Source organism: Mycobacterium sp. NGS67 (genome assembly GCF_059812185.1).
In genome coordinates this window covers 1-42474 of sequence record NZ_JCALCF010000040.1, presented here as the reverse complement: position 1 = coordinate 42474, position 42474 = coordinate 1, and the positions used below count along the sequence as shown (strand labels likewise).

The following is a 42474-nucleotide window of genomic DNA, read 5'->3' as shown; positions in this document are numbered from 1 at the left end:
AACCTAGAGCAGGCCGCTGAGGTGCGCTCCGAGGATCCAGGCCCCGGTCGCCACGAGCCCGGTCAACGTCAGCACCACGACCACCCAGATCAGCACCATGCGGCGCCGGTGCTGACGCTCCCAGACGAACTCGTCGATCGGGATGCCCGCGAACACCCCGTCGTCGACCTCGAACTCCGTCGCGGGTTCGACCGGCGGGTCCGGTTCCGGCCAGGCCTCGGGCTCGCGGGTGAACTGACGTGTCGGGTTCGGACGTGGTGCGCCGCCCGCGCGGCTGTGGTGCAGCGCCGCCGACCGGTGTTGGGCGGAGTCGCGCGGCGCCGGCACCCGGAAGTCGGGCAGGTTCAGCTCCTCGGCGATCGCCTCCACGTCGGCGGCCATCTCGATCGCGTCGGCGTAACGCTGCGCCGGGTCGGCAGCCGTCGCGCAGGCCACGAAGTCGTCGAATTGCGTTGGCACACCGTCGATCACGGCGCTCGGCGGCGGCACGTCGGCCTCCAGCCGCTGGTAGGCGACCGACAGCGCGGTGTCGCCGGTGAACGGGGTGCCCCCGGTCAGCAGTTCGTAGGTGAGGATCCCCACCGAGTAGACGTCGCTGCGGGGACCGGCGCTGCCGTCACGCACTTGCTCGGGGGACAGATAAGCCGCGGTGCCCAGGATGACGCTGGCGGAGGTGATGCCCGCGGCCGCAACGGCGCGTACCAACCCGAAATCGGCGATCTTGACCTCGCCGTCGTCGGAGATCAGGACGTTCTCGGGCTTGACGTCGCGGTGCACCAGGCCGGCCCGGTGCGCGGCGGCCAGCCCGCTCAGCACGGGCCGCAGCACCGCCACCACCGCGTGCGGCGGCATCGGGCCGCGCTCGGTCAGCAGTTCGCGAAGGGTGCCACCTTCGACGAGTTCCATCACCAGGAACGGGTAGCGACCGTCCTGGCCCTGGTCGTAGACGGCTACCAGGCATGGATTCTTCAGCCGCGCGACGGTGCGTGCCTCGAGCTGGAACCGTGTCAGGAATTGCTGGTCGTCGCAGTAGCGCGGGTCCATCACCTTCAGCGCCACCGGCCGGTCGAGCCGGGTGTCGAGCCCGCGGTACACCGTCGAGGTCCCGCCGCTGGCGATCTTCTCCTGCACCAGATAGCGGCCGTCCAGCACGGCGCCGTGCAAGGGATCCCCAACCACGCAGGCAATGGTAGGTGGACGGGGATATTTTCCTGGCAGAAGGCGCAGACGTGGCCGCCCGGCAGTTCTAGACTGACCGGGTGGGCAGCATTCCCGCCGGCGACGATGTCCTTGATCCCGACGAGCCGACCTTTGACCTGTCCCGGGTGGCCGAATTACTCGGCATTCCGGTGAGCAAGGTGCAGCAGCAGTTGCGCGAAGGTCACCTGGTCGCGGTGCGCCGCGCCGGCGGCGTGGTGGTGCCGCAGGTCTTCTTCACCACCTCGGGCCACGTCGTCAAGAGCCTGCCCGGTCTGTTGACGATCCTGCACGACGGCGGCTACCACGACACCGAGATCGTCCGTTGGCTGTTCACCCCGGACCCGTCGCTGACGGTCACCCGCGACGGCTCGCGCGACGCCCTGAACAACGCCCGCCCGGTCGATGCGCTGCACGCCCATCAGGCGCGCGAAGTGGTGCGGCGCGCCCAGGCTATGGCGTACTAGCGAGCGGCTCCTCGGCCGTCGTGTCTTCCTCGGGGTCCGGTGCGCGGTAGATCGAACGCCAGGCCACCAGCGCGAAGGCGGTCGCGAGCCCGACGTGCAGCCAGGAATACATTCCGTGCGATCCGTCGGGTTTGAAGATCACCATGATCCAGGTCGAGAACCCGGCGATGGCGGCCATCGCGCGACGCGACTGCGCCAGCGGAGCGAGCACCGCCAGCGGCCAGGAGTAGTACCACGGCAGCGCGGCGGGGACGAACAGCACCACGACCAGCATCGCGGCGAAGATGCCGGTCAGGGCGGCGCGGTCGTCGCGCCGGAACCGCCACCACAGCACCGGCAGCGACACCGCGATCACGACGATGCCGACCAGCCGGGCGATCCGCAGCACGGAGTAGAACTGCACGGCGAAAAACCCGCTGGTCAAGGCATGGATCAGGTTCGCGGCGGCGGTCGGCACGGTCAGCCAGTTGATGATCTTCACCGATCCGGCCAGCGCGGTCATCCAGCCCAATCCGACCCCGGCCGCCAGCGACAGCACACCGAACACCGCGACACAGATCAGCAACGCGGACAGCGCGGCAACCGCGAACGCCTGCACCGGCCGCCAGTCGCGGTCGTCGCGCAGATGACGCATCCAGACCCAGCCCAAAAACGGCAGCGCGAGCCCCGCGGTGGCTTTGACCGCGATCGCGACGGTGAGCAGCGTCATACCGGCGACGTGGTGCCGCTGCAAGGTCAGCGCGATGCCGGCGGCCATCAGGCCCACCATCAGCATCTCGTTGTGCACCCCGCCCATCAGATGGATCAGCACCAGGGGGTTCAGCACGCAGATCCAGAGTGCGGTGGCGCCGTCGGCGCCGACATGGCGCGCCAGCCGGGGGGCGGCCCAGATCAGCAGCGCCAGACCGGGCAGCATGCACAGGCGCAGCAGCATCGTTCCGGCGATGACGTTGTTGCCGACGAGCACCGTCACCAGCTTGGCCACCAGGATGAACGCCGGGCCGTAGGGCGCGGTGGTGATCGTCCAAATGGGGCTCACGTCGTCCAGCAACGGGTTCGGGTTGCCGACCGGCCCCACCGCGTAGGGATCGAAGCCGTCGCGCAGTAACGCGCCCTGCGCCAGATACGAATAGGTGTCGCGACTGAACACCGGAACCGACAACAGCAGCGGGGCCAGCCAGAAAGCGGTGGTCGCGCGCATCGTGAACTCGCTGACTCCCTCGCCGAGCAACCGCCGCCCCAGCCGCAACCACGCGATCAGCATCAGACTCACGCCGACCCAGAGCAGGATCGACGACAGCACCAGTCCGTGGCCGAAACGCATCCAGGACAGGTGAATCGACTCCAGCAGCGGGTCATGCTGGCGCGTGCTACCCGCGCCCAGGCCGCCGATCGTGATCAGGACAGCACCCAGGAACCCCAACCGCGCCGGACCGCCCTCCGGCGCTCTGGCGAACCCGGACAGTCGCGAAATACGTTGTCCCACAGTTATTTTCGGAACAGTGCTGGCGGCCTGCGGGGCCGGTGTCGGAGTGGTCATCGGCTCACGCGGACCGATCGGTGGCTGCCTGGGCCAGCTCGGCCAGGCCGGCTTTGGCCGACGCGTTGATCGGTGCCGCGGCCAAGGTGGCCAGGGCCCGGTCGGTCAGCTCGGTGATCCGGTTCTCCGCGGCGGTCAGTGCGCCCACCCCCTCGATCACCTCGCGTAGTTCGGACACCTGGCCGTCGGTCAGATCGGTGCCGATCGACGTGCGTAACAGATTGGCGGCCAACGGATCCGATTCCGCGGCCAGTTGCGTTGCCTCGGCCAGCAGCGCGGTGCGTTTGCCTGAGCGCAGGTCGTCGCCGGACGGTTTGCCGGTCACCGCGGGATCGCCGAAGACGCCCAGGACGTCGTCGCGCAGCTGGAACGCCACTCCGAGGTCGGTCCCGAACCGCTCGAAGGCCGCCGTCACCTCGGGCCGGTCGGCGGCGGCGGCAACCCCGAGCTGCAACGGGCGCGTCACTGTGTAGCAGGCGGTCTTGTAGGTGGCCACGGTCATCGCCGCCGCGACCGATTCGTCCACCGAGCCTGGTACGGCGGCCTCGGCGACGATGTCGAGGTACTGGCCGCCCAGCACCTCGGTGCGGATCGCCGACCAGACCCGCTCCACCCGCGGCCGCACATCGGCTGACAGGCGCGCGCGGGAGACGATGTCAGCGGCCCAGGTATGCGCGACGTCGCCCAGCAGGATCGCCGCCGATACCCCGAACTGTTCGGCCGAGCCACGCCACCGACGTTCCCGGTGCCGGGCCGCGAAGTGCTGGTGGGCGGTCGGCCGGCCGCGTCGGGTCGCCGAGGCGTCGATCACGTCGTCGTGGATCAGGGCAAACGCGTGCAGTAGTTCCAGCGCCGAAAACAGCAGCAGCACATCGGAATCGGGCCGGTGGTCGGTGACCGCGTCCCATCCCCAGTAGGCGAACACCGGCCGCAGTCGCTTGCCCCCGCTCAGCACGAAATCCTCGAGCCAGCCGGTCAACTCGGCGAAGTCGGTGCCGCCCGGAAATTCCAGGTAGCCGGCTTCACCGCGACGGTCGTGCAGGTACCGTCGCAGCTGGTCGGTGACGGCGGCGGCCACCTCGACGGTTGCCGATGCTGCCGATGCTTCCAGGCTCAGCGCAGCGCCCCTTCCTCACTCGGCATACCTCTGGCCCGACAGTGTATGCCGCGCGGCGTTTGCCCGATCCGCGCAACGGCTGCCGCCAGCGCCTGATGAGCGTGAAAATCGCGCCCCTATGCTGTCGTGGGGGTTTGTCCAAGGTTTGCGCGACGCAGCGCCAGACGAGTCAGCTGAAGAATGAGGAATCGCGTGACGCTCAACACCATCGCGCTCGAGTTGGTGCCGCCCAACGTCGAGGACGGTCGGGAGCGGGCGCTGGAAGACGCGCACAAAGTGGTGCGGTACTCGGCCGAGTCCGGTCTGGACGGTCGGCTCCGGCACGTGATGATCCCGGGCATGATCGCCGAGGACGACGACCGCCCGGTGCCGATGAAGGCCAAGCTGGACGTGCTGGACTTCTGGTCGATCATCAAACCGGAACTGCCTGGCCTGCACGGCCTGTGCACCCAGGTCACCGCGTTCATGGACGAGTCGGCGCTGGGACAGCGGCTCACCGCACTGACCGAGTCCGGGATGCAGGGTGTGGTCTTCGTCGGGGTGCCGCGCACCATGAACGACGGGGAAGGCGACGGTGTGCCACCGACCGAGGCGCTGTCGATCTATCGCGACGCCGTGGCCAATCGCGGTGTGATCGTGATCCCGACCCGGGAAGGCGAACACGGCCGGCTCAATTTCAAGTGCGACCAGGGTGCCACCTACGGCATGACCCAACTGCTCTACTCCGACGCCATCGTGGGGTTCTTGGCCGACTTCGCCAAGCAGACCGACCATCGGCCCGAGATTCTGTTGTCGTTCGGGTTCGTCCCCAAAGTCGAGAGCCGGGTCGGGCTGATCAACTGGCTGATCCAGGACCCGGGTAACGCCGCGGTGGCCGGGGAGCAGGAGTTCGTCAGGACTTTGGCCGCCAGTGAGCCCGCCGACAAACGTGCGCTGCTGGTCGACCTCTACAAGCGGGTCATCGACGGAGTCGCCGACCTCGGCTTTCCGCTGAGCATCCACTTCGAGGCGACCTACGGCGTGTCCGGCCCGGCCTTCGAGACTTTCGCGGAGATGCTCGCCTACTGGGCGCCGACGGCCCCGGCCTAACTGGACGACTGGTCGCCGGACGCGGTGAACCGCGGCGAACGGTCCCGGCTGGCCCAGGCCAACGCCGCCACCACGCCCGCGGCGGCGAACGACGCGATGCCCAGCCAGATCCCCGCCCCGGTGAACGACCGAGTGTTGGGATCGGTGTAGCGGGCGGTGGCGCTCATCGTGCTCACCACGCCCGGCTTGAGCTTCCACTGCACGACCTCGGGCTCGATCCGGTCGCCGTTGGTGGACGTCACGGTTCCAGGGAAGGCGACGGTCAGCTCGACCTCGGCCTCGGGATCGGTCACCGATGTCAGGTCGGCCCGGCCTTCCAGGATCACCAGGTTGCCGTTGCGGCGCAGCGACAGGTTCACTCCGGCGGCGTCGGAGTTCAGGTGGGCCAGCTGCGGCAGTTCGGCGAAGGTCAGATCGGCGAAGACCGCCTGCGAACCCACGTAGCCGTCGCTTTCGTAATTCGAGATCGCGACCTTCTGGCTGAACGGCAGGTTCGTGTCCAGCTGCGGTCCGGTGTCCTTGTTGTTCTTGGGTTTGGCCGCGGCGATGATCTCGCCGGACACCAGGTCGTCGGGGGAGATCGTGATCGACGCCCGGACTCGCAGGCATCCGGTGGCCAACGGCACCAGCATCAGCAGCATCACGACGGCCAGCAGCCGACGACGGCGGTCGCTGGAAATGCGGCGAGATCCCCGGACCGGTAGCGCGGAAAGGCTGGCGGGCACCAGGTCATCGTGCCAGACCGGGTGAGCCGCCCGTTCAGAGTGGCAGCGCGCGCCCCAGAATCGCGAAAGCCCGGGGATCCCCGGCGAAATAGTAGCTGCGGATGACGTCGGTGAACCCCAACCGGCGGTACAACCGCCAGGCGCGGTTGCCCTCCCCGCTGGTCTCCGGCGTGGACAGCAGGACGTTGGCTTCGTCGCGACCGGTCAGAAGCCGACGGGCCAGCGCCTCACCGAGGCCGTGACCCTGCGCGCGGGGGTGGATGTGCAGCTCGGTGAGCTCGAAGTAACTGGTCATCAGCCGGTCGATCGCCGGGGCGGGGAAGCCGCTGCGCTGCAAACCGAGGATGACCTGCTGCTGCCACCACTGTCCCGGCGCCCCGGGATAGCCGTAGCCGACCCCGACCAGCGGCGCGTTGCTCAACTCGGCCGCCGTCGGAGGGTCACCCGCCGGTCGGCGTGCGTCGGCGACTTCGACGGCGGCGACCGCTTTCCAGCCGGGTCGCCGGGTGTGTTCCAGCCACATCGCCGCCCGCTGATTCTCGGTGCCGCGCGGATAGCGCATCGCGTCGACGTAGACCTTCAGCGCGTCGGTGAGGCGGCGCTCCATGTCTTTCGGGGGCAGGTCGATGAGGAAGGTCGCCAACGCGCGGTGTCCTCCTCGGCTTCGGTTGGGTCCGGTCGGGTTCCAGTATCGGACGCTGTCGTCGCGCGGCGACGGGCAGTCTGTCGACATCGTGTGACGGGTTGCACCCGCGACCGCCGCGGACCATCGCGTGGCGTCGGCTGTCGAGGCGATAGAATCGTTTGCGAATCATTGGTACCGCGAACAATGACCTCGTATCATCGGAGTTAATTGCCCCACAACGGGCTATACGTGTGCTATCGGTGAAGACACCACAGTGTTTCGGCAAGGAGGGACGAATGCCACTCTCCGATCATGAGCAGCGAATGCTCGATCAGATCGAGAGCGCTCTCTATGCCGAGGATCCCAAGTTCGCTTCGAGTGTCCGCGGCGGCGGTTTCCGCGCCCCGACGGCACGGCGCCGGCTACAAGGCACGGCGCTGTTCCTCGTCGGTTTGGCGATGCTGGTCTCCGGGGTGGCATTCAAAGCCACGATGATCGGAAGTTTCCCGGTGCTGAGCGTGCTGGGGTTCGTCGTGATGTTCGGCGGCGTGGTGTACGCGGTCACCGGCCGCCGGCTGGCCGGCAGGCCGGATCACGGCGGGTCGACGTCGGGTGCGTCGCGTCAGCGTCGCCCCAAGGGCGGCAGCGGTTCGTTCACCAGTCGTATGGAGGATCGCTTCCGCCGCCGGTTCGACGAGTAGTCCAGCGCGCCAACACATGACGGGGTAGCCAGACGGCTGCCCCGTTCTCGTTTGCCGGCCCCGCCACGATCGCAGACGCAGCCCCGCGGACACACCCGCCATGCCGGACGACGCCACCTTGTGCCCGATTCGTAGCGCAGTTGTGCCCATTTGCCCCACTGCGCCCCACCTCGCTCCCGACGGGGTGTTTTAGGCCCCTGAAATGCGCGTTTTCCACTTCGCCCTGGGGCCTTCCGCGGGAGCTGAGTGCGCTGGGCGGCGGTCTGATCGGCAGTGGGCGGCTTCGGGACGCGCGGAGGGGGTGTTTTTGGGGAGAAGTGGGGGATTGTGGGGTATGGTGGCCGAAGCGTTTGGGTGCGAAGCAAGTTGGAGGTGCCGCAGTGTTTCTCGGCACCTACACGCCCAAGCTCGACGACAAGGGGCGGCTAACGCTGCCGGCCAAGTTTCGCGACGCGTTGGCAGGGGGGTTGATGGTCACCAAGAGCCAGGATCACAGCCTCGCCGTCTACCCGCGGTCGGAGTTCGAACAGCTGGCGCGGCGGGCGAGCAAGGCGCCCCGCAGCAATCCCGAAGCCCGGGCCTTCCTGCGTAACCTCGCCGCCGGCACCGACGAGCAGCACCCCGATGCCCAAGGCCGGATCACGCTGTCGGCCGACCATCGCCGTTACGCCGGCCTGTCGAAAGACTGCGTGGTGATCGGTGCCGTCGATTTCCTCGAGATCTGGGATGCCCAGGCCTGGAACAACTATCAGCAAATCCATGAAGAGAACTTCTCCGCGGCCAGCGATGAAGCACTCGGCGACATCTTCTGAGGTGCATGCCCGTGCACCGTGGTCTCTGCCCGAACCGACCCTGGCGTACTTCCCCAACGCCAGGTGCGTGCTTTCGGACAGAGACCACGGTGCGCGGTCACCGGTAGGCCGATACAGCCCGGGAGGTCTTGCGGTGGCACACCAACCGACTTCCGGCCCTTCCGATTTCGGTCATGTGCCGGTGCTGGCGCACCGTTGCCTGGAGTTGCTCACCCCGGCGCTGACCCGCTATCACCCCGACGGCTCCGGTGCTGTCCTCGTCGACGCGACGTTGGGCGCCGGCGGGCACGCCGAGCGATTCCTCACCGAGTTGCCGGGTCTGCGATTGATCGGACTCGACCGGGACCCGACCGCGCTGGACATCGCCCGCAACCGGCTGGCCCCATTCGCCGACCGGATCACGCTGGTGCACACCCGCTATGACGGCATAGCCACCGCTCTTGCCGAATCCGGTTACGGCACAGTCGAATCCGTCGACGGGATCCTGTTCGATCTGGGTGTGTCGTCGATGCAGCTCGACCGTGCCGAGCGCGGGTTCGCCTACGCCAAGGACGCGCCGCTGGACATGCGGATGGATCCGTCGGCACCCCTGACGGCGGCCGACGTCATCAACACCTACGACGAAGCCGAGCTGGCCGGCATCCTGCATCGCTATGGCGAGGAGCGGTTCGCCCGACGCATCGCCGCACAGATCGTCCGACGCCGCGCTCGCGCCCCGTTCACGTCGACCGGCGAGTTGGTGGCCCTGCTCTACGAAGCCATCCCGGCCGCCACCCGCCGATCCGGCGGACATCCGGCCAAGCGCACCTTCCAGGCATTGCGCATCGCGGTCAACGACGAGCTGGAGTCGTTGCGCGGTGCCGTGCCGGCGGCGCTCGACGCGCTCGCGGTGGCCGGTCGCATCGTGGTGCTGGCCTATCAGTCCCTGGAGGATCGGATCGTCAAGCGCGCCTTTGCCGAAGCGACCGCCTCCCGTACACCGCCGGGTCTCCCGGTCGAACTTCCCGGCCACGGGCCGCGATTCCGGTCGTTGACGCACGGCGCAGAGCGGGCGGACGAAGCCGAAATGGAGCGCAACCCGCGCAGCACCCCGGTGCGACTGCGGGCGCTGCAACGAATTGAGCACGCAAGCGGGAAGGGCTATGCATGAGCACACAGCGCGAGGCGTCCAAACGTCGTGACACCCGACGGGGTGGCGCGGGCCGGCCCAGTGCCCGCACCGCTGCCGACGTGTCGTCGCGCCGCAACCGGTCGCGCACGCCGGCAGCGCCGAGCCGCGAGGCGCGCGTGCCCCGTTCGGGACCCCAGACCAGCCCGATATCCCGCCCGGTGGATCGACCGGTCCGGGCCAAGAACACCAGTCAGGCCAAGGCGCGCGCCAAGGCTCGCAAAGCCAAAGCGCCCAAGGTGATTCGGCCCAAACTGACCGAGCGGCTGGCCGCCCGCCTGACCGAGATCGACCTGCGGCCCAGCACGCTGTTGAGCCGGGTGCCCTTCGTGGTGCTCGTCATCGGCTCGCTCGGTGTGGGGCTGGGTTTGACCCTGTGGTTGTCCACCGACGCCGCCGAGCGCTCCTACCAGCTCAGCCATGCCCGGGAACGGACCCGGATGCTGCAACAGCAGAAAGAGGCGCTGGAACGCGACGTCCGGGAGGCCGAGTCGGCGCCCGCATTGGCCGAGGCCGCACGCAAACAGGGCATGATTCCCACCCGCGACACCGCCCACCTGGTCCAGGCGCCCGACGGCACCTGGGTGGTGGTGGGTAACCCCAAACCGGCCGACGGGGTCCCGCCGCCGCCGCTGAACGCCAAGTTGCCCGACGAGACACCGCCACCGCCACCCCGGCCCGCGGCCCCGCCGCCGGAGGTCGCGGTCCGGGTCGCGCCCGGCGCCACCGACCCGAGTGTGCCGGCCCACTCTGGCCCACAGGTGCTGCTGCGCGGGCCGGACGGTGCGTCGACGGTGGTGGGACCCGGTGCTTCGGGGGTGCCCGGACAGGTTCCGACGGTGCCCGGACAGGTGCCGACGGTTCCGGGACAGGTGCCGACGGTTCCGGGAACGGTGCCGGGTGGTCCGCTGCCGGTGCCGGGTGCGACGGTGCCGGGCGGTCAGCTACCCGTGCCGGGTGCGACGGTGCCGGGTGCTCAGCTGCCGGTGCCGGGTGCGACGGTGCCGGGCGGTCAGCTACCCGTGCCGGGGGCGACAGTGCCGGGTGCGCAGCTGCCGGTGCCGGGGGCGACAGTGCCGGCCCCCAACTCAGTACACGCCGACCTGTTGCCGACGGTGCCCACGGTGCAGCCACCGGCGGTGCTGCCCGCCCCGGCTACCGCTGAGCAACCGGTCCTGCTCCCGACGGTGCCGGGGGCCGCGCGATGAACCGCGGCGACCCGCGCCGCGCCCCCCGTCCGGCCCGTGACACCAAACATCCGAAGCGCTCCCGAAAAGCCACCGAGGCCAAGGCATCTCGCGTCCGGTCGGATTCGGTGCCCGCCGGGCACTCGGCACGAGACCGGCGCACCCGTCAGGCCGTCGAGGTGGTCGGTCGCGGCGCCTCCTTCGTCTTCCGGCACCGGGCCGGTAACGCCGTCATCCTGGTGTTGATGGTGGTGGCTGTCACGCAGTTGTTCTACCTGCAGGTGTCCAACGCTTCGCAGCTCAACGCACAAGCGGCCGGCCAGCTCAAGGTCACCGACGTCGAACGGGCGATCCGCGGCGCCATCGTCGACCGCCACAACGACCGGCTCGCGTTCACCATCGAGGCACGCGCACTGACCTTCCAACCCAAGCGGGTTCGTCAGCAGCTGGAGGACGCCAAGAAGAAGTCGCCGCACGCGCCCGACCCCCAGGAACGGCTCAAGGACATCGCCAAAGAGGTCGCCGGCAAGCTGAACAACAAGCCGGACGCCGCGACAATCCTGAAGAAGCTGCAGAGCAACGAGACGTTCGTCTACCTGGCCCGCAACGTCGATCCCGCTATCGCGCAAGCGATCTCGGCGAAATTCCCCGAGGTCGGCTCGGAGCGTCAGGACCTGCGTCAGTACCCCGGCGGGTCACTGGCGGCCAACATCGTCGGCGGCATCGACTGGGACGGCCACGGCCTGCTGGGCCTGGAGGACTCCCTGGACGCGATGCTGGCCGGCACCGACGGGTCGGTCACCTACGACCGCGGCTCGGACGGCGTCGTCATCCCCGGCAGCTACCGCAACCGGCACAAGGCGGTGCACGGTTCGACCGTCCAGCTCACCCTCGACGACGACATCCAGTTCTACGTCCAACAGCAGGTGCAGCAGGCCAAGAACGTATCCGGCGCGCACACCGTCTCGGCCGTCGTCCTCGATGCCAGGACCGGTGAAGTGCTGGCCATGGCAAACGACAACACCTTCGACCCGTCGCAGGACATCGGGCGCCAGGGCGACCGGCAGTTGGGCAACCTGCCGGTGTCCTCGCCTTTCGAGCCGGGCTCGGTGAACAAGATCATCACCGCGTCCTCGGTCATCGAATACGGACTGTCCAACCCCGACGAGGTGCTGCAGGTCCCGGGCACCATCTCAATGGGTGGGGTCACCATCCACGACGCCTGGGAGCACGGCGTGATGCCCTACACCACCACCGGGGTATTCGGGAAGTCCTCCAACGTCGGCACGCTGATGCTGGCCCAGCGGGTGGGCCCAGAACGTTTCTACGACATGGTGCGCAAGTTCGGGCTGGGTCAGCGCACCGCTGTCGGGCTGCCCGGTGAGAGCGCCGGCCTGGTGCCGCCGATCGACCAGTGGTCGGGCAGCACCTTCTCCAATCTGCCTATCGGACAAGGGGTTTCGATGACCCTGCTGCAGATGGCCGGCATGTACCAGGCGATCGCCAACGACGGCGTGCGGATCCCGCCGCGCATCCTCAAGGCCACCATCGCCGCCGACGGCACCCGCACCGAGGAACCCCGTCCCGACGGCGTCCGGGTGGTCTCGGCGCAGACCGCCCAGACGGTGCGCGGCATGCTGCGCGCGGTGGTGCAGCAGGACCCGATGGGCTACCAGCAGGGCACCGGGCCGGCCGCGTCGGTGCCCGGCTACCAGATGGCAGGCAAGACGGGAACCGCGCAGCAGATCAACCCCGGCTGCGGGTGCTATTTCGACGACGTCTACTGGATCACCTTCGCCGGGATGGCCACCGTCGACAATCCCCGCTACGTGATCGGCATCATGATGGACAATCCGCAGCGCAACGCCGACGGCACTCCCGGCCACTCGGCGGCGCCGTTGTTCCACAACATCGCGGGCTGGCTGATGCAGCGCGCGAACGTTCCGCTGTCGCCGGACCCGGGCCCGCCGCTCACCTTGCAGGCGATGTAACTACCGGCCGCGCGCTGCCCGTCCCGGACGGGCGTGTCCGCTGCCGCGGCTAGGTAGGGTGTCTTGGCCGATCATCCCGATCAGGCCGACCCGACGGAGGTGGTGACGGAGGTGGCGTCGGTGCCAACGGATCTGCGCCCCAGCACCGGCGCGGGCGTGCCGCTGGCCGCGCTGGCCGCGCAGGTGGGCGCCGTGCTGACCGCCGGACCGGACCGGCTCACCGTGCTCGGCGACCTGACGGTCACCGGGGTGACGTTGCGCGCCCAGGAGGTGCGTCCCGGCGACCTGTTCGCCGCCCTGCCCGGGTCCAAAACCCACGGCGCCCGCCACGCCGGGCAGGCCATGGAACGCGGGGCCGTCGCGGTGCTCACCGATGCCGACGGCGTGGCCGAACTGGGCGGCGGGGACGTCGAGGTGCCGGTGCTGGTGCATCCGGCGCCGCGCAGCGTGCTGGGTGGGCTGGCCGCCACCGTGTACGGACGCCCGTCCGGCCGGGTGACGGTCGTCGGGATCACCGGCACCTCGGGCAAGACCACGACCACTTACCTGGTCGAGGCGGGGCTGCGGGCCGGTGGCCGGGTGGCCGGGCTGATCGGCACCATCGGCGTCCGCATCGACGGTGCCGACATCCCCAGCGCGCTGACCACCCCGGAAGCTCCCGCGCTGCAGGCGATGTTCGCCGCGATGGCCGAGCGCGGGGTGGACACCGTGGTCATGGAGGTGTCGAGTCACGCGCTGAGCCTGGGCCGGGTCGACGGCACCGAGTTCTCCGTGGGGGCCTTCACCAACCTCTCCCGGGACCATCTGGACTTCCACCTGACCATGCAGGACTACTTCGAGGCCAAGGCGCTGCTGTTCGATCCGGCTTCTGCGTTGCGTGCCCGCACCGTGGTGGTGTGCGTCGACGACGACGGCGGTCGCGCGATGGCCGAGCGGGCGGGTACCGCCATCACCGTCAGTGTCACCGACCGCCCCGCGCAGTGGCGCGCCGTCGACATCACCCCGCGGGGCCCGGCGGGTCAGGAGTTCACCGCGATCGACCCCGCCGGCGGCCGGCACCGGATCGGCATCGACTTGCCGGGGCATTACAACATCGCCAATTGCCTTGTCGCACTGGCGGTTCTGGACGCCGTTGGGGTGTCCCCGGAGCAGGCGGCGCCGGGGCTGAGGCAGACCCGGGTGCCGGGCCGCCTCGAACAGGTCGACCGGGGCCAGGACTTCGTCGCGCTGGTCGACTACGCCCACAAGCCTGAGGCGCTGCGCGCGGTGCTGACCACTCTGCTGCACCCCGACCGACGGCTGGCGGTGGTGTTCGGCGCGGGCGGTGACCGCGACCCCGGCAAGCGCGCTCCGATGGGCGCCATCGCCGCTGAGCTGGCCGACCTGGTGATCGTCACCGACGACAACCCGCGCAGCGAGGATCCCGCGGCGATCCGCAGGGAGATCCTGGCCGGCACCGCGGACAGTAAAGCGCGCGTGGTCGAGATCGGTGACCGTCGCGAGGCGATCGGGGCCGCGGTGGCCTGGGCCGGACCGGGTGACGTGGTGCTGATTGCCGGCAAAGGGCACGAAACCGGGCAGAGCGGAGGCGGGGAAACGCACCCGTTCGACGACCGGGTCGAATTGGCGCAGGCTTTGGAGCGGCACCGATGATCGATCTGACCATCGCCCGGATCGCCGAGATCGTCGGCGGCACCCTGGCCGACATCACAGCCGAGCGGGCCGCCAGCACCCACGTCACCGGGACCGTGGAGTTCGACTCGCGCGCCGTCGGGCCGGGTGGGTTGTTCCTGGCGTTGCCGGGCGCACGCGCCGACGGGCACGACCACGCCGCTTCCGCGGTCGCCGCCGGCGCCGCCGTGGTGCTGGCCGCCCGCCCGGTCGGGTTGCCGGCCATCGTGGTGGCCCCACAGCAGGCACCCGACGGCCGGGCCGGCGTGCTCGAACACGACGTGGACGGGTCCGGCGCGGCGGTGCTGGGCGCGCTGGCCAGGCTGGCAAAGGCGGTGGCCGCCGACCTGGTGGCGGGCGGACTGACGATCATCGGGATCACCGGATCCTCGGGCAAGACCTCGACCAAGGACCTGGTCGCCGCGGTCCTGCAACCACTCGGGCAGGTGATCGCCCCGCCCGGGTCATTCAACAACGAGTTGGGCCATCCCTGGACGGTGCTGCGGGCCACCCGCGACACCGACTTTCTGGTGCTGGAGATGTCGGCGCGCCATCCCGGCAACATCGCCGCGCTGGCCGAGATCGCTCCGCCGGCGATCGGCGTCGTCCTCAACGTCGGCACCGCGCACCTGGGGGAGTTCGGCTCCCGCGAGGTCATCGCACAGACCAAATCCGAACTGCCGCAAGCGGTTCCGTCGTCCGGGGTGGTCGTACTCAACGCCGACGACCCGATGGTCGCCGCGATGGCGGAGGTGACCGCGGCCCGCGTCGTGCGGGTGAGTCGCGCCAGCGGTGACGTCTGGGCCGGACCGGTTTCCCTGGACGAACTGGCGCGACCACGGTTCACCCTGCACGCGGGTCAAGCACACGCCGAAATCGAGCTCGGCGTATCCGGTGACCATCAGGTAAGCAACGCACTGTGCGCGGCCGCGGTCGCGCTGGAATGCGGAGCCGACGTGCAACAGGTCGCGGCCGCGCTCGCCCAGGCGGGACCGGTGTCGCGGCACCGGATGCAGGTCAGCGCCCGCGCCGACGGGGTGACCGTGATCGACGACGCCTACAACGCCAATCCCGATTCGATGCGCGCCGGACTGCAGGCGCTGGCCTGGATGGCGCACGCCGACCAAACGGGTGAACCACGACGTAGCTGGGCGGTGCTGGGGGAGATGGCCGAACTCGGCGACGACGCGATAACCGAGCACGATCGCATCGGCCGGCTCGCGGTGCGCTTAGATGTGTCTCGACTCGTTGTCGTGGGAACCGGGAGGTTGATGAGCGCCATGCACCACGGAGCGGTCATGGAGGGCTCGTGGGGGTCGGAGGTTGTCGACGTGCCCGACCGTGAGGCGGCCCTGACGCTGTTGCGCGCCGAGCTGCGCCCCGGCGACGTCGTCCTGGTCAAAGCCTCCAATTCGGCCGGCCTCGGTCAGTTGGCCGACGCGCTGGTGGCCGACGGCGAAAGCCCGCGCCCGTGAGGCAGATCCTGATCGCCGTGGCGATCGCGGTGACCGTGTCGATCCTGCTGACCCCGGCGCTGATCCGGCTGTTCACCCGGCAGGGGTTCGGCCACCAGATCCGGGAGGACGGCCCGCCCAGCCACGCCACCAAGCGGGGCACGCCCTCGATGGGCGGGGTGGCGATCCTGGCCGGCATCTGGTGCGGCTACCTGGGCACGCATCTGTTCGGGTTGCTCTTCGACGGCGACGGGGTCACCGCCTCCGGTCTGTTGGTGCTCGGCCTGGCTACCGCGCTGGGCGGCGTCGGCTTCCTCGACGACCTGATCAAGATCCGGCGCTCGCGCAACCTGGGACTGAACAAGACCGCCAAGACGATCGGCCAGATCGCCGCCGCCGTGCTGTTCGGGGTGCTGGTCCTGCAGTTCCGCAACAACGCCGGCCTGACCCCGGGCAGTCTCAACCTGTCCTATGTGCGCGACATCGCCACCATCGCCTTCACGCCGGTGGTATTCGTGCTGTTCTGCGTGGTCGTGGTCAGCGCCTGGTCCAACGCCGTCAACTTCACCGACGGGCTCGACGGGTTGGCGGCCGGCGCCATGGCGATGGTCTCCGGGGCCTACGTGCTGATCACCTTCTGGCAATTCCGCAACGCGTGCGCCACGGCGACGGTGCTGGGACTGCCGGGAGCTCTGCAGGGCTGCTACGACGTGCGCGATCCACTGGATCTGGCGCTGGTCGCGGCCGCCACCGCCGGCGCCTGCATCGGGTTTCTGTGGTGGAATGCCGCGCCCGCCAAGATCTTCATGGGCGACACGGGGTCGCTGGCGCTGGGTGGCATCATCGCGGGACTGTCGGTCACCAGCCGCACCGAGATCCTGGCCGTGGTGCTGGGTTCGTTGTTCGTCGCCGAAGTCACCTCGGTGGTTCTGCAGATTCTGACGTTCCGGACCACCGGACGCCGGATGTTCCGGATGGCGCCGTTCCACCATCATTTCGAGTTGACCGGCTGGGCCGAGACCACGGTGATCATCCGGTTCTGGCTGCTCACCGCCATCACCTGCGGTCTGGGGGTGGCACTGTTCTACGGCGAATACCTGTCCACGATCGGACCCTGACGTGCTGGGCCCGTTGACGTCGGGTGCGCCAGTGCTGATCGCGGGTGCGCGCGTGACCGGCCGGGCGGTACTGGCCGCGCTGACCCGGTTCGGTGCCGTTCCGACGCTCTGTGACGACGACCCCGCGATGCTGCGCCCGTACGCCGATGCCGGGGTGGCGACCGCGGATCCGGCGGCAGCGATCGCCGGAATCGACTCCTATGCGCTGGTCGTCACCAGTCCCGGTTTCCAGCCGAGCACCCCGGTGTTGGCCGCGGCCGCGGCGGCGGGGGTGCCCATCTGGGGCGATGTGGAGCTGGCCTGGCGGCTGGATGCGGCCGGCCAGTACGGGCCGCCGCGGCGCTGGTTGGTGGTGACCGGTACCAACGGGAAGACCACCACGACCGCAATGCTGCACGATATGTTGAGCGCCGGTGGGCTACGCAGTGCGCTGTGCGGCAACATCGGCGACCCGGTCCTGGATGTGCTGGCTACGCCGTCCGACGTGCTGGCCGTGGAGTTGTCCAGTTTCCAGTTGTTCTGGGCACCTTCGTTGCGGCCCGAGGCGGGTGTGGTGCTCAACATCGCCGAGGACCACCTGGACTGGCACGGCACGATGGCCGACTACACCGCCGCCAAGGCCAGGGTGCTCACCGGTCGGGTGGCCGTCGTCGGACTCGACGACGCCCGGGCTGCCGCGTTGGCCGACACCGCGCCGGCTTCGGTGCGGGTCGGTTTCCGGCTCGGCGACCCGGCCGCAGGCGAACTCGGCGTGCGGGACGGATACCTGGTGGACCGAGCCTTCGCCGGCGACCTGCCGCTGGCGCCGATCGCCTCGATACCGGTGCCGGGTCCGGTCGGGGTGTTGGACGCGTTGGCAGCGGCCGCGCTGGCACGTAGCGTCGACGTCCCCGCGTCGGCGATCAGCGACGCGCTGACCGCTTTCCGGCCGGGCCGGCACCGATCGGAGGTGGTGGCCGTCGCGGACGGCATCACCTACGTCGACGATTCCAAGGCCACCAACCCGCACGCCGCGGAAGCTTCGGTGTTGGCGTATCCCCGGGTGGTGTGGCTGGCCGGTGGCCTGCTCAAGGGCGCTTCTGTGGACGCCGAGGTGGCCCGCATCGCATCGCGGCTGGTCGGGGTGGTCCTGTTCGGCCAGGATCGGACCGAGGTTGTCGAGGCGTTATCGCGACACGCGCCCGATGTCCCCGTCGTACAGGTTGTGACAGGCGAGGATGTTGTGATGCATGCGACAGCTGAGGCTCCTGTTACTAAAGTGATACAAGTTAACATTGCCGCGGAGACCGTCGGCACTCGCGTGATGGCCGCAGCGGTGGCGGCGGCCCGGGAGCTCGCCACCCCGGGCGACACCGTGCTGCTGGCGCCGGCCGGCGCCTCGTTCGACCAGTTCAGTGGCTACGGCGCACGTGGTGACGCCTTCGCGGCGGCGGTCCGCGCCGCGCTGCGGTAGGCGGCATGGGTATCACGCTGACCCGGCTGCTGCGCCGGGACGCCAAGACGGACGACGAAAGCCCTGACGACGCGACGGACGTGACCGACGTGACCGAGCAGGAGTCGACCGCAGCGAACCCGGCGCCGACAAGTCCCACGGCACCGTCCGGTCCGCGCAACCGGTTCGGCGCCTGGCTCGGGCGGCCGATGACCTCGTTTCACCTGATCATCGCCGTCGCCGCATTGCTGACCACGCTGGGCCTGATCATGGTGCTGTCCGCCTCAGGCGTGCGTTCCTACGACGACGACGGTTCGGCCTGGATCATCTTCGGCAAACAAGTCATGTGGACATGCGTCGGCCTGGTCGGCTGCTACCTGGCGCTGCGGATGTCGGTGCGATTCATGCGGCGCATCGCGTTCACCGGGTTCGCGTTCACCATCGTGTTGCTGGTGCTGGTGCTGGTTCCCGGGATCGGCAAGGAAGCCAACGGCTCGCGCGGCTGGTTCGTGATCGCCGGGTTCTCGATGCAGCCGTCCGAGCTGACCAAGATGGCGTTCGCCATCTGGGGTGCGCACCTGCTGGCCGCCCGACGTATGGAACGCGCGTCGTTGCGCGAGATGCTGATTCCGCTGGTGCCCGCCGCGTTGGTGGCGCTGACCCTGATCGTCATCCAGCCCGACCTGGGTCAAACGGTCTCGCTGGGCATCATCCTGCTCGGCCTGCTCTGGTACGCCGGTCTTCCGCTGCGGGTGTTCCTCGGCTCGCTCTCGCTGATCTTCGTTGCCGGCGGCATCCTGGCGGTCTCCGCCGGTTACCGCAACGACCGGGTGCAGTCCTGGCTCAATCCCGAGAACGACCCGATGGACTCCGGTTATCAAGCCCGACAGGCTAAATACGCGCTGGCGCACGGCGGCATCTTCGGCGACGGCCTCGGCCAGGGTGTCGCCAAATGGAACTACCTGCCCAACGCCCACAACGACTTCATCTTCGCGATCATCGGCGAGGAACTGGGCCTGATCGGCGCGGTGGGCCTGCTCGGCCTGTTCGGCCTGTTCGCCTACACCGGGATGCGCATCGCCCGCCGCTCGGCTGACCCGTTCCTGCGGCTACTGACCGCGACGACGACGATGTGGGTGCTCGGACAGGCCTTCATCAACATCGGCTACGTGATCGGACTGCTGCCGGTGACCGGTCTGCAGTTGCCGCTGATCTCGGCGGGCGGCACGTCGACGGCGGCGACCCTGACCCAGATCGGCATCATCGCCAGCGCGGCCCGACATGAGCCGGAAGCGGTGGCCGCGCTGCGCGCGGGGCGCGACGACAAGGTCAACCGGTTGCTGCGGCTGCCGCTGCCCGAACCGTACGTCCCGACCCGCCTCGAGTCCTTCCGCGACCGCAAACGCGCTCAGCCGCAACCCAAGCCGTCGACGCGGCGCGTGGCCGGCCCGCCGCGGCAGGCTGCGCCGCGCACCGCCGAACGGGCGGGTCGCCGGTCTGGGGGAAGCCCGCACTTGCAGAAGAGGCATCATGGATCTGGCCAGCAGTACGCCGGCCAGCGCCGAACACGGCGCGCACGCGCATTGGAAGGTCAGCGTTACGGGTGAACGACAAGGTCAGGGAACCGACCGGCGGGCCAGGGGCTAGTCCTCTGCCCGCCGGTGCCGCGTTCTCGGTCGTGTTGGCCGGCGGCGGGACCGCCGGTCACGTGGAACCCGCCATGGCCGTCGCCGACGCCCTGACCGCGCTGGACCCGCAGATCCGCATCACCGCCCTGGGCACCGCGCGCGGACTGGAGACCCGACTGGTGCCCGAACGGGGCTATCACCTCGAGCTGATCACGCCGGTGCCGTTGCCCCGCAAACCCAGCGGTGACCTGGCTCGGCTGCCACCGCGGGTGTGGCGCGCGGTCCGCGAGACCCGCGCCGTGCTCGACCGAGTGCACGCCGACGTCGTCGTCGGGTTCGGCGGGTACGTCGCGCTGCCCGCCTACCTCGCCGCCCGTGGCGTCGGGAGGCGGCGCCGGATCCCGGTGGTGATCCACGAGGCCAACGCGCGGGCCGGGCTGGCCAACCGGGTCGGCGCCCGTTCGGCTGACCGGATCCTGTCCGCGGTGCCGGATTCGGGTCTGCGTCGCGCCGAGGTGGTCGGGGTGCCGGTGCGGGCGGCCATCACCGCGCTCGATCGTGCCGGCCTGCGCGCCCAGGCGCGCGCGCACTTCGGCTTCGCCGACGACGCCCGGGTGCTGCTGGTGTTCGGCGGTTCGCAGGGCGCGGTTTCGCTCAATCGCGCGGTGTCCGGTGCGGCCGCCGATCTGGCCGCCGCGGGGGTGTCTGTGCTGCACGCCCACGGCCCCAAGAACACCCTCGAACTGCGTACCCCCGAAGCCGGCGACCCGCCCTACGTCGCGGTGCCCTACCTGGACCGGATGGACCTGGCCTACGCCGCCGCCGATCTGGTGATCTGCCGGTCCGGCGCGATGACAGTCGCCGAGGTGTCGGCTGTCGGACTGCCCGCCATCTACGTGCCGCTGCCGATCGGCAACGGCGAGCAACGGCTCAACGCGCTGCCGGTGGTCAACGCCGGCGGCGGCATGGTCGTCGCCGACGCGGCCCTGACGCCGGAACTGGTGGCCCGAGAGGTATCCGGGCTGCTCACCGATGCGCCCCGGCTGGCGGCGATGACGATGGCGGCCGCCCAGGTCGGGCACCGCGACGCGGCACGGCAGGTGGCCCAGGCGGCACTCGACATCGCCCGCGCGGCAGGAATACGGCGTTGACCGCCGCGCAGTTGCCGCCCGAGTTGGCGCGGGTGCACATGGTCGGCATCGGCGGAGCGGGCATGTCGGGCATTGCCCGCATCCTGCTGGACCGGGGTGGCATGGTGTCGGGTTCGGATGCCAAGGAGTCGCGCGGCGTGCATGCGCTGCGGGCCCGCGGGGCGGTGATCCGGATCGGACACGACGCGTCCTCGCTGGATCTGTTGCCCGGCGGCGTCACCGCGGTCATCACCACCCACGCAGCCATCCCGAAGACCAACCCCGAACTCGTCGAGGCCCGCCGGCGCGGCATTCCGGTGCTGCTGCGGCCGCTGGTGCTGGCCAAGCTGATGGCGGGGCGCACCACGCTGATGGTCACCGGCACCCACGGCAAGACGACGACGACGTCGATGCTGATCGTGGCGTTGCAGCACTGCGGGCGCGATCCGTCGTTCGCGGTCGGGGGGGAGTTGGGGGAGGCCGGCACCAACGCCCATCACGGCAGCGGCGACCTGTTCGTGGCCGAGGCCGACGAAAGCGACGGCTCGCTGCTGGAATACACGCCCAACGTTGCCGTCGTCACCAACATCGAGTCCGACCACCTGGACTTCTACGGCAGCACCGAGGCCTACATCGGGGTGTTCGATTCCTTCGTCGAGCGGCTGGCGCCCGGCGGTGCGCTGGTGGTGTGCACCGACGACCCGGGTGCCGCCGCGCTGGCGCAGCGCACCGCCGAGCTGGGTATCCGGGTGTTGCGCTACGGGTCGTCGGGTGCCGTCGACGCGCCGTTGGCGGCGACGTTGCTGTCCTGGGAGCAATCGGGCACCGAGGCGGTCGCCCACATCCAGTTGGCTGCCGAAATCGATCCCGATTCCCGGCCACGGGTGATGCGGTTGTCGGTGCCGGGCCGCCACATGGCGCTCAATGCGCTGGGGGCGCTGCTGGCGGCGACCGAGATCGGGGCGCCGGTCGACGAGGTGCTCGACGGTCTGGCCGGTTTCGAAGGTGTGCGGCGCCGGTTCGAGTTGGTCGGAACCGCCGACTCGATCCGGGTGTTCGACGACTACGCGCACCATCCGACCGAGATCGCGGCGACGCTGGCCGCCGTGCGCTCGGTGGTGCAGCAGCGCGGAAGTGGTCGTGCGATGGTGGTGTTTCAGCCCCATTTATATTCTCGGACAAAGGCTTTCGCGAAGGAGTTCGGTCACGCGCTGGACGCGGCGGACCAGGTGTTCGTGCTCGACGTCTACGGCGCCCGCGAGCAGCCACTGCCTGGGGTGAGCGGCGCGAGTGTCGCCGAGCATGTGAGCGCGCCGGTGCGTTATGTGCCGGATCTCTCGGCGGTGGCCGAGGAGGTGGCCGCTGCCGCCGGACCCGGTGACGTCATCGTCACCATGGGTGCCGGCGACGTGACGCTGCTGGGACCCGAGATCGTCGACGCGTTGCGGGCGCGCGCCAACCGCAGCGCACCCGGACGCCCGGGGGTTTTGCAGTGAGCGAACCCGAGGCCCGACCGGCCGAACCGGTTCCCGACCAGGCAGACGCCGGCGAAGCGGCTACCGAGCCGATCGCCACCGACGCCCCGGCCGGCACGGACCCCGCCGAGGAAGAGGACTTCGAGGGGCCGCGGCGGCGCGCCCGCCGGGAACGCGCCGAGCGGCGCGCCGCCCAGGCCCGCGCCACCGCCATCGAGCAAGCCCGCCGCGAAGCCAAGCGCCGCGCCCGCGGCGCGGTCCTGCCCGAACCGAAACCCGTGGCGCGCGGCGTCGTCCGGGGCCTGAAGATGCTGCTTGCCACGGTGATCCTGGTGGTGGTCGGCGTGGGGTTGGGTTTGATCCTCTATTTCACGCCGGCGATGTCGGCCCGCAACATCGTCGTCACCGGGACCGGTGTGGTGACCCGCGAGGACGTGCTGGAGGCGGCGCAGGTGCGGGTCGGCACGCCGTTGCTGCAGATCAACACCAGTCAGGTCGCCGACCGGGTGGCGGCGATCCGGCGCGTGGCCAGCGCCCGGGTGCAGCGGGAGTATCCGTCGGCGCTGCGGATCACCATCGTCGAGCGGGTCCCGGTGGTGGTCAAAGACTTCCCGGACGGGCCGCATCTGTTCGACCGCGACGGGGTGGACTTCGCGAACGATCCGCCGCCACCGGCGCTGCCCTACATCGAGGTGGAGAATCCGGGGCCGACCGATCCGGCGACGCTGGCCGCGCTCAAGGTGCTGCTGGCATTGCGTCCCGAGGTCGCCTCGCAGGTCGGGCGGGTTGCCGCGCCGTCGGTGTCCTCGATCACGCTGACGTTGTCCGACGGCCGGGTGGTGATCTGGGGGACCACCGACCGCGCGGAGGAGAAGGCCGAAAAGCTCGCGGCGCTGCTGACTCAGCCTGGCCGCACCTACGACGTGTCCAGCCCGGACCTGCCGACGGTCAAGTAGCGCGGTCTTCTCCCGCGTCGAGTGTGCGTCGGCGGTCCTGCGTTCCGCGAGCGTCACGCTAGCGTGGCCGCCGACGCCGAGCGTCACGCCAGCGCAACGCTCGGCGCATAGGAAAATTCACGCGCGGCGCGTCGGCGCGCCTGCGGGGTTAGTGCCCGTCGTACCCATACGGTTCTGGTTACGCGGAACTACTTGACATAACTCTAACTCTATGGTTGAGGTTGAGGGTTTTGCAAGGAGACACACCGCAGGACGACATAGGGGAACTGAGCCCTCAGGGAGGAAGACGAATGATGACCCCCCCACACAACTATCTGGCCGTCATCAAGGTCGTGGGCATCGGTGGCGGCGGCGTCAACGCCGTCAACCGGATGATCGAGCAAGGCCTCAAAGGCGTGGAGTTCATCGCGATCAACACCGACGCGCAGGCGTTGTTGATGAGCGACGCCGACGTCAAGCTCGACGTGGGCCGCGACTCGACGCGCGGACTGGGCGCCGGCGCCGACCCGGAGGTCGGCAAGAAGGCCGCCGAGGACGCCAAGGAAGAGATAGAGGAGCTGCTGCGCGGCGCCGACATGGTGTTCGTCACTGCCGGCGAGGGCGGCGGCACCGGCACCGGCGGCGCACCCGTCGTCGCCAACATCGCCCGCAAACTCGGCGCGTTGACCGTCGGCGTGGTCACCCGGCCGTTCTCCTTCGAGGGCAAGCGGCGCAGCAACCAAGCCGAAAACGGCATCGCGGCCCTGCGGGAGAGCTGTGACACGCTGATCGTGATCCCCAACGACCGCCTGCTGCAGATGGGTGACGCGGCGGTGTCGCTGATGGACGCCTTCCGCAGCGCCGACGAGGTGCTGCTCAACGGCGTGCAGGGCATCACCGACCTGATCACCACCCCGGGTCTGATCAACGTCGACTTCGCCGACGTCAAGGGCATCATGTCCGGCGCCGGCACCGCGTTGATGGGCATCGGCTCGGCGCGCGGTGAAGGCCGCTCGCTCAAGGCCGCCGAGATCGCCATCAACTCGCCGCTGCTGGAGGCGTCGATGGAAGGCGCCCAGGGTGTGCTGATGTCGATCGCCGGCGGCAGCGACCTCGGCCTGTTCGAGATCAACGAGGCCGCGTCGTTGGTGCAGGACGCCGCGCACCAGGACGCCAACATCATCTTCGGCACCGTGATCGACGACTCGCTGGGCGACGAGGTGCGCGTCACCGTGATCGCGGCGGGCTTCGACGCCGGACCGGGCCGCAAGCCCGTCACCGGCACCGAAACCGGTGGCGCCCACCGCATCGATACCGCCAAGGCGGGCAAGCTCACCTCGACGTTGTTCGAGCCGGTCGACGCCGTCAGCGTCCCGGTGCACACCAACGGCGCGACGCTGAGCATCGGTGGCGACGACGATGACGTCGACGTGCCGCCCTTCATGCGCCGCTGAGGTCTCGATTTGCTTGCCACTGCGCGACAAGCCAGCCTCGAAACATGATGGCCACGTGTCGACGCGCTCTGGCGGGCAACGGATTACGGATACTCAGGACGTGAACATCCGTATCCGCCGGGTGACCACCACCCGGGCGGGCGGTGTGTCCAAGCCGCCTTACGACACCTTCAACCTCGGTGACCATGTCGGTGACGATCCCGGCGCCGTCGCGGCCAACCGGTCCCGGCTCGCCGCGGTCCTGGGTCTGCCGGAGCGACGGCTGGTCTGGATGAACCAGGTGCATGGAGTCCGGGTGGAGGTGGTCGAGAAACCCCGTGAGGCAGCCGTCGCCGACACCGACGGGTTGGTAACGGCCACGGCGAGATTGGCGTTGGTCGTGCTGTCCGCCGATTGTGTGCCGGTGCTGCTGGCCGACGCGCGGGCCGGTGTCGTCGGCGCGGTGCACGCCGGTCGGGTCGGCGCGCAGCACGGGGTGGTGATCCGCGCGGTGGAGGCGATGGTGGGCCTGGGCGCGCAGCCCGCCGACATCTCCGTGTTGCTGGGCCCGGCGGCCGGCGGCAGTCGCTACGAAGTACCCGCCGCGATGGCCGACGAGGTCGAAGCGACGCTACCGGGCAGCCGCACCACCACCGCTGCGGGCACGCCCGGCCTGGACCTGCGGGCCGGAATCGCTTGTCAGCTGCGCGATTTGGGAGTGACGTCCATCGACGTCGACCCGCGTTGCACCATCGCCGACACGACGCTGTTCAGCCACCGGCGCGGCGCGCCGACCGGTCGGTTGGCGTCGTTGGTCTGGATGGAATGACGTCGATGGCCACCGAGATCCCCGCGCGGGGACACGAAGGCGACCGTCAAACGGAATTGACGTTGGCGTTGGCGGCGGTGCGATCGCGGTTGGCCGCGGCGGCGGATGCGGCCGGTCGCAATGTCGCAGAAATTGAGCTGTTGCCAATTACCAAATTCTTCCCAGCAACCGACGTCGCGATTTTGTCCCGATTAGGTTGTCGGGCCGTTGGCGAATCGCGCGAACAGGAAGCGTCGGCGAAGGTGACTGAAGTCACGCGATTGCTGGCGGCCGCCGAACAACACGGCGGATCCCGTGATTTGCAGTGGCACATGGTCGGCCAGATTCAGCGCAAGAAAGCTCGGTCATTGGCGCGCTGGGCGCATACCGCGCACTCGATCGACAGCACACAGTTGGTGACCGCGCTCGACCGGGCGGTGACGGGCGCGCTGGCCGATCGCCGGCGCGACAATCCGCTGCGCATCTATGTCCAGATCAGTCTGGACGGGGACGTGTCGCGCGGCGGCGTGGACGTCGACGCACCGGGCGAGGTGGACCGGATCTGTGCTCAGGTGGACAGCGCGCAGAGCTTGGAACTGGTCGGGTTGATGGGCATCCCACCGCTGGAATGGGAACCCGAACAGGCCTTTGACCGGCTCCAATCCGAGCATCAGCGGGTGCTCGAGGGGTTTCCGAAGGCGGTCGGGCTGTCCGCAGGCATGTCCGGGGACCTCGAAGTCGCCGTGAAACATGGTTCGACGTGTGTGCGTGTCGGTACCGCGCTAATGGGGCAACGGCGGTTACGGTCACCGTGAATAGTCACAGAAGTAACACCTTCATCACAGATAACAAAGATCCCAAGCTAGAAGGGGCCGCAAGATGAGCACACTGCACAAGGTCAAGGCCTACTTCGGTATGGCTCCGATGGAGGAATACGACGACGAGTACTACGACGACCGCGCACCCTCCCGCGGTTATTCGCGGCCCCGATTCGACGACGAATACGGACGTTATGAAAGTCGGGATCGCGATTATGACGACCCGCGCCGCGACCCCCGCGCCGAGTTGCGCGGCGAGCCGGCCGACTACCCGCCGCCGAGCAGCTACCGCGGCGGCTACCCCGACGAACCGCGCTTCCCCACCGGCGGGTTCGAACGGCCCGACATGAGCCGGCCCCGACTGGGGTCGTGGCTGGGGCGCGGTGGCGCCACCCGCGGTGCGTTGGCGATGGACCCGCGCCGGATGGCGATGATGTTCGAAGAAGGCCACCCGCTGTCGAAGATCACCACGCTGCGGCCCAAGGACTACAGCGAGGCGCGCACCATCGGCGAACGTTTCCGCGACGGCACGCCGGTGATCATGGACCTGGTGTCGATGGACAACGCCGACGCCAAGCGCTTGGTCGACTTCGCCGCCGGCCTGGCGTTCGCGCTGCGCGGCTCGTTCGACAAGGTCGCCACCAAGGTGTTCTTGCTGTCGCCGGCGGACGTCGACGTGTCGCCCGAAGAGCGTCGCCGGATCGCCGAAACCGGTTTCTACGCTTACCAATAACGCGTAGTCGCTGCCACACAGCCCGTGAGGTTCCCAGCGGACCGAGCGGGCTGTGCGCATGCCGGTCCGCCACGAGATGTGTGCGGCACGGACAGGTCGGTAGGCTTGCGGTCGCCGCTATGCCGGCGGCGACAGACATCCTCATCGATAAGGTCGGGCACTCGTTGGCGCTGTTCTTTCAGATCCTTGGATTCACCCTCTTCGTCTTCTGGCTGCTGCTGATCGCTCGGGTCGTCGTCGAGTGGATCCGCTCGTTCAGCCGGGACTGGCGCCCCACGGGCATCACCGTGGTGATCCTCGAGATCATCATGTCGATCACCGATCCGCCGGTGAAGCTGCTGCGCCGGCTGATCCCGCCGATCACCATCGGCGCCGTCCGTCTGGACCTGTCCATCCTGGTGCTGCTGCTGATCGCCTTCATCGGCATGCAACTGGCTTTCAGCGCTGCCGTCTAGGGCGCCGCCATCTCGGTTGGAATCTGATTTGAAGACGGTTCGGCCACGATTCGGCGTCAACTTTGGCGTGTGTTTTTTGAAATCTAAGGAATGTGTTTTATTGGCTGCAGAGCTCTAAAGAGATTGAAATCTGTCCTTATTTATTACTCCAATCGGCAACCGCCGAGTCTGGTGTGACAGGATGGACGGCAGTTGCGCGACGGCTACCGCATCGTTCTACACTTTCCAGATTGTTTGACCGTCCAGGAACTCGAGGGGACAAAGAATGCCGCTTACACCTGCCGACGTCCACAATGTGGCGTTCAGTAAGCCGCCCATCGGCAAGCGCGGGTACAACGAGGACGAGGTCGATGCCTTCCTTGACCTGGTGGAGAACGAGCTGACCCGGCTGATCGACGAGAACGCCGATCTGCGGCAGCGGATCGCCGAACTCGATCAGGAGCTGGCCGCCGGTGGCGGGGGAGCCGCGGCGGCCCCGACGGTCGCCCAGCCGATCCCGGCATTCGAGCCCGAACCCGAGCCCGCCAAACCGGCCCCGGTGGCGGCACCGGCCCCGTCTACCTCGTCCAACGAGGAGCAGGCCCTCAAGGCGGCCCGCGTGTTGAGCCTGGCCCAGGACACTGCCGACCGGCTGACCAGCACCGCCAAGGCGGAGTCGGACAAATTGCTGTCCGATGCGCGCACCAACGCCGACCAGATCCTCAGCGAGGCGCGGCACACCGCCGAGACCACGGTTGCCGAGGCGCGTCAGCGTGCCGACGCGATGCTGGCCGACGCCACCTCGCGCTCCGAGAGCCAGTTGCGCCAGGCGCAGGAAAAGGCTGACGCTCTGCAGGCCGACGCCGAACGCAAGCATTCCGAGATCATGGGCACCATCAACCAGCAGCGCACCGTGCTGGAAGGCCGCCTCGAGCAGCTCCGGACGTTCGAACGCGAGTACCGGACCCGGTTGAAGACCTACCTGGAATCCCAGCTCGAGGAGCTCGGCCAGCGTGGTTCGGCGGCTCCGGTGGATTCCAGCGCCGACGCCGGTGGGTTCGACCAGTTCAACCGCGGCAACAACTAGCCTTCGCCTGGACGCGCGCCGGCACTCGGCCGGTTGGAGGATGACCAATGCTGATCATTGCGCTCGTATTAGCCCTGATCGGTCTCGTCGCGCTGGTGTTCGCGGTGGTGACCAGCAACGAACTGGTGGCGTGGGTGTGTATCGCCGCCAGCGTGCTGGGCGTGATCCTGCTGATCGTCGACGCGGTGCGGGAACGCCAGCAGCGTGACGCCGACGCCGACACCGACGACGACGAGGACGCCGAGGAGGACGAGCCCGACGAGGGCGCCGAGGAGGCCGTCGACTATCCGGACGAGGCCGACGAGGAGACTTCCGAAAGCTCCAAGTAGGGGACCGATCACCCCGGCGGCGTCGTCAACAGCTCCCGTACCTCGTCGTCGCTGACCTGGTGGAAGTCGGCGTAGACCTGTCCGACGGCGCTGAAGTCCGCGGGCATGGTCGCGCACACCACGTCGTCGGCTTCGCGCTCCAGGACCCGGCACGCCGAGAGCGGTCCGACCGGAACCGCGACCACGACCGCCTGCGGTCCGGCGGCGCGCACCGCCCGCACCGCCGCCAGCATGCTGGCGCCGGTGGCGATCCCGTCGTCGACCAGGATCACGATCTTGCCGCGTGGGTCGACAGCCGGTCGCTCGCCCCGATACGCCCCTTCGCGCCGCCTCAACTCGGTGGTCTCGGCGTCGATGACTGAGCACACCTGCTGTTCGGTGATACCCAGCTGCTCCACCACGTCCTCGTTCATCACCACCCGCCCGCCGCTGGCCAATGCGCCCATGGCCAGTTCGGGTTTGTAGGGCACTCCGAGCTTGCGTACCAGGAACACGTCGAGGTCCGCGCCCAGCGCCGCGGCGACCTCCCACCCGACCGGGACACCGCCGCGGGCCAGTCCGAGGACGACCAGGTCGGGTTGGGCGCGGTAGGACGCCAGCGCGTCGGCCAGTACGCGACCGGCTTCGCGGCGGTCGCGGAACTCGCGGGTCGGCGTCCGCCGCAGAAAGCCACGCCGTCGGTTCATCAGTCGCACTCCGGAAACTGTGCTCGCAACTCCAGAAGCCTACTGACTCTTCCTGTTGCCGGGCGGTCCGGGCACGGGGCGAGTCGGGCGGAGAGCAACTGGGCGCCAGAACGGTGCGCTCGTTAAATCTGGATTACCAGCGTATTTCCGGGACATTGTCGGAAATCCTGGTTCACGCGTGAGCAGGCGCGCTTAATGAACAGGTCACCCACCGCCGGCCGACGCCCGAACCGGTCGGTCCTGTCGTTAGGAGAACCCCCATGTCTTTCGTGACCACGTACCCCGCCGCCTTGATGGCCGCGGCGGGTGCACTGCAACACCTCGGGACGGCATTGGCCGCGGAGGACGCTGCCGCCGCGCCACCGACCACCAGCGTCGTGCCGGCCGCCGCCGACGAGGTGTCCGCGCTACAGGCCGCACAGTTCGCCGCCTACGGCTCCTGGTATCAGCAGGTCAGCGCGCAAGCCAAAGCCGTGCATCAACAGCTGGTCAACACCCTCGGATCCAATGCGAACGCGTACGGCGAGACCGAAGCGGCCAACCAGAGCGCGGCCGGCTCGCAATCGCTGTCCGACGCGACCAACGCGGCATCCGCGGCGGCCGCCAGCCCGGCGGCCCCGACAACATCCGACGGCGCCATCATCGCGACCCCGTTCAATTGGTTCCAGAACGTCGGCGCGGCGGCGTCGAACTTCATCGCATTCGGCCAGGGACAGTTCCTGCCGGGTTCGGTGGGCTGGTATCCCGAGATGGCCGACCTCCCGCCGCTGGGCGCCGGTGCGGCGCCCGCGGTGCCGGCGCCGCCCGTGGCTGGGCCGCCGGCGGGCGCAAGCCTCGGCGGTGCCGCGTCGATCGGCGGGATGTCGGTGCCGCCGAGTTGGGCGGCGGCGGGCGCGCCTGCAGCCGGAGTCACGCCCGCAACGCTGACGGGCGCGGGCTGGACCGGTGCCGCGGTGAACCCCGCGCCAATGACGACGGTGCCCGCCGGCCTGCCCTCCATCGCGTCGGTCGGGCGTTCAAGTACCGGGTTCGGGGCGCCGCGTTACGGCCTCAAACCGATGGTGATGCCCAAGCCGACCGTTGTCTGAACCCCCATTCACTTTCATCAGAAAAGGACCGACAGATGGCTTTTGATTTTGGCGCGCTGCCCCCGGAGATCAATTCGACCCGTATGTACACCGGCCCGGGAGCGGCGCCGATGATGGCCGCCGCCGCGGCCTACAGCAATCTCGCCGCCGAACTGAGCAGCACGGCGACGGCCGCGGAGTCGGTGATCTCGACGCTGACCGACGACGAATGGCGTGGCCCGTCCTCGGCGGCGATGGCCGCCGCCGCCACCCCGTATGTGCAATGGCTGCAGACCACCGCGGCGTCGCTGCAACACGCGGGCGACCAGGCGATGGCGTCGGCGGCCGCCTACGAGACTGCGTATGCGATGACGGTGCCTCCGGCGGTCGTCGCGGCCAACCGCGCGCAGCTCGCGGCGCTCGTCGCCACCAACATCCTTGGTCAGAACACGCCGGCGATCGCGGCCAACGAAGCGCTCTACAGCGAGATGTGGGCCCAGGACGCCGCCGCGATGTACGGCTACGCCGCATCGTCGGCGCTGGCCGCCCGGCTGGACCCGCTGACCGCGCCGACGCCGGTAGCCGGCCCGAATGCCCTCGGTGCGCAGAGCGAAGCGGGTAGTCAGGCCGCTGGCACCTCGCTACCCGCGCTGGTGTCCAGTACGCCGAATGCCGTTCAGGCACTGGCCAATCCGGCGGCGGCGGCGCCGGCGTCACCCGTCGGCGATTTCTTCAGCGACCCCCTGGTGCAGAGCATCCCCAACGGCATTATCGACATGGCGGCATGGAACGGTTTCAACGCCATCGTCACCGCGGTGCTGTACTCGCACACCTTCGACGCGGGCTTGATCAGCAGCCACTTCCTGCCGGATCTGGGCGCCATCGGTATCGGGCCGGCTCAGATGGCCGCGGGTCTGGGTTCCGGTGGCGCGACTGCTGCGTCGGTGTCCTCGGTCGCCGGCCAGGCGGCGACGGTCGGCAAGCTATCGGTGCCAACCGCGTGGTCAGCGGCCACCCCGGCCGCGCTCGCCGCGTCCACCGCGCCGGTAGCCGGTTCGGGCTGGACGGTGCCGGTGGAGGAGGGCGCCGGGGTGACCAACGTGGCCGCGGGGATGCCGGCGTACGCCGCGGCCGGGCGGGGCGGCTACGGCGCCAGTCCGCGCTACGGGATCAAGCCGACCGTGATGCCGCGGCAGGTGCTGGTGTGATCAGTTGGCTGCGAGCATTCACTTCGCTCGCCTCAGTCGCGTGTCCGAGGGGGGACTTGTCCGTCTACGACACGGGTCGTGGTCTGGCGATTGGGGCGCTGACCGCTTCGGTCAAGCACCGGTCCACGTTTTTCGCTCAATCGCAACCCTGAGGAGCTCGCCCATCGGGCGGCCAGCCGTCGGTACCGGACTCAAGCGGAATATTCAGAGATCGAAGCAGGATCGAAAAGAGCCGCCAATTGGCGATTGCTCCGACAAGTTCGACCAAAACGGCGTGATCGCTATTGAATGCCTTCTGGCACCCAGCCCAGTTTTCCTCGGAGATGACCCCGTCGCGTACCACATCATCGGTCGCTGCGAGGACCGCACGCTCGACTGGCCCGAGGCTTTCGGAATTCTGCCAGTCGCGCACCGCCAGGAGATCATGCTCAGGCACGCCGAGCAGTGTGGCGATTCGCCAATGTTGAGTCCATTCGTATTCGGAGCCAGTAATCCAGCCGATGCGCATGATGACCAGCTCGCGTAGCCGCGCGTCAAGGGAACCGCGGAAGAGTAACGCGTCTAGCAGCCCATACAGCGCAACCGCCACACGCGGCTGATGAAGTGCCACGCGGAATACCGACAGGTCTGCCAACTCTTCGGGCAACCCACATTCGGCAGCTCGCAGCTGGGCCTGCTCACGGTCGAGCATCGGTACGCGTTCCGCCATGGTCACGGGTGGCCCTCTCTGTTGAACCTCTGCCCACGCCGTTAGGGCGTGGGCAAAAAGACGTTGTGCAGCGCCCCACTTGATCGGGCACTTTCATCTGCAAGCGAAGTGAGCAGCTGCGCGAGCCCAGCGAATCCGGTTGATTCTCTGGTGATCCGGTCGAACGGCCAGCGGCCCAGGGCGAGAATCTCGAGGGCTGCCCGGTGGGCGGGATACTCCACGCCGAGTGCGCCTACGACGTGTAATTCTTTATAGACCAACAAGTCTGGTTCAAACCGGGGCGTGCCGCCTCCTCCACGGGTGCCGGCCACCACAATTGTGCCGCCGGGCCTGGCAAGGCCGACGGCATCGGCGAACGCGGAGGGTGCTTTAGCGGTGACGTCGACGACCACGTCGGCAAGCCGTCCGCCTGTCTCACGCTGGAGCGCGGTCACTGCATCGTCCTGCGATACATCGATGGGCAGGTCGACACCGAATGATCTGGCTATGGCCAGTCGTTGTTCGTCGCGTGGGCCTACGCCGGTCATCGCGACGAACGCGGCTCCCGCCTCTTTGGCCGCCACCGCCGCACAGATTCCGCGGATGCCGGGCCCCAGGATCGCTACGACGTCCCCGGCCTTGGTGTCGGGAAGAGTCGCCCCCCACTGGATACCGGCCCCGAGAGGGTTGAACAACGTGGCGAGAACGGGGTCCATGTCTTCGGCAATCGGGAGCAGCATCGCGTCCCACGGAAGCTCCACATGGGTGGCGTATCCGCCCCATAAGCCCGCGCCGACCTCCACGTCGACAAACCCGAACATGGTGGCGATGCCGTTCACCGCGCACCGCCGGTATTCGCCGCGGCGGCACTCGGGGCAGTCTCGGCAGGACCGGAACACCTCAACGGCCACGCGCTGGCCGGCTTGTACACCCCAGCGTTGGCCAGCCGCAGCGCCAACATGTTCGACGATGCCGACGATTTCGTGCCCTGGAACGAATGAGAAGCCGGCAGGCAGGTGTCCGGTGAATTGTTCGTGATCTGTTCCGCACAGACCGCATGCTTCAACTCGCAGGATCGCACCCCGGTCGCCGACGTCGGGGATGGTCATCTGGCGCCGCTGCAGACTCCGCGGTCCGGTCAGCACCATCGCCTCGGCGATCATGGAAGCTCGAACCCGGTGAACGACCCTGTGTTTCGGAGGCACACCGTTTTACCTACGTACATTTCCGCGCCCATCGCCTCGGCGATCTGCGGATCGTCGCTGCGTGCGACGACTCTTTGCCCGTCGGACAGGTGCGCGATGATCGGAGTCCATCGAGGTTGGCCGTCTCGGTCGTAGACGACGGTGTATCCGTCGACTGTCGCGCAACCGGTCGCCTCGTCGGCGCCTGCGACGGCCAGCCGCGATGAATCGATTTGAGCTTGTTCGACCGCCGTGTCGAGCAGTCGCCACCCGGCTGGTGGCGGGGTGGCCGACCACACACCGACCGAATGCTTCGTCGAATACCACCCGAGGCCGGTGACGAGTCCGGCATCGGTTGGGTCGCGTCGGCACCGTCGGACCATCTCCACGATCGAGTGGCTGACGTAATTGTTTCCGGGACCGCCGTGATAAGGCAGGCCTCCGGTTACTGTGAGGCCTCTGTCGTCGAGGGGGTCCAAGTCGAGAGCCTCGGCAGCCATCTCAATTGCCGACGGGAAGCAGGAGTAGAGGTCGAACCACCGGATGTCGTCGGTGGTCAACCGGCCCGCATCGAGAGCCTTCCGTGCCGCTACCTCGATACCCGATGAGCGGCTGAGGTCCGGCCGTTCCACGGGGAAGTACACGTCGTTGCAAGTCGCTGCTGACCAGGGAAAGACCCAACGATCGCGCGCGACGCCTAATTCGTCCGCCACCTCGGCCGCCATGAGAATGAAGGCGGCAGCCATGTCGACGGACATGATGCTGTTGAGCAGCTTGGGATAGGGCAAGCAGACCATGCGGTTTTCCGCGGTGACTTCGCTGAGTTCGGTGGCACTTCGTGCGCGTGGGAACCAGGCCTGTTCCGGATGGCGTGCCGCCTCGGCTGTGAACGGGGCCATCAGCGTGCCCAGCCACTCCCGTTGAGCATCGAAGTCGCGGCCGTGGCGCGCGGCGATCGCGGACTCGAAGATGGGATACACCTCGTGCGGCCAACTCAGACCCACCGACAATTCGGCTTGACTCAGCCCGGGGCGGGCGTCGCCCAGGGATTCGTCGTCGGAGCGGGGTGGGGGCGGCGAGTCGAGAAGTGCCCCGCCCTGAAGCTTGCGTGCGGAATGCCCGCTCTCCGCCCCGACGACCAGGACGACATCTGCACGGCCTTCGCCTATTTCGCCACCCAACACTTCGACGAGATACTGCGGGGTGTTTCCGCCGACGGGACAGCTGATGCGGCGGGCGGGACTGATGTGCATCGCTTCGGCGATCCTGCTGGCGGGATTGTCGCGCGGTATGACCAGGATGCCCGGAGTCGCGACGGTGTCGATGCGCCGCTCGACCGGGCGACTTGCGTCTTTGACCGCGCGGCGTGCGGCTTCTACCGCCAAGTCGATCGGGTCCACGAAGTCGTTCCCGCGATGGGTAACTTCGCCCACGCCGACGACAACCGGGGTACGCGCTTCTACCAACATCGGCATCGGCATCCGCTCAGGGCCACGGGGCTGACTTGAGACATAACTGCGATGGTGTCATGTGCGTGGGCAAGTCACAATGGTGTGCGCTCGCGGCATACTGGCTGTGTGTCGACGAGGTTGTTGAGATGGGGCGCCGCCGCGCCGACAGATCGTGGGTCCGCTCGCGACCGGTTGCTCGATGCTGCCGAGCGGTGCCTCGAGAGTTGCGGTGTGGTGGGCACGACCATGGAGGACATCGGCAGAACAGCGGGTGTGTCCAGGGCAACGGTGTATCGCTACTTCCCCAGTCGGGAGGCGGTGATGTCGGGTGTCATCATTCGCGCCGCCGAGCGCTATCTCGACCGCATCAGCCCGCGGATCGCGGCGCACGCCGACCTGGGCTCCGCGCTCGTCGATTTCGTGGAATACACGGTTGAGGCCGCGCGCCGCGAAGAGATCATCGGATTGTTGTTCGGCAGCGACGAGGAACTCGCCGGCGTGGGTCTCGCGGCGGGGACCTCGACGTCCCTCTTCGAAATCGTCACCGAATTTCTGCGTCCCATCTTCACCAGACACTGGAGTTGCGTGGAACCGGGCGTCTCCGTCGACGACGCCGCCGAGTGGGTTGTCCGCACGATATTGAGCCTGCTGACTGTTCGAGGGCCGCGGGAGCGCAGTCGTGACGGACTCCGGGCGTTTCTGTCGAGGTTTCTCCTTCCGGCGATCCTGGCGGGTGACCACGCTCGACCGATGTGACATCTATGGCGTAATGTCTCGACGGCAGATGAGGTAGGAGGGCCTGTGCAATTCACCACGTTCAACGAACAGGTCGCTGAGCAACTAAAGAGCGCAGCAGAAACCACGGGCGGGTTGGCCGGTTACCTCGGCTTCCGTCACACCGAATTCACTGCGGGACGGCTCGTCGCGGAGATGGACGCACGCGACGACCTGAAGACGCCTTTCGGGAACCTGCATGGGGGCTGCTTATCGGCCATGGTCGACCACTGCCTCGGAGTGGTGTTTTATCCCGTGATTCCACTGGGATCTTGGGTCGCGACAACGGAGTTCAAACTGAATCTGCTTCGTCCGGTCTCTAGCGGCACCTGTGTAGCCACAGCCGAGATCATCTCGCTGGGCAGAACCAGCGGTGTGGCGCGTATCGACATCTGCAACGACGGCAGAGCGGTGTGTGCGGCCCAGGGAACCGTCACCGTCGTCGCACCGAAGACGAGCTCCTGATGTCGGCAAAGAGAACAGGCGATTCGTCGGCTCCTGTGGTCGAGCGCGTGCCCACGGCGGACGGGCTGACGCTGGCGGTCGACCTCTACCGCTGTGATGCGCCGCGGGCGGTCGTGTTGCTCCTTCACGGCGGAGGTCAAAGCCGACACGCCTGGGACGTCACCGCCCAACGCCTGCACCAGCGGGGCTACACGGTGGCCGCGTACGACACCAGGGGACACGGGGACAGCGACTGGGACCCCGACGGACGCTACGACGGGGACCGGCTTGGATCCGACCTATTGGCCGTGCGCTCATACGCCGATTCCGGCCGCCCCGTCGCCGCGATCGGCGCCTCTCTGGGCGGCTTGACCATTCTCGGAACACACTTGCTCGCCCCGCCGGACCTATGGCAGGCCGTCGTCCTGGTTGACGTCACTCCGCGAATGGAGATGGAAGGCGCCCGACGAGTCGTAGCGTTCATGTCGGCACACCCCGAAGGTTTCGACAGCCTAGAGTCGGCCGCTGACGTGATCGCCGCCTACAACCCGCACCGCCCTCGCCCCGAAAACCTCGACGGCCTCCGAAAAGTCCTCGCCCGTCGCGAAGACGGTCGCTGGGCCTGGCGATGGGATCCAGCTTTCGTGACGTCGAATTTCCAGTTCCTGCAGGGTGATCCAGACGAAGGCGCTAAAGACTTCGACATGATGAGCGCGTTCCTTCTTGATGGTGCGAGGCAGGTGTCCGCGCCAACGCTGCTGGTCCGGGGCCTACTATCTGACATGGTCTCCGAAGAGACAGTAAAGCATTTCCTGACCGTCGTTCCGCACGCGCAAACCGTTGACGTATCGGGCGCGGGACACATGATTGCCGGCGACAACAACGACGCATTCTCGACGGCGGTCGTCGAATTCCTCGACAGGACCACATGAACCCTGCTGTCGGTTGACTGCCCATGTAGGGCTGGCGCCTATCCTGCTCCTATGCCAACTGAACCAGCGCGGGTGTCTTTCCGCCGGCATGTGCGCGAAAAGGTTTTGAGGGCGACACGAGAACTCGCCATCGAGAAGGGCTGGGATCAGGTCCGGATGAGCGAGGTTGCCGAATCGGTCGGCGTCTCCCGCCCGACGTTGTACAAAGAGTTCGGCGACAAACAGGGGCTCGGCGACGCGCTTGTGGTGTCGGAGGGCCAGCGCTTTATGGAAGGCATTCTTGCCGTCCTTGCCGAACACGTGGGCGACGTGCGGGGCGGCATCACCGCAGCGGTGCAATTCACCCTCTGTGAAGCAGAAGACAGCCCGCTCCTCAAGGCAGTTCTGACGTCCAACCCTTCGGGGAATGATCGCGGTGGCTCGTCGTCTACTGGAGTCCTACCTCTTCTGCCGACGTCGGCTTCCCTGCTTCAGCTCTGCTCCGCGGCTCTGATCACGTGGTTTAACGACCACTTCGACGATCTCGATCCCGAAGACGTTGAGGAGGTCGCAGATGTTCTGGTGCGACTGACAGTGAGTCATGTTGTACTCCCAGCCGCGGACATCGCCACCACCGGTGAGCGGATCTCCCGCGTAGCACTCAGGTACCTGGGAGTTGTCCACAGTTTGTAACTAGCAAGCTCTCGTGTCAGATCGAGCCGGCGAGGAGCTCTGAGCGGTCAACTCGGAGCTGCTGGCTGATGGCCCGCTTACTGAACATGAAATCGCGAGGACGGTTGACGCAGTCGGCGGCGATGAGTTCACGATCGCGGAAGTAGAAGCAGCTGAAGTCACGGTCACGCGACGGGTCGCCGCTGAAGACCACTTCGTCGTATCCGGTGTTGAGACCGGCGATCTGGAGTTTGAGATCGTACTGGTCGGACCAGAACCACGGAAGCGCAGCGATTGCGCTGTGTTTTCCGCAGATTGTCGCCGCAGCGATCTTGGCCTGCTCGCCGGCGCTCGATACGGATTCCAAACGAATACGCGAGCCGTATCGAGCCATGGTGTGGCTGGTGCAGTCGCCGGCGGCCACGATGTCGGGGTCGCTGGTGCGGGCCTGGTCGTCGATCACGATGCCGTTGTCGACGGATAATCCTGCGGCCGAGGCGAGCTCGGTGTTCGGCACCACACCGACGCCGACGATGACCAAGTCGGCGGGGATCGGTTCGCCGCCTGCCAGCACGACCTCCTGCACTCTGCCGTTGCCGGAGAAGGCTTCGACGAGAGCGTGTGTTCGGATCTCCACTCCCTCGCCGTTGTGGATTCGGGTGTAAAACGCGGAAACCTCCGGCGCGGTGACCCGTTCGAGTACACGCTCGGTTGCCTCGAGGACGGTGACGTTCATGCCGAGCGAACACAGCGAGGCCGCCGTTTCCAACCCGATGTAACCGCCGCCCACGATCACAACCCTCCGACCCGGTGTAGCGGCGGCACGGATCAACTCGACGTCTGCAGCGGTACGCAGGTAGTGAATTCCGGGAAGATCCACCCCTGGTGTGGGGAGTCGTCTGGCCCTTGCGCCGGTGCACAACGCGAGCTTGGTGTACGTCAGCGTGTCGCCGGTGCTCAGAGACACACGCTTGGCACTCCGGTGGATCGCCTCCACGGTCGCATTCAAGAGTCGAATGTGCTGCTTTTCGTAGAAATCAGCGCCGCGAATCAGGAGGTCGTCGAGGCCGTTCTTGCCGGCCAGGTATCCCTTCGACAACGGAGGCCGGTGGTAGGGCAGTCCCCCCTCGTCGCCGATGAGCACGACCTCCCCAGACCACCCCTCCCTTCGAAGATTAGCTGCCAACTGCGCGCCGGCGTGGCTCGCGCCGACGATCACCGCTCGTTCGGGAGTCACGCACTTGGCCTGGGAGTGAGGCGAACCATCAGCTTGCTGATACCCCTGACGAAATTCGATTGCACATACTCGGGTTCGCCGACCACCTCGATGTTCTCAAAGCGAGGGAGCAATTCCTCCCACAGGATTCGAAGCTGCAACTCAGCAAGTCGGTTTCCCATGCACCTGTGCACGCCGAACCCGAACGAGATGTGATTGCGGGCGTTGCTCCTATCGATGATCAACTCATCGGCCCGCTCGAAGACACGCTCATCGCGGTTACCAGAGGCGTACCACATCACGACCTTGTCGCCCTTGCGGATGAATTGCCCGTTCAACATGATGTCTTTTTTCGCGACTCGGCGCATGTACGCCAACGGGGTCTGCCAGCGAATGATCTCGGATACCATGTTGGGAATCAGGTCAGGGTTCGCCTTCAACTTCTCGAACTGATCGGGGAACTGGTTCAAGGCGAGAACCCCTCCGCTCATCGAGTTGCGAGTCGTGTCGTTTCCCCCGACGATCAGCAGTACCAAATTGCCGAGGAATTCCATCGGGCGGTCGATGAGATCCTTAGTGTCCTCGTTGGCCTGCAGCATCGTGATCAGATCGAAGCCCGGTCGCTCCCCGTTGGCGGTACGGGCCGCCTTGTCATGCCAGAGAGCGCTGAGACCCTTCGCCATGTCGACCATGCCACGAAACACTCTGTCGTTGTCGGAAGGACCACCATTGGCTTGCTCCATGGAGGTGGCGAGGTCCGACCATTCCACGAGCTTGTGCCGCTGCTCGTACGGGAAGTCCAGCAGGGTCGCGAGCATGCGCGCTGTCAGTTCGATGGAGACGTGGTGCACCCAATTGAACGGCTGATCCACCGGTAGATCGTCCAGCACTTCCTGGACACGCGAGCGGATCAGCCCCTCCATCTCGCGCAGGTTCTTCGGCGCGACAACCCCTTGGACGGAAGCGCGCTGCAAGTCGTGTTGTGGCGGATCCATCGCGATGAACATGGCGATGTCCATGAAGCGGGGCGGTCTCCCGATGATGATGAACGGCTCTGCGGAGAAAGCCTCGTGGTTCTTGTCGACGGCGATGATGTCCGCGTGGCGGGTCACCGACCAGAACGGGCCGAACGCACTGTGAGCCTGGTAGTGCACCGGCGCCTCGTTGCGCACGCGTTCGAAGTAGGACTTCCAGCGGCCTTGGCGGTAGAGGAACGGGTTGCTGAGATCGATGTCGGCGATATCAACGTCCTCGACCGGAGGAATGGGCGTCTCGGTGAAGATCTTCTTACCATTGGTTCCGGTTACCCACCGGCGTGTCTTGTCGTAGAGGTGTGCGCCGCGGATTTGCAGCTCCAGAGGCACGGCAGACTGGGCTTTGGCGGCCACTGCCGCGGGAATACTCATTATTGTTTCCTCCAAATCCATGACGTTGTTTCAGAGCTGGAACTCAGGTAGCTCGACCGTCAAGCCATCCCATGCCTCGGAGGCGGACATCTGGCAAGACAGCCTCGACGTCCGCTGACGCTCGGGGTTCATCGCGAGCATCTCCTCTTCGTTGGCGCCGCAGAGTCCCACCGTGTCCGACCACTCGGGAGCGACGATCACGTGGCACGTTCCGCATGCGGCTTCCCCTCCACAATCGCCGTCGATGCCGGGCACCGCGTTGTTGACCGCAACCTGCATCAAGGACTGCCCTTCGGCCAAGGGGGCTTCGTACTTCTCGCCGTCGTGAGAGACGAAGGTGACGACTGCCATGATTAACTCTCCTCAATTTGGAACTCCTCTATTTAGCGTTGTCGCGCGTGACCAGCGTCGCTAGGCTCGCAGGAGTCAAAAAGTTGTGTTTTTAGCTCACGCGCAGGGAGGCACGTGAAACTCGACGACTCGGGTATGCCAGCGCTGGCTTTCCTGCAGATGCTGGACAGTGAGGCGCTGGGGCATGACGCCAGCATTGCGCTCCGCAGCATCATGGTTCGCGAGCACGTTACCGAGTCGATGTTGGTGGGTCGCGACGCGCAGGTCCCCTTACGGTGGTTCAGGGAGATATATTCCGATTTCGATTGTGATCAGGGAACCCGTCTGGGTTTCGCGTTCGCTGAACACGCCAAACTGACGTCCTTTGGGGCACTCAGTGTTCCCTTGGTCAGCGCGGGCTCGGTAGCCGAGGTTGTCGAGTTGCTTGCTTATCTGCCGGTGATCACCACAGCCCTCAGCCCGACGTTCCATTCGACGGAACGCGGCCTCACGATCGGGCTCACCGGTCGCACCGGTGACGCGGGCCTGAACTGCCTGGCCGTCACCTACGGTGGGCTGGCGCTGTTGCGTCTGCTCGACATGCTCGCGGGTGCCGTACCGAATATTGAACTGCATTTAAGTCATTCAGCGCCGGAGTCGTGGGTTCTTCATGACGAAGTGTTGGCGGGTCGGATCTTCTTCGACGCCCCCAGCTCGTTCGTCCACGTTCCCGCGGCTTCGCTCGAGGAGGTCTGTCGATTCTCCGATCCTGTGGCGTACCGGATTGCCGTCACCGATTTGCAGCGAACTCTCGATCAACGACGTGACACGTCGGTCTCCGAAAAAGTAAGGGACCTGCTCGAAAAAGATCCCGGAAAAACGAACATCAGCCGGACGGCGGGCGAGCTTTCGATATCCCCGAGCACGTTGAAGCGGCGCCTCCGCGAAGAGGGGACCACCTTTCGCGAATTGCGTCAGTCGTTCTTGCGGGAGCGAGCAATTCTGCGACTTCTCGACAGATCGTTGTCTGTAAGCGAGATCGCGGCAGAACTCGGGTACGCGGAGCTCACGAACTTCACACATGCCTTCAAACGGTGGACCGGTCGTTCACCGCGCCACTTCAGAAAAACGCGCGACTGAGGGCTATAGATCCGCCCCGGCGTGTGCCGGGCGACCATCGGAACCAGCGGGCTTCACGATCGGCCTCATCTGTCACCTGGACATCGTCGAGAAACGACACGATCGGCGCGGGTTTCGGTCATCGCAGCACCCTCTTGGGAAGAGGCGCAAGGACATTCCAGAGAATCCATACCGCGCTAGCGGCGGGTGCGGG

Annotated in this window: 40 protein-coding genes and 1 pseudogene; 29 read left to right on the top strand and 12 right to left on the bottom strand. The window is 67.6% G+C overall.

Going from position 1 to position 42474, the window contains the following annotated elements:
* Nucleotides 1-3: 3 nt before the first annotated feature.
* Nucleotides 4-1188: a protein kinase domain-containing protein gene (locus AC5Y4D_RS24910; RefSeq protein ID WP_499945146.1), complete on the bottom strand. Its 1185-nt coding sequence runs from the start codon at nucleotides 1186-1188 to the stop codon at nucleotides 4-6.
* Between the two features lie 71 nt (nucleotides 1189-1259).
* On the opposite strand from AC5Y4D_RS24910, the gene AC5Y4D_RS24905 reads away from it, so the two are divergent.
* Nucleotides 1260-1664: an Rv2175c family DNA-binding protein gene (locus AC5Y4D_RS24905; protein ID WP_499945000.1), complete on the top strand. Its 405-nt coding sequence runs from the start codon at nucleotides 1260-1262 to the stop codon at nucleotides 1662-1664.
* Here AC5Y4D_RS24905 and AC5Y4D_RS24900 read toward each other — a convergent pair.
* A complete protein-coding gene (locus tag AC5Y4D_RS24900; protein WP_500038474.1) occupies nucleotides 1651-3204 on the bottom strand; it encodes an alpha-(1->6)-mannopyranosyltransferase A in 1554 nt (517 codons plus the stop codon). The two genes, AC5Y4D_RS24905 and AC5Y4D_RS24900, sit on opposite strands and share 14 nt — an antisense overlap.
* 4 nt (nucleotides 3205-3208) lie before the next feature.
* A complete protein-coding gene (locus AC5Y4D_RS24895) occupies nucleotides 3209-4282 on the bottom strand; it encodes a polyprenyl synthetase family protein (protein WP_500038473.1) in 1074 nt (357 codons plus the stop codon).
* Between the two features lie 231 nt (nucleotides 4283-4513).
* On the opposite strand from AC5Y4D_RS24895, the gene AC5Y4D_RS24890 reads away from it, so the two are divergent.
* The gene (locus tag AC5Y4D_RS24890; protein WP_499945005.1) at nucleotides 4514-5410 is read left to right on the top strand and encodes a mycobacterial-type methylenetetrahydrofolate reductase; all 897 of its coding nucleotides are present in this window, start codon (nucleotides 4514-4516) and stop codon (nucleotides 5408-5410) included.
* Here AC5Y4D_RS24890 and lppM read toward each other — a convergent pair.
* Nucleotides 5407-6090 (bottom strand): lipoprotein LppM, encoded by a 684-nt coding sequence (gene lppM, locus AC5Y4D_RS24885; RefSeq protein ID WP_499945147.1) that lies wholly within the window; start codon nucleotides 6088-6090, stop codon nucleotides 5407-5409. The two genes, AC5Y4D_RS24890 and lppM, sit on opposite strands and share 4 nt — an antisense overlap.
* Nucleotides 6091-6169: 79 nt before the next feature.
* Nucleotides 6170-6778 carry a GNAT family N-acetyltransferase gene (locus AC5Y4D_RS24880; protein WP_499945007.1) on the bottom strand — a complete coding sequence of 203 codons (609 nt, stop codon included), beginning with the start codon at nucleotides 6776-6778 and terminating at the stop codon, nucleotides 6170-6172.
* Nucleotides 6779-7056: 278 nt separating this feature from the next.
* On the opposite strand from AC5Y4D_RS24880, the gene AC5Y4D_RS24875 reads away from it, so the two are divergent.
* The 20 genes from AC5Y4D_RS24875 to AC5Y4D_RS24780 all read left to right on the top strand — a co-directional run bounded on the left by AC5Y4D_RS24875 (nucleotide 7057) and on the right by AC5Y4D_RS24780 (nucleotide 29104).
* Complete coding sequence (locus AC5Y4D_RS24875; RefSeq protein WP_500038472.1) at nucleotides 7057-7461, top strand: SCO2097 family morphological protein; 405 nt, start codon at nucleotides 7057-7059, stop codon at nucleotides 7459-7461.
* 380 nt (nucleotides 7462-7841) lie between these two features.
* Complete coding sequence (gene mraZ / locus AC5Y4D_RS24870) at nucleotides 7842-8273, top strand: division/cell wall cluster transcriptional repressor MraZ (protein ID WP_499945011.1); 432 nt, start codon at nucleotides 7842-7844, stop codon at nucleotides 8271-8273.
* 1 nt (nucleotide 8274) lies between these two features.
* The gene (gene rsmH, locus AC5Y4D_RS24865) at nucleotides 8275-9423 is read left to right on the top strand and encodes a 16S rRNA (cytosine(1402)-N(4))-methyltransferase RsmH (RefSeq protein ID WP_500038471.1); all 1149 of its coding nucleotides are present in this window, start codon (nucleotides 8275-8277) and stop codon (nucleotides 9421-9423) included.
* On the top strand, nucleotides 9420-10649 hold the full coding sequence (gene ftsL, locus AC5Y4D_RS24860; protein WP_500038470.1) for a cell division protein FtsL: 1230 nt from the start codon (nucleotides 9420-9422) through the stop codon (nucleotides 10647-10649). The genes rsmH and ftsL overlap by 4 nt, the downstream gene beginning before the upstream one ends.
* On the top strand, nucleotides 10646-12619 hold the full coding sequence (locus AC5Y4D_RS24855; RefSeq protein ID WP_499990294.1) for a peptidoglycan D,D-transpeptidase FtsI family protein: 1974 nt from the start codon (nucleotides 10646-10648) through the stop codon (nucleotides 12617-12619). Before ftsL ends, AC5Y4D_RS24855 begins: the two co-directional genes overlap by 4 nt.
* A gap of 63 nt (nucleotides 12620-12682) precedes the next feature.
* Nucleotides 12683-14272 (top strand): UDP-N-acetylmuramoyl-L-alanyl-D-glutamate--2,6-diaminopimelate ligase, encoded by a 1590-nt coding sequence (locus AC5Y4D_RS24850; protein WP_500038469.1) that lies wholly within the window; start codon nucleotides 12683-12685, stop codon nucleotides 14270-14272.
* Entirely contained in the window at nucleotides 14269-15765 is a 1497-nt protein-coding gene (locus AC5Y4D_RS24845) for a UDP-N-acetylmuramoyl-tripeptide--D-alanyl-D-alanine ligase (RefSeq protein WP_500038468.1), read from the top strand. Before AC5Y4D_RS24850 ends, AC5Y4D_RS24845 begins: the two co-directional genes overlap by 4 nt.
* Entirely contained in the window at nucleotides 15762-16862 is a 1101-nt protein-coding gene (gene mraY, locus AC5Y4D_RS24840; protein WP_499945020.1) for a phospho-N-acetylmuramoyl-pentapeptide-transferase, read from the top strand. The genes AC5Y4D_RS24845 and mraY overlap by 4 nt, the downstream gene beginning before the upstream one ends.
* A 1-nt stretch (nucleotide 16863) precedes the next feature.
* A complete protein-coding gene (gene murD, locus AC5Y4D_RS24835; RefSeq protein WP_500038467.1) occupies nucleotides 16864-18315 on the top strand; it encodes a UDP-N-acetylmuramoyl-L-alanine--D-glutamate ligase in 1452 nt (483 codons plus the stop codon).
* Nucleotides 18316-18320: 5 nt separating this feature from the next.
* On the top strand, nucleotides 18321-19901 hold the full coding sequence (ftsW, locus tag AC5Y4D_RS24830) for a putative lipid II flippase FtsW (protein ID WP_500038466.1): 1581 nt from the start codon (nucleotides 18321-18323) through the stop codon (nucleotides 19899-19901).
* Nucleotides 19898-21073, top strand: coding sequence for an undecaprenyldiphospho-muramoylpentapeptide beta-N-acetylglucosaminyltransferase (gene murG, locus AC5Y4D_RS24825; protein WP_500038465.1), 1176 nt, complete (start codon nucleotides 19898-19900; stop codon nucleotides 21071-21073). The genes ftsW and murG overlap by 4 nt, the downstream gene beginning before the upstream one ends.
* Nucleotides 21070-22548, top strand: a complete 1479-nt coding sequence (murC, locus tag AC5Y4D_RS24820; RefSeq protein WP_500038464.1) for a UDP-N-acetylmuramate--L-alanine ligase — start codon at nucleotides 21070-21072, stop codon at nucleotides 22546-22548. Before murG ends, murC begins: the two co-directional genes overlap by 4 nt.
* Complete coding sequence (locus AC5Y4D_RS24815; protein ID WP_499945028.1) at nucleotides 22545-23483, top strand: cell division protein FtsQ/DivIB; 939 nt, start codon at nucleotides 22545-22547, stop codon at nucleotides 23481-23483. The genes murC and AC5Y4D_RS24815 overlap by 4 nt, the downstream gene beginning before the upstream one ends.
* Nucleotides 23484-23776: 293 nt before the next feature.
* Nucleotides 23777-24916 (top strand): cell division protein FtsZ, encoded by a 1140-nt coding sequence (gene ftsZ / locus AC5Y4D_RS24810; RefSeq protein ID WP_500038463.1) that lies wholly within the window; start codon nucleotides 23777-23779, stop codon nucleotides 24914-24916.
* A 100-nt stretch (nucleotides 24917-25016) separates the two neighbouring features.
* Nucleotides 25017-25724 carry a peptidoglycan editing factor PgeF gene (pgeF, locus tag AC5Y4D_RS24805; RefSeq protein ID WP_500038462.1) on the top strand — a complete coding sequence of 236 codons (708 nt, stop codon included), beginning with the start codon at nucleotides 25017-25019 and terminating at the stop codon, nucleotides 25722-25724.
* Nucleotides 25721-26518, top strand: a complete 798-nt coding sequence (locus AC5Y4D_RS24800; RefSeq protein WP_500038461.1) for a YggS family pyridoxal phosphate-dependent enzyme — start codon at nucleotides 25721-25723, stop codon at nucleotides 26516-26518. The genes pgeF and AC5Y4D_RS24800 overlap by 4 nt, the downstream gene beginning before the upstream one ends.
* Before the next feature lie 64 nt (nucleotides 26519-26582).
* Entirely contained in the window at nucleotides 26583-27254 is a 672-nt protein-coding gene (locus tag AC5Y4D_RS24795) for a cell division protein SepF (protein ID WP_499945032.1), read from the top strand.
* Between the two features lie 164 nt (nucleotides 27255-27418).
* Nucleotides 27419-27709, top strand: a complete 291-nt coding sequence (locus AC5Y4D_RS24790) for a YggT family protein (protein ID WP_499945149.1) — start codon at nucleotides 27419-27421, stop codon at nucleotides 27707-27709.
* Between the two features lie 265 nt (nucleotides 27710-27974).
* A complete protein-coding gene (wag31, locus tag AC5Y4D_RS24785) occupies nucleotides 27975-28775 on the top strand; it encodes a DivIVA-like cell division protein Wag31 (protein WP_499945034.1) in 801 nt (266 codons plus the stop codon).
* Between the two features lie 47 nt (nucleotides 28776-28822).
* Nucleotides 28823-29104, top strand: coding sequence for a hypothetical protein (locus AC5Y4D_RS24780; RefSeq protein WP_499945036.1), 282 nt, complete (start codon nucleotides 28823-28825; stop codon nucleotides 29102-29104).
* An 8-nt stretch (nucleotides 29105-29112) separates the two neighbouring features.
* Here the strand turns inward: AC5Y4D_RS24780 and AC5Y4D_RS24775 are convergent.
* Nucleotides 29113-29796 (bottom strand): annotated as a pseudogene (locus tag AC5Y4D_RS24775) (phosphoribosyltransferase); the annotation flags it as partial.
* Between the two features lie 254 nt (nucleotides 29797-30050).
* On the opposite strand from AC5Y4D_RS24775, the gene AC5Y4D_RS24770 reads away from it, so the two are divergent.
* Complete coding sequence (locus AC5Y4D_RS24770) at nucleotides 30051-30878, top strand: PPE family protein, SVP subgroup (RefSeq protein ID WP_500038460.1); 828 nt, start codon at nucleotides 30051-30053, stop codon at nucleotides 30876-30878.
* Between the two features lie 35 nt (nucleotides 30879-30913).
* On the top strand, nucleotides 30914-32065 hold the full coding sequence (locus AC5Y4D_RS24765; protein ID WP_500038459.1) for a PPE family protein, SVP subgroup: 1152 nt from the start codon (nucleotides 30914-30916) through the stop codon (nucleotides 32063-32065).
* A 136-nt stretch (nucleotides 32066-32201) separates the two neighbouring features.
* Here the strand turns inward: AC5Y4D_RS24765 and AC5Y4D_RS24760 are convergent, their stop codons facing one another.
* From AC5Y4D_RS24760 to AC5Y4D_RS24750, 3 genes are read right to left on the bottom strand one after another with little or no spacing between them, the layout of a single operon-like run.
* Nucleotides 32202-32780, bottom strand: coding sequence for a carboxymuconolactone decarboxylase family protein (locus tag AC5Y4D_RS24760; protein ID WP_014382408.1), 579 nt, complete (start codon nucleotides 32778-32780; stop codon nucleotides 32202-32204).
* Between the two features lie 35 nt (nucleotides 32781-32815).
* Nucleotides 32816-33916: a zinc-dependent alcohol dehydrogenase gene (locus AC5Y4D_RS24755; protein WP_017205332.1), complete on the bottom strand. Its 1101-nt coding sequence runs from the start codon at nucleotides 33914-33916 to the stop codon at nucleotides 32816-32818.
* The gene (locus AC5Y4D_RS24750; protein WP_024445489.1) at nucleotides 33913-35406 is read right to left on the bottom strand and encodes an acetyl-CoA acetyltransferase; all 1494 of its coding nucleotides are present in this window, start codon (nucleotides 35404-35406) and stop codon (nucleotides 33913-33915) included. Before AC5Y4D_RS24750 ends, AC5Y4D_RS24755 begins: the two co-directional genes overlap by 4 nt.
* Nucleotides 35407-35490: 84 nt before the next feature.
* Here AC5Y4D_RS24750 and AC5Y4D_RS24745 point away from each other — a divergent pair, with 84 nt between their 5' ends.
* The 4 genes from AC5Y4D_RS24745 to AC5Y4D_RS24730 all read left to right on the top strand — a co-directional run bounded on the left by AC5Y4D_RS24745 (nucleotide 35491) and on the right by AC5Y4D_RS24730 (nucleotide 38210).
* The gene (locus tag AC5Y4D_RS24745; protein ID WP_370474583.1) at nucleotides 35491-36144 is read left to right on the top strand and encodes a TetR/AcrR family transcriptional regulator; all 654 of its coding nucleotides are present in this window, start codon (nucleotides 35491-35493) and stop codon (nucleotides 36142-36144) included.
* Nucleotides 36145-36189: 45 nt separating this feature from the next.
* Nucleotides 36190-36627 (top strand): PaaI family thioesterase, encoded by a 438-nt coding sequence (locus AC5Y4D_RS24740; RefSeq protein ID WP_011560605.1) that lies wholly within the window; start codon nucleotides 36190-36192, stop codon nucleotides 36625-36627.
* Nucleotides 36627-37538 (top strand): alpha/beta fold hydrolase, encoded by a 912-nt coding sequence (locus tag AC5Y4D_RS24735; RefSeq protein WP_011560604.1) that lies wholly within the window; start codon nucleotides 36627-36629, stop codon nucleotides 37536-37538. The genes AC5Y4D_RS24740 and AC5Y4D_RS24735 overlap by 1 nt, the downstream gene beginning before the upstream one ends.
* Nucleotides 37539-37628: 90 nt before the next feature.
* On the top strand, nucleotides 37629-38210 hold the full coding sequence (locus AC5Y4D_RS24730) for a TetR/AcrR family transcriptional regulator (RefSeq protein ID WP_005110548.1): 582 nt from the start codon (nucleotides 37629-37631) through the stop codon (nucleotides 38208-38210).
* 16 nt (nucleotides 38211-38226) lie between these two features.
* Here AC5Y4D_RS24730 and AC5Y4D_RS24725 read toward each other — a convergent pair whose 3' ends face one another.
* The 3 genes from AC5Y4D_RS24725 to AC5Y4D_RS24715 are packed head-to-tail and all read right to left on the bottom strand — an operon-like array spanning nucleotide 38227 to nucleotide 41162.
* The gene (locus AC5Y4D_RS24725) at nucleotides 38227-39426 is read right to left on the bottom strand and encodes an NAD(P)/FAD-dependent oxidoreductase (RefSeq protein WP_011560602.1); all 1200 of its coding nucleotides are present in this window, start codon (nucleotides 39424-39426) and stop codon (nucleotides 38227-38229) included.
* Nucleotides 39423-40811, bottom strand: a complete 1389-nt coding sequence (locus AC5Y4D_RS24720) for a cytochrome P450 (protein ID WP_011560601.1) — start codon at nucleotides 40809-40811, stop codon at nucleotides 39423-39425. Before AC5Y4D_RS24720 ends, AC5Y4D_RS24725 begins: the two co-directional genes overlap by 4 nt.
* Before the next feature lie 30 nt (nucleotides 40812-40841).
* On the bottom strand, nucleotides 40842-41162 hold the full coding sequence (locus AC5Y4D_RS24715; protein WP_011560600.1) for a 2Fe-2S iron-sulfur cluster-binding protein: 321 nt from the start codon (nucleotides 41160-41162) through the stop codon (nucleotides 40842-40844).
* A gap of 114 nt (nucleotides 41163-41276) precedes the next feature.
* Here AC5Y4D_RS24715 and AC5Y4D_RS24710 point away from each other — a divergent pair, with 114 nt between their 5' ends.
* Nucleotides 41277-42281 (top strand): helix-turn-helix domain-containing protein, encoded by a 1005-nt coding sequence (locus AC5Y4D_RS24710; protein ID WP_011560599.1) that lies wholly within the window; start codon nucleotides 41277-41279, stop codon nucleotides 42279-42281.
* Nucleotides 42282-42474: the final 193 nt, after the last annotated feature.

Coding starts and splice junctions, on each gene's coding strand:
- AC5Y4D_RS24900 (WP_500038474.1), bottom strand. CDS start 3,204: ATGACCACTCCGACACCGGCCCCGCAGGCCGCCAGCACTGTTCCGAAA.
- AC5Y4D_RS24875 (WP_500038472.1), top strand. CDS start 7,057: ATGCCACTCTCCGATCATGAGCAGCGAATGCTCGATCAGATCGAGAGC.
- ftsL (WP_500038470.1), top strand. CDS start 9,420: ATGAGCACACAGCGCGAGGCGTCCAAACGTCGTGACACCCGACGGGGT.
- AC5Y4D_RS24855 (WP_499990294.1), top strand. CDS start 10,646: ATGAACCGCGGCGACCCGCGCCGCGCCCCCCGTCCGGCCCGTGACACC.
- AC5Y4D_RS24845 (WP_500038468.1), top strand. CDS start 14,269: ATGATCGATCTGACCATCGCCCGGATCGCCGAGATCGTCGGCGGCACC.
- ftsW (WP_500038466.1), top strand. CDS start 18,321: ATGGGTATCACGCTGACCCGGCTGCTGCGCCGGGACGCCAAGACGGAC.
- ftsZ (WP_500038463.1), top strand. CDS start 23,777: ATGACCCCCCCACACAACTATCTGGCCGTCATCAAGGTCGTGGGCATC.
- AC5Y4D_RS24800 (WP_500038461.1), top strand. CDS start 25,721: ATGACGTCGATGGCCACCGAGATCCCCGCGCGGGGACACGAAGGCGAC.
- AC5Y4D_RS24795 (WP_499945032.1), top strand. CDS start 26,583: ATGAGCACACTGCACAAGGTCAAGGCCTACTTCGGTATGGCTCCGATG.
- wag31 (WP_499945034.1), top strand. CDS start 27,975: ATGCCGCTTACACCTGCCGACGTCCACAATGTGGCGTTCAGTAAGCCG.
- AC5Y4D_RS24780 (WP_499945036.1), top strand. CDS start 28,823: ATGCTGATCATTGCGCTCGTATTAGCCCTGATCGGTCTCGTCGCGCTG.
- AC5Y4D_RS24770 (WP_500038460.1), top strand. CDS start 30,051: ATGTCTTTCGTGACCACGTACCCCGCCGCCTTGATGGCCGCGGCGGGT.
- AC5Y4D_RS24765 (WP_500038459.1), top strand. CDS start 30,914: ATGGCTTTTGATTTTGGCGCGCTGCCCCCGGAGATCAATTCGACCCGT.
- AC5Y4D_RS24755 (WP_017205332.1), bottom strand. CDS start 33,916: ATGATCGCCGAGGCGATGGTGCTGACCGGACCGCGGAGTCTGCAGCGG.
- AC5Y4D_RS24750 (WP_024445489.1), bottom strand. CDS start 35,406: ATGTTGGTAGAAGCGCGTACCCCGGTTGTCGTCGGCGTGGGCGAAGTT.
- AC5Y4D_RS24735 (WP_011560604.1), top strand. CDS start 36,627: ATGTCGGCAAAGAGAACAGGCGATTCGTCGGCTCCTGTGGTCGAGCGC.
- AC5Y4D_RS24720 (WP_011560601.1), bottom strand. CDS start 40,811: ATGAGTATTCCCGCGGCAGTGGCCGCCAAAGCCCAGTCTGCCGTGCCT.
- AC5Y4D_RS24715 (WP_011560600.1), bottom strand. CDS start 41,162: ATGGCAGTCGTCACCTTCGTCTCTCACGACGGCGAGAAGTACGAAGCC.